Below are 57,671 nucleotides of genomic sequence, written 5' to 3'. Positions count from 1 at the left end.
CGCTTCGTTACCGAATATCCAATGACCATTACCGGTAAAATTCAAAAATTCAAAATTGTTGAACATATGAAAGAAGAGCTGGGCTTAAAATAGCGAAGCATCTAAGCAAAGACTAAAAAAAATAAGTCACAAATAAAAGACCAGTATAAAAGCCAATTATAGAAAGGGATATCATGAGCGCCATCATAACCAGTAAATTGAGTCCAAACGCCGCTGAGTTTCAGCAAAACAGCGCCGCTATGCAAGTGATAGTAGATGATCTATATGAACATTTGCACAAAATTGCACAAGGTGGCTCAGAGCGCTCGCGTGCTAGGCATTTGGCACGTGGCAAATTGCTACCACGTGAGCGTGTTGAGCGTCTGCTCGATGTTGGGACCCCCTTCTTAGAGATAGCCCCGATGGCGGCATATGATATGTATGATGAAGATATCCCAGCTGCTGGTGTGATTGCTGGTATCGGTCGTGTTAATGGCACTGAATGTTTGATTATCTGTAATGACGCTACTGTAAAAGGCGGCACTTATTTTCCGATGACTGTCAAAAAGCATCTGCGGGCGCAAGAAATTGCACAAGAAAACAATCTGCCTTGTATCTATCTAGTGGATTCAGGTGGCGCGAATTTACCCAATCAAGACGAAGTGTTTCCTGATAAAGAGCATTTTGGCCGTATTTTCTTTAATCAAGCCAATCTTAGTGCGGCGGGTGTTCCGCAAATTGCAGTAGTGATGGGCAGCTGTACCGCAGGTGGCGCTTATGTCCCAGCGATGAGTGATGAGTCTATTATTGTTAAAGATCAAGGGACTATCTTCTTAGGTGGTCCACCGCTGGTAAAAGCGGCTACTGGTGAGGAAGTGACCGCCGAAGACTTAGGCGGCTCTGATGTGCATACACGTCTATCAGGAGTGGTGGATCATCTGGCGCAAAACGATACCCATGCGTTGTCGCTGGCACGTAATATCGTCAGTCATTTTAATCGACCAACTAAGCACATTCCGAATCAAATTACCCCGCGTCCGCCGCGTTATGATGCCAAAGAGCTGTACGGCATTATTCCCAATGATACCCGCCAGCCGTTCGATATTAGAGAAATCATTGCACGGATTGTCGATGACAGTGCGTTTGATGAATTTAAAGCCCGTTTTGGTACTACCTTAGTCTGCGGTTTTGCTCATATTGAAGGCATGCCAGTCGGTATTATTGCCAACAACGGCATCTTATTCAGTGAGTCGGCGCAAAAAGGCACGCATTTCATTGAGCTGTGCTGTAAGCGTAAAATTCCATTAGTATTCTTGCAAAATATCACCGGCTTTATGGTCGGACGCAAGTACGAAAACGAAGGTATTGCCCGCCACGGAGCCAAGATGGTGATGGCCGTTGCCAATGCTAAAGTGCCTAAATTCACCGTTATTGTTGGCGGCTCATTTGGTGCGGGTAACTATGGCATGTGTGGCCGCGCTTATAGTCCACGCTTCTTATGGATGTGGCCGAACGCGCGTATATCAGTCATGGGCGGCGAGCAAGCGGCATCCGTACTCGCGACCGTCAAGCGTGATAACTTTGACCGTAAAGGCGAAGCGTGGAGTAAGGAGGATGAAGAGGCCTTTAAAACGCCTATTCGTGAGATGTATGAAGAGCAGGGCCATCCGTATTATGCGACTGCCCGTTTATGGGATGATGGCGTAATTGATCCTGCTGATACCCGCAAGGTGTTGGCACTAGGACTTAGCGCGGCTCATAACGCTCCGATTGAAGAAACCACGTTCGGTGTCTTCAGAATGTAGGATAAGAATTTAGAATAAGCTTGGTGCGGTGATTATTAACGTGCTGAGCCCGACTAATATTTAAAAAGAGAAAATTATGCAAAATGATACGGTAAAAAATACTAATAATTATAAAAGCCTACTGGTCACTATTGAACAGCACGTCGCTACCGTCACCTTGAACTGTCCTGAAAAGCGTAATGCTTTCAACGATGAAATGATAAGTGAGCTGACCGTAGCGTTTGAACAGTTAGGGGCAAATGATAACGTGCGCGTCATTGTTCTGGCGGCAGCTGGCAAGGCATTTTGTGCTGGTGCGGATCTCAACTGGATGCGCGCCATGGCGGATTACAGCTATGAAGAAAACTTAGCGGATGCTGATAAGTTAGCGCAAATGCTTAAGACCATTTATGAGTGCCCAAAGCCAACTATCGCTGCTATTCAAGGTGATGTCTATGCTGGCGGTATGGGCTTAGTAGCCGCCTGTGATGTCGCATTTGCCGTTAAGATTGCTAATTTTTGTTTAAGTGAGGTTCGACTAGGCCTCGCTCCAGCAACTATCAGCCCTTATGTTATTCGTGCAATGGGTGCCCGAGCGGCGCAGCGTTATTTCTTGAGTGCGGAAGTTTTTGATGCCAAAAAAGCGCGCCAGCTCGGATTTATCCATGAGCGCGTCAGCGAAGAGTCACTGAATGATGTGGTAGCAACTTTCTGTACCAAAGTCGTCAAAAACAGCCCTGATGCGATGAAAACCTGCAAAACTTTAATGCATGATGTGGCTGGACAACCCATAACCGAAAAGCTTATCAAGCATACGGTCAAAGGTATCGCTGATATTCGTGCCTCAGAACAGGGTAAAGAAGGCGTGCAAGCCTTTTTACAAAAGCGTCGCCCCGCATGGCAGACAGAAGACTAGCTATTAAAGACCAATTGGTGATAGCAGCAAAAGTAATACTAAACGGACAGCATCAAACAGTCAGGTCAGGATTCCAACCATAACTGATGCTACGATAAAAATATAAGGCAAAAGACAAGGATAGCTATGTTTTCTAAAATTTTGATTGCCAACCGTGGCGAGATTGCCTGCCGAGTGGCAGCGACTGCAAAGCGTATGGGTGTTAATACCGTCGCTGTCTATTCCGATGCTGACCGTCATGCCAAGCATGTGGCTGTCTGTGATGAAGCCGTCTATTTGGGTGGTTCTGCCCCAAAAGACAGTTACCTAAAAGGCGATGCTATTATTGCGATCGCTAAAGAAACCGGTGCGCAAGCGATTCATCCTGGTTATGGATTCCTGAGTGAAAATGCTGACTTTGCTCAAGCTTGTCAGGATGCTGGCTTAGTATTTATCGGTCCATCGGCTGCTGCTATCCGTGCCATGGGCGGTAAATCTGAATCTAAACGCTTGATGGAAACAGCTGGCGTACCACTAATTCCTGGCTATCATGGCGACAATCAAGATGGCGAATTCTTAAGGGCGCAAGCTGATGAAATCGGCTATCCAGTATTAATCAAAGCCAGTGCTGGTGGCGGTGGTAAAGGCATGCGTATTGTCGAGCAAAGCGCTGACTTTATCGGCTTACTAGAGTCTTGCCGCCGTGAAGCGATAACCAGCTTCGGTAATGATCAAGTATTGGTCGAAAAGTATGCCCTAAAACCACGCCATATCGAAATCCAAGTATTTGGCGATAGCCACGGTAATTATGTGCATTTATTTGAGCGAGATTGCTCAGTACAGCGTCGCCATCAAAAGGTCCTTGAAGAAGCGCCAGCACCTGGCGTTGATATCAGCATGCGCGAGGAAATGGGCGCAGCGGCTATCGAAGCTGCGCGGGCAGTGAGTTATGTTGGCGCAGGGACCGTCGAGTTTATCGTTGAGCAGCGTGAGACTTCCATGAATTTTTACTTCATGGAGATGAATACGCGTTTGCAAGTCGAGCATCCGGTTACCGAAGCAATTACTGGTTTAGATTTGGTTGAATGGCAGCTATTGGTTGCTGCTGGTGAGTCATTACCGAAAACCCAAGATCAGCTGGTTATCAATGGTCATGCTATTGAGGCACGTATCTGTGCTGAAAATCCCGACAATGACTTTCTACCAGCGACGGGCACATTATTTACTTATCAAAAGCCTGAACACAGTACCTTTAACATTGCTGACGTGCGCCTTGATGACGGTGTCCGCGAAGGCGATGTCATTAGCCCTTTTTATGATTCGATGATTGCCAAATTAATTGTCCATGCACCAACTCGCGAGCAAGCGTTAGCCAAGCTTGATCGCGCACTGGCACAAACGCGTATCGTTGGGCTACCGAACAACGTAGCATTTTTACGCTATATTATTAATACTGACTCATTTAGTAATGCCAATCTAGACACAGCGTTGATTGAGCGTGAGAGGGCTGACCTTTTTGACCAACAGCCTCTTGAGCTATCAACACTCATTAGCACTGCCATTGTTCAGCAGCTTGCCACTGAGTCGGCCGATACGGGTAGCAATTCTTTTGACCCTTTTGGTCAGACCTCAGGGTTTCGCGCTTATACCGATTATACGCGGCAGTTTAGTTTGGTTTATGATGAGCAGCCTTATTTAGCTCATATTAGTGATTGGTACAATGGTGCTACATGCTCAGATAGTGGTCTTGATAAGTCTAGCGATAAAGCCAGTTGCTTTGATATGGTCATTGAGCGTGATATGACCAATAGTGATGGCGAAGATACAGATCAGCAAGTTGGCGGCCAAACTAATAGAGAAACCCAAAATTTATATAACGGCCATGTCAGCTACACAAGCAGCGATGCGCACAACCACGTTTTATGGTTAGACGGGACACGTATTAGCGCCCAGAGTTGGGAGCATAATGAGACTGTATATGTCTTTACCGATGCTGGGCGTGATCAGATTACCCTGATCGATATTATGGCGCACGTCGGCGAAGAGAACGCTGCTGTTGGCAGTCTAAAATCGCCTATGCCAGGACAAGTGATTGCCTTTAAGGTAGCCGTAGGCGATACGGTCAAGCAAGGCGAGCCGTTAGCTGTGATTGAAGCCATGAAAATCGAACATACTATTACCGCGCCAACCGATGGCGTAGTCGCAGAGCTGCTATTTAAAGCTGGAGATTTGGTTGCCGATGGCGATGAGCTGTTGCGGATTGATGCTACTGAAGAAGGATAGTGATAGCGACAGTTAAATAGCATTGCGGTTTTTGGAAATAACTGTTTGCGAAATTAGCTTTTTAAAATTTTAGCGAAGAAGTTTTTAGCCCACTAACCAAACTAACAGTCAGATCAGTAAAAACAGATCAATAAAAAGGATGGCAATCATGAAACACTCGTATCCCGACCACGTATTGATCGTTGACGTCAGTCCACGTGATGGCTTGCAAAATGAGTCTAAAACCGTACCGACTGCCATCAAGCAAGCTCTGATTGAAGACTTGATTGCCGCTGGGGTTAAAAAGCTCGAAGCTACTAGTTTTGTGTCACCGAAATGGGTACCGCAAATGGGCGATAATGGCGAGCTGCTGGATGCACTTAAGCCAACACGACATGATGATGTCTGTTATTCGGTATTGGTACCCAATATGCGCGGTTTTGAAAATGCTATCGTGCATCGTCCTGATGAAATTGTCATATTTGGCTCAGCAAGTGAAACTTTTAGCCAAAAAAATATCAACTGTAGCATCGATGAAAGTATTAAGCGCTTTGCTCCGGTAGCTGCTGCTGCTAAAGAGCATGGTATCAAAGTGCGCGGTGTCATTTCCTGTACGGTCGGCTGTCCTTATGAAGGTGATATTGACCCCAGTCAAGTAGCGTATGTGACCAAGCGTCTGGTCGAGATTGGTGCCGGACAGATTGGTATTGCTGATACTATTGGCGTTGGCACCCCACTTAAAGTTCAGCGTGCTCTACAAGCAGCGCTTGAATATGTTGATATAGCAGCGATATCGGGGCACTTTCATGACACTTATGGTCAGGCATTGAGTAATACCTTAGCGGCATTGCAGATGGGTGTGCGCGAGTTTGATACGTCTGTCGCTGGGCTTGGTGGTTGTCCATATGCCAAAGGGGCAACCGGTAATGTGGCGACTGAAGATGTGGTCTACATGCTGCATGGTATGGGTATCCGTACCGGTATTGATTTGGATAAACTGGTCAGCGCCGGCGAGCGGATCAGTGCATTTTTGGAACGTCCTAATGGCTCCAACGTTGCGCGTGCATTGATTAACCAGCGTTAGTCTTGAGCTATTAATCAATAAAAGTACCCTACGCGCTAATAACCTTTAAAAATATTAATAGATTAGAACCTAAAATATAAGGAACGATTATGAGTTTACCCGGATTAGACTTTCAGCTTGGCGAAGATATCGATGCGCTACGTGATATGGTGCAAAAATTTGCGGCGAATGAAATTGCCCCGCGTGCCGCTGAGATTGATTCTAGCGATGAATTCCCAATGGATTTATGGCAAAAAATGGGTGATTTAGGCCTTCATGGTATCACCGTACCTGAAGCTTACGGCGGTGTCGATATGGGCTACGTCGCGCATATGATCGTGATGGAAGAGATTAGCCGCGCGTCTGCATCGGTTGCCCTTAGCTATGGCGCCCATTCAAACTTATGCATCAATCAGATTAAGCGTAACGGTAGTGAAGAGCAAAAGCAAAAATACCTTCCTAAGCTGCTTAGTGGTGAATTTATTGGTGCATTAGCCATGAGTGAAACCGGTGCTGGTTCTGATGTTACCAGTATGAAGCTCAAAGCCGAAGAAAAAGACGGTAGCTATATTTTGAACGGCAGCAAAATGTGGATTACTAATGGCCCTGATGCTGATGTGATGGTGGTTTATGCCAAAACCAATCCTGAGCTTGGTGCAAAAGGAATGACCGCCTTTATCGTTGAAAAAGGTATGGCAGGCTTTGGTACGGCACAAAAACTCGACAAATTAGGCATGCGTGGCAGCCATACTGGCGAGATGACCTTTAATAACGTTGAAGTCCCTAAAGAAAATATCTTAGGTGAATTAAATACTGGCGTTAAAGTATTGATGAGCGGCTTAGATTATGAGCGCGCAGTATTGGCCGCTGGTCCGATTGGAATTATGCAATCGGTGATGGACAATGTGGTGCCTTATATTCATGATCGCAAACAGTTCGGGCAAGCCATTGGTGAGTTTCAGCTGATTCAAGGTAAAGTTGCAGACATGTATACCATTCTGCAAGCTGGTCGTAGCTTTTTATATACGGTCGGTAAAAACCTTGATATGTTGGACCAACGTGGCGCTGGACACAGTAGGGAAGTGCGTAAAGATTGCGCCAGTGTCATTTTATGGTGTGCTGAAAAAGCCACGTGGATGGCAGGTGAAGGCATTCAGATATTTGGCGGTAATGGCTATACCAATGAATATCCGCTTGGTCGTTTATGGCGCGATGCCAAGTTGTATGAGATTGGCGCGGGTACCAGTGAAATTCGCCGTATGCTAATCGGTCGTGAGCTGTTTAATGAGACCAAATAATTGCAGTATAATGTGATTTAATCAGCCTGTAATAATGAATCTATGATTGCAGTCTGATATGAAAATTCAGCCAATAAAAAAGCAGTAGGTCTAGGACTTACTGCTTTTTTGTTACCTACTTATTAGCTGTTTTTTTACTGGCTATCTATTCTATTTGGCATGTTTATTTTATTTGACATGTTTATTTGGCATGAATATGATCAAAATACCGTGCCAAGCCATTCAACAGTAAGTCTTCACGCAGTCGCACCGGACGATTAACATGTTGGGCAATCATAGCCGCATCGCCACCAGTCATGATTAGCTCAAAGTTTGGATGACGGTGGGTAATTTCATTCACCGCGCCAACGATTGATAACAAGATACCTCGGTGTACCGCATCCTGTGTGGTGATGCCTTGGGTAATACTATCAAAAGTGCCGTTAGAGATAGTGATTTGCTTGGTACCTGAAAATAATGACTCACGCTGAAGATAGATATTAGGGAAAATATAACCGCCTAAATGTTCTGCATGATCGATCAAATCAATCGTCACAGCCGTACCGCAACCAATCACACATTGACGCTTTTTCTTATCCACGGCACCCAGCATTTGTAGCCAGCGGTCGCATCCTAATTGGTCAGCGTTATAAGCGCTACCCATTAAGGGATGAGCGGCATCAACATTGACAAACTCAAAGGGAATATCCAGCCGACTTAAGGTTTCTGAGACCTTTAGATTTAATTCGTCACCCAACACTGACGAGATACCAATAAAATCAGGGGCATAGCGCTCAAAGCGATCCGTTAAACCCATAAGTAATTCGGCAGGCGCTTGCAAATGCTGCTTGGCATCATGCGAGACAATCTGCCCGATATCATCGGTGAGCCAGTATTTAAGACGGGTATTTCCTAAGTCAAGCCAGAGCATAAATATCCTTATATAAGTGCCCGTTGTATATGCCGTTTAAGCATCATTAATAACGTCAATACGACCAGTAAAAAGCGCGATAAGCTTACCGTTATCTTGCCTTAATTGCAAACAGCCATGCGTATCAATACCGCAAGCATAACCAGTGGTAACATGGCGTTTATCATTATGGTTTTGGGTGACACGCAGTCGCAATCCTACCAGCGCATCCATTGTGACAAACTGAGTCATAAATTCATCGGTATATTGAGTTTGTGAGGTTGGCTTTTCAGTAGCCAGTTGCTCAAAGCAAGTCATCGCGGCCATTAAAGCGTTACTGATTTGCTGATAAAGTTCTTGTAAATTTGGCAAAGTGATACTGGTTTTTTCTGGTTGAGAGGGATGAGTAGCTTGAGAAGCATTGTCATGGGAAGCTTCGATAGTGTCTAGCAGCTCATAAATGTCTTGTAAGCTAATCGCTTGATAGCTCATTCCTTCACTCGTTTGCGTGGTCAACGCTGGCGTCGCTCGTACATTGAGGCCAACGCCCATGACTACGCCAGCTAATTTACCTGCACGCCATACGGGCTCGATCAAAATACCAGCAAGTTTATTGAAGTAATTAATATTTGCATGGCTATCCTCTGTTTCAGCATTATTTTTACTTTGAGATGATGGAGCATAAAACCCCAAATCATTGGCCCATTTCACCCCAATAGGAACCAATCCTTGCGCACGCAGTTGCTCATTGAGCGCTCGTACGACGGGTATTTTTGCTAGCTCAACGCCGATGACTAAGGACAGTAGACCGCTGATCGGCGCTTGAACCGGATGATATAGTGACAGATAAACATTGCCGCGCGGTGACTGCCACGAGCGCTCACGTTGTCCACGACCTGCGGTTTGGGTCTCAGCGGTTAATAGATGCGGTTTATCTGCACTGAGAGTTCCAGTCTGTATAGCTTCAATCAGCTCGCTATTGGTAGAGGCACTACTGACAACATGGCGATGGTTAAGTTCTTTTAGGAGGATAGATAGCGGCATAATTTTAGTCGATGTGGTTAATTTAGCGTGGGTAATCTTTGATATACTGAGGCGGTTGTGGAAAACAAAAGAAAGTCGGCTTCTCGAATGAAACAGTAAAAGCGTCACCTTATTATCATATAAACATAAGCTCAATAAAAGTTAAGTCAGATAATTCGGTACAATAAAAAGTAAGCATAATAAAAGATAAGTACATTAAAAGGTAAACTCGATGATGTTATATGTATGGTTTGTGATTGCAGGTGCGTTCGCAGGAGTCAGCGCTGGCTTGTTTGGTGTGGGCGGCGGAATGATTATCGTGCCAGCGTTAGTGTGGATTTTCACGGCCTATAATTTCCCGCCTGAAGTGGTCACTCATTTAGCGATTGGTACGTCGCTGGCCACTATCGTTGTGACTTCAATCAGTTCAATGACTGCGCATAATAAGCGTGGCGGTGTGCGCTGGGAAGTCTGGCGCAGCATGGCTATTGGTTTGGTCATTGGTAGCTTGATTGGTGCGGGCGTTGCTGACGCGATTAATGGTCAAGCATTGCAAGCCATTATTGGTGTAGGTGCCTTATTGGTCGCCTTAAAAATGCTGTTCTTCTCTACCAAAGAGCAAGTGGGTAAGCCGTTACCGCCTACTGGCGTGCAGTTTGGCGCGGGTACCGGTATTGGTTTGGCCTCGTCTATTTTTGGTATTGGCGGCGGTAGTTTGACCGTCCCATATTTGAATTGGGCAGGACTTCCAATGAAGCAATCGGTGGGCACATCTGCTGCGTGTGGACTCCCGATTGCTATTGCAGGGGCACTGGGTTTTGCATGGTTTGGTCAAGGTGAAGTCAATCTACCAGAGGGCACGATAGGCTTTGTACATATTTCTGGCTTTTTATGTATTTCAGTAGTCAGCTTTATCATGGCAAAAGTCGGTGCCAAGCTTGCACATCAATTGCCAGCCTTGATGCTAAAACGCGCCTTTGGAGTGTTGCTATTGTTTGCTGGCGGACAGTTATTGCTCACTGGTATTGGGGTGTTGTAGGAATACTTCTACTAATAATGGTAAACGGCTTAAAAAATATAAACCCCAAAAAAACCCCACAATTTCAGGTAGAATAGCCGCCTGTTTTTGCTGATATCACTGATTGTTCATGCGTTTAAAATCTCTAAAATTGGCAGGCTTTAAATCTTTCGCCAACTCAACTACCTTTACCTTTCCCCGTGGCATTACCGCTATTGTTGGGCCCAATGGCTGCGGTAAATCAAATGTGATTGATGCTATTCGTTGGGTATTGGGCGAAACCTCTGCCAAGCAGTTGCGTGGCGGGGCGATGAGTGATGTTATTTTTGCAGGCACGCAAGATAAGGCGGCGAAAAGTGTCGCCAGCGTCGAGCTAACCTTTGAGCATACTCAAGACGAGCAAACCGGCATTCGCCATGAGTTCAATCTATATCAAGAGCTGTCTGTCCGCCGTCAGGTAAATTTGGAGGGGCGCTCAGATTACTTTATCAATGGCACGCGTTGCCGTCGCCGTGATGTGATCGATGTGTTTTTGGGAACTGGCCTTGGCGCACGCAGTTATGCGGTCATCGAGCAGGGCATGATTGGGCGCATTGTTGATTCTAATCCATTGCAGCTACGTGAATTTATCGAAGAAGCGGCAGGGGTCTCGCGCTATCAAGCAAGACGTGCGGAAACGCAAAAGAAATTAGAGAAAACCAAAGATAATCTAGCACGCCTGTATGATATGCAAAGCGAGCTGGAACGCCAACACAAAACTCTTTCCAAACAAGCCACTAGTGCCCAGCGCTATAATGAGCTGACCGAAACCCTTGCTGATATTAAGCAGCAACTGGCTATTCAGCAGTTGTATCAAGCCAAACACACTCAGCAGCAGCATAAAGTCGAGCATGAGCGCAGCGCTACAGCAGTAATTACGCTACAAGCTGATTATGAAAGCCTCAAGGCCAAGCAAGACAAGCTCACCGCACAAATTAACCAAGAGCAGTGGCTCAAAGACGATACTCAAAGCGCGCACTATCAACAGCAACTAAGCTACCAACAAGCTGAGCATCAACTAAATGATGGGCAAGCACAGCTTACTCAAATTAAGCAGCAATTAACCAGTTTGGATGAGCAGCGAGAGCAGACGGTAGCTGAGATTGATAACCTGAAAATAGAACAAGCAGAGCAACAGGCTGCGCTAGAAAAACTACGCCCACAACTTGCTGAGATAACTGCCAAACGCGACGCGCATAAATATAATGAACAGCCGTTACAGCAAGCGTGGCATGAGGCACAAAACCAGCTGTCACGTCTTCAAGATAGCGAGCGTACGCTTGATCAGCAACAAGCTATTAACACGCAAGCGCAAAAGCGCCACCAGCTTAGTCAAGCCAAATGGGCCCGCCGTCAGCATAGTTGGCAGACGCTATGGGAGCAGCTGCAACAGTCTACGGATGCCTCTGATGTGGATAGCCTGCAAGATTCAGACTCCCAAACTTTAAACCCTAAAGCATTAAATCTACAAATTTTAAATAGCCCCTCAAGCACGCAAATAGCTGAGCTTAATAGTCAGCTACAACAAATCGCAAGGCAACAGGATAGTGTAGAAGAACGCCTATCGGAGCTACAACCGCAACAGCGTACGTTACAGCAGCGTTTGATTGAACAGCAACGCGATGTAGCTGAGCATGAAAAACGCCATGCGCTACTGGCTGGCGAGTATGATACCTTGCACCAGATATTACATCCTAAGCCAATTAAAAAACCTCAGCACCAACTCTCTAATTTGATAAAAAACTCAGAAAGTAATTCGGGAGATAAAGCATTAAGCAACTATCAACAGCTGCCTATTACCACCTTACGTGAGCAGATTGAGCTGAGTGTACAAGGGCAGCAATACGCACAAATACTCGATAGTTTATTGGCAATTTGGCTTGATAGTCATGTGTTCTTACCAAGCCAATATAAGGTTAATGCTCAACAAGCGGCTAATCTGCCAGCACAATTTGAGCGCTATTTGCCGGAGTTGCTGGCTTATCAAAATAGTCAAAACTCGCAGGAAGGTCTGCTGACTGAAACTAGCCATAGTTTATGGTTACCTATTGATCAAGCTGCTTCCCAAGATAATAGCCAGAAAAATGTTTTTATTAACACTTTACCAAATGAGCTTAAAGATAAAGTTTTCCCCTTATCGCAGCTGATTGCTCGTCCAGCCTTGGCGTTATGGCAGCAATGTTATTTATATATTGCTCGAAATGATAACAAGACCAACGTTGAGCAAACGGAAGAACTTACTGTTATTCTCAAAAAATTACCTCCATCAGCGATGTTGTTGACCACCGATGGTTGGTTAATTAGTAGCAAGGGCACGATAAATCTCAGTAAATTTACTGGGGCGCAAGATGAGCAGGCCGATAACCAGAGCAATAGTCAATTTCTAACCCAGCGGCTTAGTCAGCGTACACGTTTAGAAAAATTAGACATACTGCTTGACGAGGGTGAGGCGCAAATAACAACGCAGCAGCAGAGTATCAGTCAAAACCAGCGTGATTATGATGCGTTAACCATAAGCCTTGAAGAAACTCGTGCCCAAGCTGAACAGCTGACACGCGATCAATATAAAATTCAGCAGCAATTGACCACCCAGCAAGCTGCCTATGAGCGCTTGCAAGCCGATGAGTTGCGCTTAAATGCTGATAAAGCAGCACTTGCTGAAGAACAGCAAGAGTTAGAATATGAGCAAAAAGCTTTGGATAGCGAGCAGCAGAAAATTCAAGAGGATATTGAAACGCTGATACCAAAATTAACTGAAGCGCAGGCCAATCGTCAGCAGTTACAAATCGCACGCAACGAACTCAGCCGCGCTCGTCAAGCAGATGATGAAGCATGGCAAGCCTTACAGCTTAGTATCCAGCAGAGTGAGATGCGTTTAGAGCATAGTACGAGTAGTCTCGCGCGTGCGACCGAACAACATGATAAGTCGAAGCAAAATGAACAGGCCTTGATAACACGACTTGAGAATTATCAGCAGCAACTGCCAGACTTGCAAATCGTATTACAAACGGCGCAAACGGCACGTGATGAGCAGCAACTATTATTGACCGAGCGAGAAACGGTGTTGACCGCGCTCAAGCATGAGTATAGTGAGCAACAGTCAGCACTGGATGCGTTGCAAACTGAATTGCAAACCAAGCAAAGTAAGCTGGCGAGTAACGCGACCGAACTGGCGTTGAGTGAAGCGCGGTTAAACGATGCCAGCACCCATGCGCACGATGCTTTGGCGGAATATTATCAGCTTAGTAATAAGCATGATAATGGACAAGCGCTACAGACTATCAGTGTTTCAAGCTTATTAACTGACTTTATCACTCATGAGCGCCGCGTGCGTCCGGATAAAATTATTGAACTACAGACTGAGCAAAACCAACTTGAGCAGCAGCTGAGTAAAATTGGTGCGGTAAATTTAGCGGCCGTGGCTGAACTGGCTGAGGTCAATGAGCGCTTAGCGCCGCTGGCACAGCAGACAGAAGATATTGCTGCTAGCATGGACACCTTAACGGATGCGATCGCTTCTATTGATGAGACTACCAAGACCCTGTTTATGCAAACGCTGGATGCGGTCAATACTGATCTTGCTGATTTATTTGCCAAGGTATTCGGCGGTGGTCATGCCAGCTTAAGCTTGAATTTGGATGAGTTGCCGATTAATACGCCAAAGTCAGAACAGTGGCGCGCAGGCTTAACCTTAATGGCGCAACCAAAAGGCAAGCGTAACAGCCGCCTAGCGGTGCTCTCAGGGGGCGAGAAGACACTAACGGCGCTCAGCTTAATTTTTGCTATCTTTAAACAGCATCCAGCACCATTTTGTGTCCTTGATGAAGTGGATGCCCCGCTTGATGATGCTAATGTCGCACGCTTTACCAGTCTTATACATGAGCTGGCAGGCGACTTACAGTTTATATTTATCAGCCATAATAAGCTTTCTATGCAGATTGCCGATGAACTCAAAGGTATCACTATGCCAAACGCGGGTATTTCAACCTTAGTCAGCGTCTCCTTAGATGAGGCCGCGCACTATATTGAAAGCTAGTATTAAGAATTAGCATTTAAAGCTGGCTGGTATTGTTGTTTAGAGTCGATAGCTGATATTGAGCATTATAGACGCCTTAATATTGAGTAATAATGTTGGACGGACTATAAACCATCACAATGTGGTGACGACTTCCGTCAGCCATGCTAGAATATTGCCGTTCATACTATCTTTTATTTTTGTCATAGTTATTAGGATATATTTCTCATGACCGCTATTCAGTTTATATTGATTGCTATTGCTGCGTTTATCGTACTTGCAGGGCTGTTTATGGTCATTCGTAGCTTGAAGCGGCGCAAAAATGCCGAAGCAGCGGCGGTCAATTATGATAAAAATGGTATTCCCATTATCCCACGTCATGAGCGCAATATCGTCGATCAGCCAGATTTTGACGATACCGTCGCTGGCGAGACTACTATTGGCCCCGATCGTGATTATTTAAATGCGGTAGTTGAAGACGAGCCTTTGACCCAGACCCACACCAAGGTCGATGCGCAACTGACCGCAGGTCGCGGTGAAGCCGAACATGATACAGATGCCGCCTCTGAGGCAGCTTATGCGCGCTGGCAGGCTGAGGAGCAAAACGCAGATAAAGCTGAGTTTGCGTATGTCGCTGACCAGATGCAGACGAATGGTGAGCAAGAGCCTGATGCTTTTTCTAGCCTAATGTCTGCCACTGACAACCTCATGCCATCGATAGATACTGCAGAAGAACCGAGATTTACGGATAACAGTCCAATACTTGACCAGCATCTGTTAGAGCCGGTTGACCAAGCACAAAACGGCCCACTGATTAATGCCAAAGACAATATTAATATCACCATCTTGCCGCATCAGTATCGCGACCGTCTACCGACGGTCATTCGTGGTCGTGATCTATTAGCCTTAATTGATAAATACGGTTTACGCTTTGGGGCGATGAATATGTTTCATCGCTATGAGCAAAAAGACGGCACTGGGATGTTATGGTTTAGCATGATGGGCATCACTGATAATGGCATTGCGCCCTTTGATCCCCATAGCGTAGCGACTAATAATTATAGCGGCGTCGTGGTGTTTTTATCCTTGCCGCATCCGCAAGCGTTGCGTAGCTTTGATAGTATGATGAGCATCGCCTATATGATGGCCAGCGACTTAGATGCGATAATGCTCGATGAGAATAACGAGCCTATCACTTCTGAATACAAGCAGCAGCTACGCAATCAAGTCCGTGATTACGAAGATTAAAATATTTAACAATTTATATTCTTCAAAAGCTAAATAGCTTAAACGAGGCAAATAATGTGATTCATTTCACGTTATTTGCCTTTATCAATTATCACAATATCCTATAAACTTGTTATGATATCGGCATCTTGAACAGTAAAGACGCCGACTATGACCGACTCACTCTTACCGACCACTTCTCAGAAAGACACCTCAGAAAAAACCATAATAAATGACATAGCAAACAATGACGCTATCATCGTGCAAATGCGCGTATTTATTGATGCGCTCAAGACTCATAACAACGCCTATTACGTGCTGGACAACCCGATCTTAGAAGACAGTGAATATGATCAGTTGCGCCGCTCCTTAATGGAGCTAGAAGAAGCGTATCCGGATTTGATGCAGCCTGACAGTCCTATCAATCAAGTCGGTGATACCCCGTTATCTGCCTTTACCCAAGTCACCCACGATATACAGATGCTATCCCTGGGTAATGTGTTCGAATACGATGATTTGCGCGATTTTATGCGGCGGGTCAACGACCGTTTAAGTGTTGCTCAGCAGAACCCTGAATATGAAATGGAGCTAAAGCTTGATGGGCTAGCAGTGTCGCTAAAATATGTGCATGGCAAGTTTGTGCAAGCGGTCACGCGCGGCGATGGGCAAACAGGTGAGGACATAACGCAAAATGCTAAAACCATTCGGAATCTACCGTTATGGTTAGCTGCGGCGGCTGATATTGAGTTGCTAGAAGTGCGCGGTGAAGTGCTAATGCCTAAGGCGGGATTTGAGCGTCTGAATCGACTGGCACAGGAAAATGAAGATAAAACCTTCGCCAATCCACGCAATGCTGCTGCTGGTAGTTTACGTCAGCTTGATCCGGCGGTCGCGGCAAGTCGTCCGCTAGCCTTCTATGGCTATTCGATTAATCAAGGTCTACCGGATACCATCGACACTCAATCAGGCGCATTGGCATGGCTAAAAGATATTGGTTTTACCGTTAGTGCAGTAGAAGTAGTACAGAACCCACGCGAGGCGCAAGCCTACTATGAGTCAGTGATTGAGGCACGCGCTGAGCTGCCGTTTGAGATTGATGGTACGGTGATTAAGGTTAATAGTTTGGCGCTCCAGCAGCAATTGGGCTTTTTATCACGTGAGCCACGTTGGGCAACGGCTTATAAATTCCCTGCCGAAACGGTTATGACCCGCTTACAATCCATTGAGTGGCAAGTCGGGCGTACCGGACAAATCACCCCAGTCGGTAAACTAGAGCCGGTGAAAGTCGGCGGCGTTACGGTCAGCAATGTCACTTTGCATAATTTTGGTGAGATTCAACGCTTAGACGTGCGCGCAGGCGATATGGTCAGTGTTCACCGCGCTGGTGATGTCATTCCCAAAGTCACACGAGTTTGGCATGACCAACGGCCCGCCGATAGCGAACCAGTCATCTTACCGTCTACCTGTCCAGTATGCGACTCTCCGGTAGTGCTACCCGAAGACGAAGCGCTAGCTCGCTGTACTGGCGGTTTATTCTGTCCGGCCCAGCAGCAAGAAGCACTCATTCATTTTGTTTCTCGTCGCGCGATGGATATCGATGGGCTAGGCGAACGCTGGCTGATTGGCTTTTTTAATCATGGTTTGGTTAAGACCGTTGCTGATATCTATCAATTGCACAATCACCAAGACGAGCTAATTACTCTTGAAAAGCTAGGCGAAAAATCAGTACAAAATATTATTGCCGCTATCGAAGCCAGCAAACATACAACGCTATCACGCTTTATCTACGCGCTTGGCATTCGCGGAGTGGGTGAGACTACCGCGCAAAATCTTGCTCAGCAATTCGGCGATCTTGATATCTTAATGGCTGCTGACATTGAAGCATTGTTATTAACCCCTGATGTCGGCGCTATTACCGCTGAGCTTGCCTATAAATTCTTCCGTGCACCGCACAATATTGAAGTCATCACTGCGCTACGTGAGGCTGGGGTATATTGGGATAAGGTCGAGCAAAAAGCTCCTAGCGACTTACCACTTGATGGGCAGACATGGGTTATTACTGGCGCGCTGGCGAGTATGGCACGTGATGAAGCGAAAGCTAAGCTACAAGCGCTAGGTGCAAAAGTATCGGGCAGTATCTCTGCTAAAACTACAGCGCTACTGGCAGGGGAAAAGGCTGGCTCTAAATTGACCAAAGCGGAAAAACTTGGTGTAAAAATCGTAGCTGAAGAGGAGTTTTTGGCGATGGTTGGAGAGTAGATTTAGCTTCAACTGAGATTTATAGATGCGCTGGGCGCTACCACTTGCAAACATTGGATAATGTTTTATGAGAACGATAATACAAGATGCCAGCCAGCGCGAAATTGGTTGTTTTGTTAAAGGAACATCAGTCAGAGTAGAGGGGCCAAATAGGTTTAGCTACAAACCGATACAAGATATCGAAGTGGGTGACAAAGTACTATCAGCACCTGAAAATGGTATCGGAGAGCCTGTCTTTAAACGAGTGACTAAGACCTTTAAGTTTGAAAACAAAGAGATATGGTACGTTGGATATATCGATATCACTAGACCCGCTCTAACAGATATAGATGATATAGAGGATATTCATTATGCGATGTTACCAAACCATGTTGGTGTCACGCCAAACCACCCCTTTATGGTCGTGGGTAAAGGATATCATACTGATCGAGATCGTTCACTTATTGGACCGCCAGAGGATTTAGCGTTACTTGATACACCTGAATGGAGACGTGCAGATCAGCTAACGTTTGGGGATGTACTAGTGAATCCAGAAAATGGCAATCATTATGCAGTGATAGCCGCTAAACCCTTATACCAGTATGGTATTGATCAGGCCGATAATATGGCATGGATGCATGCCACACCTTATTATGCTCATGCTGTGGAAGATATTGAAGATATGGAGGAAAGCCTAAGTAAAGGCACGCTATTTGATATGGACAATATTCGTAAAACTTTTGGTCAGTTTCAAAAAACGGATATTTCCTGTAATAACTACAATATCACCACCCATGATGATGGTACAGAGTCTTATATTCCTTATACCACGACGGTATATAATCTCGAAGTTGAGGACTATCACACCTACTGTGTCGGTGGTTTTAATCAAATTATGGTTCACAATACCAACTGCGGTACTGACAACCCCGAAAATTTTCTACTTGAATATATTGCGCCCAAACGTATGCTTGGCGATGGTTATGCTGACTTCAATATGGACGCACGCAAGTGATTGAGCGTAGGGTGCGCCCAGCGCACCTAGAAAAATAAACTACTCTAACCCATCAGAAAAACTTTCTGAAAAATTAACCAAGTCACCCCAGTCCTCCGCATAAGAACCTTGCCTCACATAACGATGAAAGCTCGAATACTGCCAATCTAAACCCTTTTCAACCAATCCGTGCTTAACAGGATTGTAATGTAGATAATCCATATGCTTTATCAAGTCCGCTTCATCTCTTATTTGGTGCTCAAAAAATCGGCGTTGCCAGACACCTTTCTCTTTCCTTTTTACCTTTGAATAGCTTAACTCCTCTATTGGCAAATGGTATTGTGGGCAAGCCTGAGTAGTTAAGCGTTTTATCTGTGACCAGCGCATACTATAATCAGCATCGTTAGTAGGCATTTTCCAAATACAATGTAAATGATCAGGCAGTTGTACCCATGCAATAATTTCAAAAGGATAGTGTTGTTGAACTTGTTTTATACTATTTTTAAAGGCTTGCAAGAAGTCATCTTCACACAGTATTTTTCTTCGATTGTATGAAACCAAGGTAAAAAAATAGGTAGCGCCTGGCGTGTATGAACGGATGTACTGTGACATTTTTTATTTTCTGTATGGAAGTTTGTTTTTTTTACATGTCATAGGTGCGCGGGGCGCACCCTACAAGTTTATATATCAACTCTCTATTCTTCCGAACCACCATGCGGCTCTACATCACTCTTCTTACCATCCGGTTTAATCACGATAGGCAATACCAGCCCTTTCGCGAAGTCTTCTTCAAACACATAATCATAGCTGCTGGCTTTGATATCTGACGTGGTATGAATGATCAGCTCGATCTTTTCGCCATCGGTCAGCTCATGGGAAGTATAGCTATTGTTAAGTTGATCTAATACTTTGGGTAGTGCTTCATTACTTGCCATGCTGACGGTCAAGTTGTGCTGGGCAGTAGCGTTATCCACCTTAAAGTAGTCTGCATAGTCGCGTACATTTTGGCTATCGAGTGCAAACGGATAATCATAGTCGGTACGGTTGGCAGGCTTCTCACTAGTTGCTATGGCTGACCAATCGACAACACTTGGTGCTCTAGTATTTGCTGAATTAACAGTGCTAGTCTCAGAACTTTCAGGTGTCGTTGTTGTTTGCCCATTTAGTGCAGCCGTCTTGTTAGAAGTAGTATCGTTGTCCACGCCATCATCACAGCCGATTAGTGCCAACATACTCGCCGCACTTATTGTCATTATACTTATTAGGCGCTTCGCCATTGACCTGTCTCCCTTAGTATTATTTATAACTGCTATTATTCTGCCAGTTTTCTTCGACTTTCTCTACTAAAACCTGTAATGCTAAAATTATGACGCTAAATTCATAATGTTAAACCCATCAAACTAAATTATTTGGTATAAAAAACAGGCATAAAAAAACAGCCATCGTTTGATGACTGTTTTTTATATCTATAACAACTGACTATTTGTGAAGCTTAATAATGCATCTAATCATTAGAATAAGTCGTTATTTTCTCAATCAAAATAATAGCTTATATTTGGCAATTAACTTGGTATTCTTTACCGTCTGCCCATTTCATGGCTAGAATACCTTTATCGCCTTTCATGTGCCATGCATAGACAATTTCTGGGTTAGAGTCGTTTACATAGCTTGCGGTATCGCCTTGCACGCCACCATTTAAAATGATTGGCTGTTCTGACCATTTAATTTTAGGTAGAGTGGCGTTTAACATGACTTCTTCTTTGTTGATAGACTGTTTTGCCATGATTTTAGCGTCGTCAGTACAAGTGTAAGGCGCTGGCGCCATACGATCATAAGCAGCTTTGGTTACGCTTTCTGAAGGAGTGCTAGTACTAGGTACAGTAGGAGCGGTAGTAGCACAAGCGCTAAGTAGAGCAAGGGCTGGTAAGGCAGTAGCTAGTTTCATCATGGTATTCATAGTCTTCTCCAGAAATATAAAAATTATTGTGTATTTCGTCTTAATAACGCGTTAAGCGTATGGCGTTCATGGTAACGAAAAGCCAATCTGGACAATGTTAGAAATTGTTCCTTAGATGTTAGCTTCATTGCTCAATTCGTAGACTAATGTAATTATTCAGCTAAGCTAATAAAAGACCAATAAAAAGCGTACAACAGCTTAAGGGCTGATGTACGCTTTTGTCTAAACTGATTTGACTTATTTCATTTATATTGGCTCAGTCAGGTTAATTGATCCGTTTACTTAGTTTTACGCGGTGGCAGTCCAGTGTGCTGGGTCTGGAAATTGCCTTTGCTGACTCTTTTAGAGTTTTTGCCCACTGGACTTTTCGCAGCAGCAGCGACAGGATTATTACGTTTTACAGAGTCATTACCAAGACGACTGTTCTTTTTACGCGCCGAATGATAGCTGTCCTGCGCCGCATCACGCCCTTCTAAACTGGCGTTAAAAGGTGGTATTAGGCAGCCACGACCTTTGCCAATAAGATCGCCACGGCCCATACTTTTAAGCGCCTCACGTAGTAGTACCCAGTTTTTTGGGTCGTGATAGCGTAAGAATGCTTTGTGTAATTTGCGCTGTTTACCGGATTTGACGATATCCATGTCACCCTCAGCACGGCTAACTTTATGTAGCGGATCTTTATGGGTGTGATACATGGTTGTGGCAGTGGCCATGGGACTGGGATAAAACGCTTGTACTTGATCCGCGCGGTAGCCATGGCTTTTGATCCAAAGCGCAAGGTTCATCATGTCTTCGTCTTTGGTACCCGGATGGGCGGCGATAAAGTAAGGAATGAGGTACTGCTCTTTACTCGCTTCTTGGCTGAACTGCTCAAACATGGCTTTAAATTGATCGTAACTGCCCATGCCCGGCTTCATCATTTTCGACAAGACGCCTTCTTCTGAATGCTCAGGAGCAATTTTTAGATAGCCGCCAACATGATGACTGACCAGCTCTTTGACATATTCAGGATCTTTAACGGCCAAATCATAACGTAGACCAGAGGCAATAAGGATTTTTTTGACGCCTTTGATATCACGTGCTTTACGATATAGTTTAGTCAAATTACTATGATCGGTAATTAAATTCTCACAGACGTCAGGATAGACACAAGACGGTTTGCGGCAGTTCTTTTCAATCTTCTCATCTTTACAGCTTAGACGATACATATTAGCGGTTGGGCCACCAAGGTCAGATATCACGCCGGTGAAGTTGGGCGCAGTATCACGAATGGCTTCAACTTCGCGTAGAATGGACTCTTCTGAGCGGTTTTGAATAATACGTCCTTCGTGCTCGGTAATTGAGCAAAAAGTACAGCCGCCAAAGCAGCCACGCATGATATTCACCGAAAATTTAATCATGTCATAAGCAGGAATGCGCGCGTCGCCATAGCTCGGATGCGGTAGGCGTGCATAAGGCAAGTCAAATACGTAATCCATCTCTTCTGTCGATAGTGGAATCGGTGGCGGATTGAGCCACACATCAATCGAGGTAAATGAGTTACCGGCGCCGCTACTATGACGTTGAACTAAGGCGCGAGCATTACCAGGGTTGGTCTCAAGGTGCAAGATTCGGCTGGCATGAGCATACAGTACAGGATCAGATTTGACGTGTTCATAATCCGGCAAGCGAATAACAGTCTTTTCACGGGCTGGTAATTTCAGCTTATGTTTAAGAGCCGTTTTAGGCTTGTCTGTTTTGCTATCGTCTGTTTTAAGTTTATCAAAGCCACGCATCTGCACCACTTGGGTATCTTCATCGACTTGATCGGCATTAATAACTTTATTAGTTACCGGCTCTGCGACAAAACCTTGATACTGCGCTGACATCGATGATAGGGATTGCCCGACGGGGGAGTCAGAAGGTTTGTCTTGTTCGACTTTACAGCTATCAATGTCTTCGGTCATCACATATGGATTGATAATCGGATCAACGCGGCCAACCGTATCGACATCATTACTCGCCACTTCGATCATATCCGCTTGCCAATGGCGACGGGTCGGGGTTAATAAATAGCACGTACCACGCAGTTTGCTCATTTGCTCTAGGGTATAGCCTTTTGATAAACCGTGCACGACATCGACGATGGCGCGTTCGGCATTACCGTACAGTAATACGTCAGCACGGGCGTCGAGTAAAACACTGCGGCGTACCTTATCTGACCAATAGTCATAATGAGCAATACGGCGCAGACTGCCTTCAATACCACCTAAAATAATAGGGACATCTGGATAAGCTTCACGGCAGCGTTGGCTATAAACGATAGCGGCGCGGTCAGGACGCTTGTCTGCCACATTACCCGGAGAATAAGCATCATCGCTACGAATCTTACGGTCAGCGGTGTAGCGGTTAATCATACTGTCCATGTTGCCAGCGGTCACGCCATAGGCATAAACGGGCTTGCCGAGCTCCATAAAGGCGTCTTTACTCTTCCAATCGGGCTGGGCAATGATACCCACACGAAAGCCTTGTGCCTCTAACAAACGTCCGATAATAGCCATACCAAAGCTGGGATGGTCAACATAAGCATCGCCTGAGATGATAATGACATCACAAGCATCCCAGCCTAGCGCGTCCATTTCCTTGCGGGTCATTGGTAGATAAGGCGCAGGCTCATAGCAACTTGCCCAGTGTTTGTCGTAATCGTAAAGTGGCTTAGTGCCTTGTTTAAAAGCGGTGCGGGCGATGGTATCGGCAGACATGGGCGGACCTGTAGGCTAAGAATATGGCTATTAATAAGAGCTAAGGATATATATGATTAAAACCGCTCATCTTAACATGAATATACTTCAGGTAGTGATAAGTTATTGATAGCGTGAGTTAATCTCACGGTATTAGGGAGGCTAGATACAGTATTCTATGAGAAATAGTGTTTTCAACGGCTAATTGGGTATAGCCAAACTGTTTTAGTTCAGGGTTTAACCATATTATGCTTTAATCTCTGTGAGAGCGGTTATATATTAAGAACAGCATCTTCTAAGAACAACACTACCTAGGAGTAGGAATGCCAAGAAAAATAATAGCGCTTGTACTGTGTTTGCTGATTCCACTATCAGCGAATGCTATAGACATGAACGTATCAAATGGGTTGATGACTGTATCTTATATTTTTTATATTATAGTGCCAGTCCTGCTGATTCACCTTATAGCGACTATCTATTTTCACAACAAAGGCTATTACCGCAGTAAATCTTTTACTACTAAACATCTAATAGTTGCTCTGTTAGTTCCTATAGCGGGCATCGCTCTAATAAGCTTTGAATATTTGACCAATATGGGCAGGACAGGTATACATATTGGGACATTTTTGTCTGTTTTATTCGTATATGTATTTATGACTTTATTTTTTGCTCTTCCTTATTTTCTTCACCTTGTAGCTGACAAAGAATAGAAAAGCTATTCAGTCTTAACCACTACCTATAGCTATCAATCCAACAAAATCTTTGTACCACTCTTGGTAAAATTCATCACAAACTGACTTTTGAAATTGCGCACATTATTTTCATAAGTTAGCAAGCTGCGCGTGAACTGATGATAGTCGCTCATATTTCTAGCGTTGACCATCAACATAAAAGCAAAATCGCCCGATACTTCATAGCAGCTCATCACTCGCGACTGCGCGTCCATTAAGCGCTCAAATCGATGCTGCATCGAGTTATTGGAGCGCTCCATCTCTATCATTACCACCACTGTTAGACCGTAGCCAACCTTATCAGGATTGACAATAGCCACTTGCTTGGTAATCACGCCATTATCTATCAGTGCTTGAATTCGGCGCTGCGCAGTGGCGATAGACACATGAACGTGTTCCGCCACCGTTTTTAGTGGTAGTGTCGCATCGTCTTGTAGTAAGTTCAAAATGGCTTTATCAGTATTGTCTAAAAGCTGACTCATAAGCGTATGTCCTCTTAGATAAAATATTTGGTAGGGGTGGTGTTTTCAATTCAACATAAAAGAGAGACAGGTTGTAGCACTGTGTCTTTTCTAAATTGGCTCGACTATATTCTTGATAAAAAATTGCACAGTACTGAGAGAATATAGCTTTATTATCATAATAATTTGAAATCTAATAAATAAAGCTATTACCACGCTATTTTTAGATAAATAAAATCATAATTAAGATAATGTTGAGATATTTTTTCATCATATCCTTGTAAAATGAATCTTATCAGCCAACAAATATAAAATCAAAGCTGGTAACAGTCTCTTTTTATTTGTATCTCAATTTATGGTGCTCTATATGTCTACGTCAATCCTATCTAATATGGTAGCGTCCACTTTGTCACGATGGCTATTACCTGCCATCTGGACTACTGGTAGTGCGCAACAGCGCACCTTGATGTTAGGGGTATCGTTTGCCATAGTATCCAATGTGTTGTTTGGCATACTCTATGCGTACAGCAGTTTTTTGGCACCTTTATCAGGTACGCAAGTATTTATTTGGCGCATGTTGGCGATGTGGGCGGTATTGATCGGATATTTGCTTGTCAGTGGTCGGCTCAATTTGCATATTGATAAGCTACGCGCCTTGAAGTCAGTCAAACAATGGGCATGGTTACTATTGCCAACGCCAATATTTTTAAGTCAGTTGTGGCTATTTATGTGGGCACCCGTCAATGGTCAAGGCGTACAGACGGCGATGGGATATTTCTTATTCCCCTTGATGATGGTGGTGTTCGGTTGCGTATTGTTTGGTGAAAAGCTCAGCCGCCTCCAGTGGTTAGCAGTCGCATTTGCAGCGGTCGGCGTGGGCAGTGAAATTATACGGACGCAAAGCGTGTCGTGGGCGACTCTATGGGTCTGCGGTACCTATCCGATATATTATATTGTACGCAGACTGCAAGGTATTGATGCGATTACCGGCATGCTGGTGGATTTGACTATTTTTGCCCCCTTTGCGCTTGGTTATTTAGTCTTCTTTGCGCCAAGCAGCTTAACTCTGGTAGCAGGTTCTGGATTCTTTATGGTGATGCTGGCAGGTTTGGGTATACTTAGCGTACTGGCCATTAAAACTAATATTGATGCCAGTCAAATGTTGCCTGTGAATGTATACGGGATGATGAGTTATTTAGAGCCGGCGTTATTGTTTATTTTAGCGGTAACGGTTCTTGGTAATCCGTTTGAGTCAGCTATGATATACAGCTATGGTTTGATTTGGCTAGGTATTGCCTTCTTAATTGCTCATGGTATCCGTCAGTTACGTCGTGCTCGTCGTAATACGCGAGTTGTGTTAAATGAGCAGGCAGCTTAATAAAAAAACGTGAAATAAAAAGTATAGTGAAATAAAAAACGGACAATTCAGCCACTAGGTTGAATTGTCCGTTTTGTCATAAAGAAACAAGTGCGTTGTTAAACTAACATCTCTAGTATAAAAGCGGCTAGTCTAAATGTTGTTTAAAGCCGCGCTGTTTATCACGTTCCCAATCACGGTCTTTTAAGGTTTTGCGTTTGTCGTGCTGTTTTTTACCTACCGCCAGCGCAATCTGGCATTTGACCATTGAGCGCTTCCAATAACAAGACAAAGGTACGCAGGAATAGCCTTTTTGGTTGACTGCTCCAAATAGTTTTTCGATTTCGCGGCGATTGAGCAGCAGCTTGCGAGTCCGAATACTATCAGGGTCTACATGGGTCGAGCTTGAAAGTAGGGCTTGCACATGCGACCCAAATAAGAACGCTTCCCCATTACGGAAGGTAACGTAAGCTTCCGTAATCTTCATTTTACCGGCACGGATGGCTTTAACTTCCCAACCTTGGAGTGACAAACCTGCTTCAAACGTCTCTTCAATGAAGTACTCGTGGCGAGCCTTTTTATTGGCACAAATTTGATTGTCAGGCTTTTTTGATTTTTTTGACATGGCTTCCTCTTCTAGACATGGCGTCTTCGTCTGACCAATTCCTCATCCTATCGTCAAACCTAACTATCTGGTTTTGACTACAAATACAGATGAGTCGAACCGCCTATTGTAGCAAAGCATCCAACGAAAATGTAAGTAGGCTGTTATGACAAATGTAGCGGCTGAGTTGCATAATGAACGAGCAACGTTGAGAGTTTATGAGCCATAAAAACCAGTGCTTTTTGCTAAGTTATATTAGCAATGACGGTAATTAAAGAATAAAGAGCACTGACTAGTGTTTGTTACCAACAGATAAATGGTAGATAAGTGTTAAATTTAGGCAAAATTTGCTAGCATAGTCGGTAATATTAACGACCAAATTAGCACCGCTATGAGCCTTCCTGCGACTTCCTCAAAATTACATACTAAAATTTTATATCCGGGTACCTTTGACCCCATTACTAATGGTCATGTGGACTTAGTCACACGGGCGGTAAAACTGTTTGACGAAGTGGTTATTGCCGTTGCTTCGGGCCATCATAAAAAGCCTTTATTTAATTTTGAAGAGCGCGTAGCATTAGTCGAGACCGTATTTTCTGATTTACCGCAAGTATCCGTAATAGGCTTTGAAGGTCTATTAGTTGATTTTATGCGCGAAAAAAACGCCACCGCCGTACTGCGTGGTCTGCGGGCCATGTCAGACTTTGAATACGAGTTTCAGCTGGCTAACATGAACCGTGAGCTTGATGAAAACTTTGAAGCGGTGTTTTTAACCCCCTCTCAGAATTACTCGTTTATCTCATCGACTATGATTCGCGAAATCGCTAAACTTGGTGGTGATGTCAGTAAATTCGTGCCAGATTGTGTTGCCGAAGCCTTTACGCAAAAACTAGATGTATAGTCTATTTACCTTAAAATGACTACAGGGTGGCTGGGGAAAGTTTTGCAGCATCGAAAAGTGGCGTAGCCGCACAGCAGGCAAGAAAGTTTTTACCAGCCTCACGTAACTAAGACGTGTCTAATTCGGTTTTGTATCAAATACTTAGAAGTTAAATATACAATAGCCAATTCCAACAAATAAGGAGCCGTTAATGGCGCTATTAATCACGGATGAATGCATCAACTGTGATGTGTGCGAGCCTGCTTGCCCAAATGATGCTATCTCCGAAGGCGATGATATTTATGTTATCGACCCTGACTTGTGCACTGAATGTGTTGGGCACTTTGACGAACCGCAATGCGTGGTAATTTGTCCGGTTGACTGTATTCCTCATGACCCTAATTATGTCGAAACGAAAAGCGATTTGATGTCAAAATACAAACGTATTACTGGTAAATAAGCTACTGGGCAATAAGTCATTATGAAACATAACTATTAAAAACGACTACACACATCTAACCACCATTTAAGAAGCCTTCATTCTAATACTCTCTTTAAAAATAAAAGCCAACTAGGAAGACGAGTGCAAATGCTGTATTCGTAGGCTGAGTGAGTCTGAGAATATTGGCTTAGCTAGACTGTTTTTTGAAATTGGTATAAAGAGCTAATATTTTACGGACAAGACTATGACTATCAGTATGGACCAGTCTACGAGTGACTTTGACCAACAACATCTCTGGCATCCTTATGCCAGCCTGCCGCCCACTTATCCTAATATCGTTATCGACCATGCCGATGGCATTTATATTGTCACCCAAGATGGCACACGCCTTATCGATGGCATGTCTTCATGGTGGGCGAGCGTTCATGGCTATAATCATCCCAAACTAAATGCCGCTATCATTGACCAGCTGGGCAAAATGGCACACGTGATGTTCGGTGGCTTGACCCATCAGCCAGCGATAGATTTAGGCAAAAAATTACTAGATATTGTCCCTGCTGGACTCGATGCTATTTTCTATTCCGATAGTGGCAGTATCGCGGTGGAAGTCGCGCTTAAGATGGCGCTGCAGTATCAAGTTGCCGCCAAACGCCCAAACAAGAAGCAATTTGCTTCTACTCATTCAGGATATTATGGTGATACTTGGCATGCGATGAGTGTCTGTGATCCGGTAGCGGGCATGCACAGTTTGTATGGCAATCAATTGCCCATGCAGCATTTTGTACCTGCGCCACCGTTGGGGTTTGAGCGTGCGTTGATGGAAGATGAGCGCGATGAGTTAACCGCTTTTTTTGATAACAATAGCGACAAGCTGGCAGGCTTTATTATTGAGCCGATTATCCAAGGCGCTGGCGGTATGCGCTTCTATAGTCCTGAGTATTTGCAACTGTTGCGTCAGCTGTGTGATGAGCATGATGTAGTATTGATTGCCGATGAAATCGCGACTGGATTTGGCCGTAGTGGCAAGCTATTTGCTTGCGAGCATGCCAATATCAGCCCTGATATTATGACTATTGGCAAAGCGCTTACTGGTGGCTATATGACCTTTGCGGCGACTTTATGTACGCGCAAAATTGCTGAGACTATTAGCCAGAGTGATTATCCAGCGCTGATGCACGGCCCTACTTTTATGGGTAATCCGCTAGCTTGCGCAGTAGCTTGTGCATCAATTGATTTGATAGTGTCTTATGATATTGAGTCGCGCACCGCAAATATGCAAGCTGTTATGGAACAGGAGCTCTCAGCTACAGCGGCTTTAGAGAGCGTCTTCGAGGTACGTTGTCTGGGTGCAGTAGCCGTTATTGAGCTATATGACGCGGTTGATATGCCTACCTTTCAATCCTTACTTATTGAAAATGAAATTTGGGTCAGGCCATTTGGTAAATTGGTCTATATCATGCCGCCTTATGTTATTACCGATGATGAACTTACGACTTTATGTCAGACACTATTAAAAGTGGTGAATATTTATTTAGCGCAAACTTCGAAAACAGCTTTACACAGTGAAGCCTAACGATATTTTTTTATTTTATCAGCTAGCAAGTCTTCTGTCATAAGGTAAGTTATGAGCGTTCTATTTATCTCCGGTATCGATACTGATATTGGCAAAACTTATGCCACTGGAATGATTGCTAAAGCGTTGATGCAGCAAGGTATCAATGTCATGACCCAAAAGTTAGTACAAACGGGTGTGTCGGTAGATCCGCTTAACGGTGAAATGAGTATTGCTGACGATATTATTACTCATCGTCAACTGATGGATATCTCGCTACAGCCTTGTGATCTTGATTTTACCAGTTGTCCTTATCGTTATCAAAAGCCTGCGTCACCGCATTTATCGGCTAAGCTTTCAGGACAAACACTCGATTTTGAAGTCATAACCGAGGCTACTCAACGTTTGCAAGCCGAGTATAAAGTAGTGTTATTAGAAGGGGCAGGTGGGTTATTAGTGCCGATAACGGAGCAATTATTAACCTTAGATTATATTGCTACTCAAGGCTATCCTGTCATTCTGGTTACCTCGGGGCGGCTTGGCAGTATCAATCATACTTTACTCAGTTTGGAAGCCATACAATCGCGTGGCCTACAAGTCCATAGCGTTATTTATAATCATATTCATGATGCCAGTGCTAATACCGATGCTGAGATAGCTGACAGTACCATTGATTTTTTGCAAAACTACCTTCAACAGCATTATCCCAGTGCGCATTGGTTACAGCTGCCGCATTTAACGATTAACACGCCAGCTAATACTAAAGTGCTATCAGCAGATGATTGTTTAACTTTGCCCAGTAACTTTGTTTGAGTAATTTATATATTTAATTTACATATTTAATAGCTGTATTTTAAGCGGGCAAATAACTGAAAAAGACTTCCCCAAATAAGCGTAAGGTTTGCTATACTAGCGCGCTTGGTAGACTAGGCAATCGCCGCTGCACACTGGCAACAGACGAGCAGGGGAGGAAAGTCCGGGCTACATAGGGCAGCGTGCCAGCTAACGGCTGGGCAGGGTAACTTGACGACCAGTGCAGCAGAGAGTAGACCGCCTTTGATTATTTGATTGTCGCAAGACGTTGATGTCATCGGTAAGGGTGAAAGGGTGCGGTAAGAGCGCACCGCGTGTCTGGCAACAGTTCACGGCATGGTAAACTCCACGCGTAGCAAGACCAAATAGGCATCGGCATGGCGCGGCCCGCGTTCGATGCGGGTAGGTTGCTTGAGCGTATTAGCGATGATACGCCTAGAGGAATGATTGTCCACGACAGAACCCGGCTTATCGGTTTACCAAACCTTTTTTAGTGCTTTTTTTTAAAAGTACATTGTAGTACAGGCTTGGTGTTTTAAAATTGCAGTTATTTTGAATTTAATTCAATATTTTTTGCAAAAAATGCTGCCTAAGGGTTGACGCAAGTTATCTGCTTAGGCATAATACTGAGCCTTAAATGGCGATGTAGCTCAGCTGGTTAGAGCGCATGACTCATAATCGTGAGGTCAAGAGTTCAAGTCTCTTCATCGCCACCATTTATATGTAGTTGCTCGAATTTAAAACTCCAATCCTTTGTGATTGGTTTTTTTTTGCCTGAAAAATACTCAACTCTTCAAGCCCTTTCTACCTAGCAGTTATAATTTCTCCCCTTCTACCTCATATAGCCGCAAGCTAAGTCAGCTTCATCAATCAGCTAAGTTATTTTCGTCGTTAAATCACTTGATCTTTAAATCAAATGCTTGCTGACGAAATCGCCTTACTTTACAGCAGAAAACTGCTAGAATACGCTCACATGCCTGCGCGTATTAGTAAGCGCTATGAGCTGTTGATTTGAGGCGATAATATTAGCGAACCAGCTGATATTAATTATGGGCGATTATTTTATTAATTGCGCCTGACATCATTTTTTATTCCCATTATTCAATCACCCCTTATTTAGTAGGCGCTTTGTGACTGCATTAGCCAATATTCGTAACTTTTCTATCATTGCCCACATTGATCATGGCAAGTCGACCCTTGCTGATCGTTTTATTCAAATGTGCGGCGCGCTGCAAGATCGCGAAATGCAGGCGCAAGTACTCGACTCCATGGATATTGAGCGTGAGCGCGGTATTACCATTAAAGCGCAGTCGGTGACTTTGTATTATGATCACCCCAATGGTGAGCGTTATCAGCTCAATTTTATTGATACGCCAGGCCACGTCGATTTCTCTTATGAGGTTTCGCGCTCACTAGCGGCTTGTGAAGGCGCATTATTGGTGGTTGATGCTGCGCAAGGTGTGGAAGCACAATCTGTTGCTAACTGCTATACCGCGGTCGATCAGGGCCTAGAAGTGATGGCCGTTCTAAACAAGATTGACTTGCCGCAAGTTGAGCCTGAACGCGTTATTCAAGAAATTGAAGATATTATCGGCATCGAAGCTATTGACGCCCCGCGTGTATCAGCAAAGTCTGGGCTGGGTGTTGATAAGCTGCTAGAGGCATTGGTTGAGTTTATTCCAGCGCCGACTGGTGACCGTGAAGCGCCGCTACAAGCCTTGATCATTGATTCATGGTTTGATAACTATTTGGGCGTCGTCTCATTAGTACGCGTGCGTCAAGGGACAGTACGTCAAGGCGATAAAATCTATATTAAATCGACCAAAGATTCGCATCCAGTGGGCTCAATTGGTGTCTTTACACCGAAGCCTTTGGATACCGGTATTTTAGAAGCTGGTGAAGTTGGTTTTATCATTGCGGGTATTAAAGACATTGCCGGTGCGCCGGTTGGTGATACTATTACTCATGCCAAAACGCCTGATGTTGACTTTATTCCTGGGTTTAAGAAAGTCACCCCACAAGTGTATGCGGGTATGTTCCCGGTCGAATCTACTGATTTTGAAAAATTTCGTGAGGCGCTACAAAAATTACAAATTAACGATGCTTCGTTATTTTTTGAGCCAGATACCTCAGATGCCTTAGGTTTTGGTTTTCGCTGCGGATTTTTGGGTATGTTGCACATGGAAATTATCCAAGAGCGCCTAGAGCGTGAATATAACTTGGACTTAATTACTACAGCACCCTCGGTCATTTATGAGATTGTGAAGAAAGATGGCGAGATTATTTATGTTGATAACCCGTCAAGACTACCTGAACCTAATAACATCGAAGAGTTCCGCGAACCCATAGCGCGCTGTCAGATTTTAGTACCGCAAGATTATCTTGGTAATGTTATGACTCTCTGTATGGAGCGTCGCGGTATGCAGGTTGATATGCGCTTTATGGGCAAACAAGTCCAGCTGATATTTGATATTCCGATGGGCGAGGTGGTGATGGATTTCTTCGATCGCCTCAAATCAGTCTCGCGCGGATTTGCTTCACTTGATTATAACTTTGAGCGTTATCAAGTTGATAACCTAGTCAAAGTTGATGTGCTGATTAATGGCGAGAAAGTGGATGCCTTAGCAATGATTGTACACCAAGCACAATCTCGTTATCGTGGTAATGCGCTCGTTGGCAAGATGAAAGAGCTGATTCCAAGACAGATGTTTGATGTGGCCATTCAAGCCGCTATCGGCGGTCAAATTATCGGTCGTAGTACGGTGAAAGCCATGCGTAAAGACGTGTTGGCTAAGTGTTATGGCGGTGACGTCTCGCGTAAGAAAAAACTATTGTCTAAGCAAAAAGCAGGTAAAAAACGTATGAAGCAAGTCGGTAATGTGGAGATTCCGCAAGAAGCCTTCTTAGCGGTATTGCAAGTAGATTAAAATATTGATATCAAAATAATCATAGCTAGTCTTATAAATTAAATAGTCAAATAAGCAGCTTGTTAATAGGTCATTGAGTATGGATTTTGATTTTAATTTAATTTTGGTGCCATTAACCTTAGTCTTAGGTGTGGTCTGGCTATTAGACAAACTAGCATTTAAGCAGCGTAAAACCCGTGGGCCCGGCAAAGAAAGTTTACTGGTACGCTGGGCCTATGATTTTTTTCCCGTACTAGCAGTGGTGTTAATAGTGCGCTCGTTCTTGATTGAGCCGTTTAATATCCCATCATCTTCTATGGTGCCGACTTTATATACGGGCGACTTTATTGCCGTTAATAAATATGCTTATGGCGTACGTTTACCGCTTACTTATAATAAAATTATAGATACGGGTTCGCCGGAACATGGTGATGTGATGGTATTTCGCTATCCTGAAAACCCCAGCATTTATTATATTAAGCGCTTGATTGGTTTACCAGGTGATACCGTTAGCTATGATCAAGGCACACTTGCGATTAATGATGTACCAGTAGACACTAAGTTAGTGAATTTTGATGCCAATGCTGAGCTGACTTCTCAGTTGTATGGCGCAGGGCAGGTTGCTCCCGGACAAGTCATTACTGAGCAAGCAGCAGTACAGATGGGACAAGAAGAAGAAGGTCAGGCGCAATATTTTCAAGAAAACCAAGGTGACAATCAGCATCTAGTTCGTTATTTAGAGGGTATGAATAGCTCACAGTATGCCCCTTTTTTACAGCAACAAGCGCCAGAAGTAGTCAGCTCAGAGGGCACGCAGTGGAGTATTACTGTGCCTGAAGGTCAATATTTTGTAATGGGTGATAACCGCGATCGTAGTGCTGATGGACGTTTTTGGGGCTTTGTTCCTGATGAAAACTTAGCCGGTAAAGCCGTTTATATTTGGATGCATAAACCGCCAGGTCTTAATCTGCCTACCTTTGCACGTAATGGCTCTATTGACTAAGATGATAAATGGTCTACTGGCTGGTTTAATTACTGGTCGGCCTAACAACTGGATGGCGTACTAATTTAATATTGCCACGATCACTCGTTTTTGCCCTGTAAATCATAGACAAGCGCCTTATGAATACGAAGTTTGTGCTAATATTGACGCCAACTGAATTTTTATTACTACACAACCTCAAGACTTGTCTATAAAAGAGCTATCGCTACAGTAGGGATAGCTACTAAAAAACAATAATTTATCAGTCGGGAGATGTTATTTTGCAGCAGTTGTCTGGTTTGTCTTCACAGCGCGGCGCTAGTGCGACTAGTATAGTGTTGTTTATAATCGTTCTTGGTGTTGCCGCTAAGTTAGTGATTGCTATTGTACCGGCACAGGTCAGCGACTACCAACTGACTAAAACCTTGGAATCACAGCTTAAAAAAGCAAACAGTGATAGTGTGACGGCCAATCAGTTTGTTGAACAGGTTAATAAACAGTTATCCATTAATGCTGATTATGATACCAAAGCTGAAGACGTGTTTACCTTTACCAATAAAAAGACAGGTCAACTGGCTATCTATAAGAAGTACGAAAAAACCAACACCCTCTATGGTAATGTCGATATCGTTAATCGCTTCGAGGGAAATATCGATGCGGCAGCAGCCGAGTAGTTTGTTGTAAAAGTAATCTGATTTTTAGATTATTAATATTTGAAAGCGCTTCTTCGCTCTTGTTATAGAGACCTTATCAGAACATTCGGAAATCTATTTTTTATAAAAACTCTATGCATTTAGCCAACTCAATCATTGAAATAAAAGGGATAGCCACAAGCCACGCATGAAATCAATTTCGCAGCAAAATCAGGCGGTGCCTACGGTCCAAAAAAATAGTGCACCTGTGGACACTTTTCTTATCAGCTCAGACTTTATTCAACGGTTGACGGTATTGACCCGTAAGTTGGGTTATGTATTTAATGATCTTAGCTTACCTAAGCTTGCGTTGACCCATCGCTCGTTTGATAGCAAAAAAAACTACGAGCGTTTAGAGTTTTTAGGGGATGCACTATTGGGTATGATTGTTGGTGAGGCCTTATATCATCGCTACCCCACCCAAAATGAAGGGCGCTTGACTCGTATGCGCGCAACCTTAGTACGTCAAGAGTCGTTGGTGACGATTGCACAAAACTTAGAGTTGTCCAACCACTTGATCTTAGGTGTGGGTGAGCGGAAAGGGGGCGGCCGTAACCGTGCTTCGATATTGGCAGATGCTGTGGAATCCCTTATAGGCGCTATTTATTTAGACAGTCAAGATATGACTATTACTCGGACGTGCGTATTGTCATGGTACGGGGATCTTATTGATAACGTTAATGATCAAAAAGTACTCAAAGACGCCAAAAGCCGTCTACAAGAATGGCTACAATCTAAGCAATTTGATCTACCACACTATGAACTCATGGAGACGCGTGGTAATGCGCCGCATCAGATATTTGTGGTGCGCTGTCAGGTAAATATCACTAAGTGTCCTGATATTACAGAGTCTGGCGAAAGTCGCCGCATTGCTGAGCAAAAAGCGGCAGAGCTAATGATCAATCAGTTGTATAAGCTGCCGAATGCGCTCAAAAAACGTTCTTAGTATGAACACTAGCTATCCAAATAAATACCATTAAATTATAATGATTTTTAAATACATAACCTTCTCGCTGTTAGCTTTATGTTTCGATAAAGCTATTTCGATTAAGTAATTAGAGACAGTTGAGCAGTATTTATAAAACCCCACAGGATCAACCTATGAGCAATCGCACCGACTTGCCATCTAACCATAAAGATAATGCCGATAATATGACCGAAAACACCAATAATTTGACAGAAAATACAGACCTAAGCTCAGTTGAAAATGCCGTTGAAGGCACAGACTCTGCGTCCGATGAGAACAATGCTGAGTTGACCAATGCTGATTTGAACAGTGCTGAGCTAGATAATGATACAGCGATCGAAGCGTTTTTTGCGCCAAGTGGACACACTAGTGTTGACGAAGATTTTAAAGCCGGTTATGTGGCGATTGTTGGGCGTCCGAATGTTGGTAAGTCGACTTTAATGAATCATTTATTGGGTCAAAAGCTGTCTATTACCTCGCGCAAACCGCAAACGACACGTCATCGTATTCACGGTATTTTGTCTAACGATGAGATGCAAGCGGTGTTTGTTGATACTCCAGGTATCCACCGTAATGAAGTACGCGCTATCAATGAGCGCATGAATAAGGCCGCAGTTTCAGCATTGGTCGATGTCGACTTAGTGCTATTTGTAGTCGACTCAGATCAGTGGCGTGATGATGATTTACTAGTCCTACAGAAGCTGGGTGATACTGAATTGACCGTGGTCTTAGTGATTAATAAAGCGGATACTTTGAAGGATAAAGGCAGCATCTTGCCTCTGATTGAAACCTTTAGTGATAGCTTTGATTTTGCTGATATCGTACCGGTTTCTGCATTGAAGAGTCAGAATCTAGATCGTCTACAAGAAGTCATTGCTTCACATCTGCCAAAGGCTGCACCCATTTATGACACTGAGCAAATTACTGATCGCTCAGAACGGTTTTTGGCCAGTGAAATTATCCGCGAAAAAATCATGCGTAGTGCTGGTGATGAAGTACCTTATGATTTGACGGTTCAAATTGATGAATTTAAAGATGAAGCTGCGCACATGGATCCAAAAACGGGTCGTCCGCGCAAAGCCTGTACCTTTATTGATGCTACTATTTTTGTAGAGCGCAGTGGTCAAAAAGCGATTGTTATCGGTGAAAAAGGCCAGCGTATCAAACAAGTTGGTATTGATTCGCGTAAGGATATGGAGCAGCTGTTTGATAAAAAAGTCATGCTGACGTTGTGGGTGAAAGTGAAGCGTGGCTGGTCTGATGATGAACGCGCCCTGACCAGTTTGGGTTATTGATTAAATAGCTAATTAAGTGAATAATTAGACGGGAAAATCGTACCTAAATAGGGCATATTAAGGTCAACGCTGAGGTAATAAACCATGCGTAATGAAGCATTAATCGGTTATTTATTACATCAGAGGCCTTTCCAAGAAAAGCGTGCGCTATATTACTTGTTCTCGCAGCAACAGGGTGTCATTCATGGCATTGGTAAAAAAGGCGCACCGCTATTTGTGCCATTACAACTTTTTGCTACCGGCAAACGGGATCTAAAGACGTTCAGTCAGATTAATATCGCACAGACAGACATCGTAAAAACAGATATTGTAAAAACAGATATTGTAAAAACAGACATCGCACAAACAGACAGTACCGCTATAGTAGTAGAGCAGAAGCCCTACAAACAAATTAGCGGTCAACATCAATACGCCGCCTTGTATTTAAATGAAATACTCTGGCGGCTGCTGCCTACCGAACATCCTATGCCAGTATTATGGCAGCATTATCAAGACAGTTTGCAACAACTGAAGCAACCCCTAACCGCTAACGAGCTGCGTTTATGTTTACGGCACTTTGAACAGCATTTATTTATCGAGTTAGGATTTGCTTTGACGCTGGCGCATGACAATACTTTGGCCGCCATCGAGGCTGATTGCGCTTATCGGTTCTTGCCTGATGTGGGGCTAGTTCCGATTGTACAAACTGATCATTCAGCGAGCACTAGCGTACAAATGGTTTTTGATGGCAGCGAGATAATGATGATGGCAGAGCAAGGTATATCTGATATCACGCTTGGGTCATGGTCACGTTTGCACCGACAGCTGATTGATCATCTACTGGATTACCAGCCTTTGCAAAGTCGTTTACTGTGGCAACAACAACAGCGCTATCAATAACCAGTTTAAAGTTCAATAAAAGCTCCACATAACCTATTTATCGGTAAATCATCTGAATATTACTAAAAGGATTTTTTATGGCTATCCCCTCACAAGTATCCTCCTCAAAACAAAATGTAACCCCAGAAAATCTTCAGCAACAACCTCCAAAAGAATCACTACAAAAAAAACCACTGCCACTATTAGGCGTCAATATCGACCATGTGGCAACCTTGCGTCAAGCGCGCGGGGTCAGTTATCCGAGTCCTTTAGCAGCCGCATTATTATGCGAAAAAGCGGGCGCAGACGGTATTACCATTCATCTGCGTGAAGATCGACGTCATATTCAAGATGCGGATGTTTATGAAATCGCCGAGCAGCTGACCACTCGATTGAACTTAGAGATGGCCGCTACGACTGAGATGCTAGCGATTGCCTGTGAAGTGCAGCCGTTTTGGGTTTGCTTAGTACCCGAAAAGCGTGCAGAGCTGACCACTGAAGGCGGCCTTGATGTTGCAGGGCAGAAGGTATGGCTGACCGATTATATTAACAAGCTCCACAACGGCGGTATCAAAGTATCTTTATTTATTGACCCTGACGAGACCCAAATCAAAGCTGCCGTTGCCTGTCAAGCTGACGCTATTGAGCTGCATACTGGCGCTTATGCAGAAATGGGATTAGCGGGTAATACTGAGGGAAAGCAAGCTGAATTACAGCGCATTAAGCAAGCAGTTAGCACTGCACAGCACGCTGATAATAAACTGTTGATTAATGCGGGTCACGGTTTGACACGTGATAACGTTAGCGCTATTGCCCAAATTGACGGTATTTATGAGCTTAACATTGGCCATGCACTCATTGCTGACGCAGTATTCGTCGGTTTAGCTCAAGCAGTCACTATGATGAAAGCGGCCATGTATCAGTAAGTACCAACTCAAAGATACAGTCGGTACACTTTAAAACAGATACAGATGCAGCTACACGCATTCATCTAAGTATTTACGTATTACTGTTATTCAGCATTGACTATAGTGTATTGAAAATAACTAGTCCTTACAGCCAGTATCATGAATGCTATTAGGCTTGTACTTGATGATCCCTGATTGATTAAACGATATTTGATACATTTTTTGGTTATAAGATACGCTTGGGCAGTATTTAATGTGTCCAAAAAACCCGCGTGGCTTACCGCTATCGCCAGCAAATCTCACATAAGAACGGTTGCCAGCGCGTAGATGTAGCGTGGCATACTGAGGATCTAGTGTTTGTGTTTCCAAAAGTGCATCGGTATTGGCATCAAAATTATTATTGTCGTTATTGTCTATAAATAGTAGCAAAGTCTTGTCGCTGTCTCTATGGCAAACTCCATCGGTATCAGACAAGCATGCTAGAACATTTCGGTGTTGAATAAAACTTTCTGCTTTAGCAATGGCAAGGGTATTCTTAATATCGAACCTGATACGCTTGGCTTCCATGTGTGCCAGTTGCGTTACTATAGAGGGAGCAGCGATGGTGGCTACAATCGCCAAAATTGCTACCGTCACGATAAGCTCTACTAAAGTAAAGCCATATTCGCTACTAAGTCTATAAGGCTCCTTGTGAATTTTAAGTTTTTTATTGGGTGAAGCTGATTGAATGACTTTAGGGCGAATATTATAAACATGGTTTACTAATGCTGAACAGACACGTTTATACTTAGTAAGAACTAACTTAAATAAGGCAAGCACAGATGCCTGCTGATTACTCGATATTATTTTAGATAACATAGCCATAAGCTGTTGTTGCCTATATAAGTAGTGACGTTAAACTGAGTAGTTTGACTTGCCTGTATAGTATTTAGCATAGTATTCAATTCTTTAATGCATTAATAGAATTATGTTGACTGTCACAATATAAACAGAATATATGTCTATTGTCAAAAAATGTTTCAATTAGTGAGTGCTAGGTTTTAACAATAGAGAAATACGTGCACTTGCATTAAACTAAGCGCAGACAATAGATATCATTTGATATGTTGTCTATTGCGAATTAGCATTCAAAAGCCAGTAAGCGCAATTTATGTTAGTTCTCAGTAAAATAAGCAGACCATTGTGTTTTAGTTACAACGCTATCGTGTAATAATGTGTAGCCCCTTAACGAAAAAAGTTGTAAACTTAATTGATAGTCGATAAGCTACTTCCTAATTGGTTTTGTTGTATAATTACAAATTCATAACGGTGTCTGCTTTTAGGTCATCTGGGAAGTGGTTCTGCTTAACGCATCACTCAAATTATCCTTTGGAGGAAGTCCATGAAATTGAATAAAATTGCTCTAGCTTTATTTGCCGTGACAGCTGCGCCACTAGCAGCCAACGCTGGCGTTACTATTAGCCCATTACTACTAGGTTATCACTATAGCGAAGGCGCTGACGATGACCAGCTTGATTTGTTAAAAGATTCCGATGGTAGCGGTGATAGTTACTACAAAGAAGATGGTTTATACACTGGTGCTGCGCTAGGTATCGAGCTTACTCCTTCTACTCAGTTTCAAGTAGAATATGGTGTATCAAATACTGATGCCATTCGCCAAGATGGAAGCGACAATTTTGATGCCGAACAAGAAATGATTTCTGGTAACTTCTTAATTGGTACCGAAGAATTTACTGGTTATACTGATGGTGCCTTCAAGCCATACATGCTGATCGGTGCTGGTCAATCTAAACTTGAGATCGAAGATGCATCTGGCAATCAAGTTGCAGAGACTACTGACACTATCGGTAACTTAGGTTTAGGTGCTATGTATCGCATCAATAACGCGCTAAGCCTACGTGGTGAAGCACGTGCGATTCATAACTTCGACAACAACTGGTGGGAAGGCATGGCCTTAGCCGGTCTAGAAGTGGTACTAGGGGGTCATTTAGCCCCAACAGTAGCTGTACCACCAATGGTAGAACCAGAAGCTCCAGTAGTTGGTACTCCAATTATCGTTGTTGAATCTGATCTTGATTCTGACGGTGATGGCGTATATGACAGCATGGATGCTTGCCCAGGCACTCCAATGAACGTGGTTGTAGATGAACGCGGTTGCCCAGTACCAGTAGACATTACTGATGAGCTGAAAATGGAACTTCGTGTATTCTTTGATAACGATAAATCAGCTATCAAAACACAGTATCAGCCTGAGATTGCTAAAGTAGCAGAGAAAATGCGTGAGTATCCTAACTCTACCGCACGCGTTGAAGGTCATGCCTCTAAAACTGGTCCTTCAGCACGTTACAACCAACGTCTATCTGAAGCTCGTGCCGTTGCTGTAAAATCTATGTTGACTAACGAATTTGGTATTGCACCAAACCGTCTATCAACAATTGGTTACGGTTATGACCGTCCAATCGCTCCAAACGATACTGAAGAAGGTCGTGCTATGAACCGTCGTGTTTATGCCATCATCACTGGTGACAAAACTATGACTGTTGAACAAACTAAAGACATGGTTATTCAGTAAGCAATTGCTTATTAAGTAAAACATAACCAATAAAGTTACAAAAAAAGCTGCCCTTTGGGTGGCTTTTTTTTATTCATGCGTGCAGATAAATAAGTTATTGCACAAATTCACAGTACAATAATGTTATACTAGCCGCCCAAACACTTTGTAAATTGACAGGGTGTGCACTAGCATGGCTAACGGTACGATGGATGTATCGGTGTAGATGTCAACTTCTATTGCTACCACTTATCCCAGCGCACTCATTGTGCAGACGTTTAAGAGCAGAGTAGACTATCTGACTGATTGATGATGAAAGATTATCCAGCGGCGCTTACTGCTACTACATTTTATTAAGACAAAACGAGCATTTTATATGGCGAACGACATTAAACATCTGCGTAATATCGCAATCATTGCCCACGTTGATCATGGTAAAACTACTTTGGTCGATAAGCTGTTACATCAATCTGGTACTTTTGGTGACCGTGCGAATGTTGCGGAACGCGCAATGGATTCAGGTGATATTGAGCAAGAGCGTGGCATTACTATCTTGGCTAAAAACACAGCTATTAGATGGATGGATAAATCTAACGATACCGAATATCGTATCAATATTGTAGATACCCCAGGTCACGCCGATTTTGGCGGCGAAGTAGAACGTGTTATGTCAATGGTTGACTGCGTACTTTTAGTGGTTGATGCGGTTGATGGCCCAATGCCACAGACCCGATTTGTGACCCAAAAAGCTTTTGAGCAAGGTCTCAAACCCATTGTTGTTATCAATAAAGTTGACCGTCCTGGTGCGCGTCCTGATTGGGTAATGGATCAGATTTTTGATTTATTTGATAACCTTGGCGCATCCGATGAGCAGTTAGATTTCCCAGTTGTTTATGCCTCTGCATTGAATGGCGTTGCTGGTATGGAAGCAGATGACCTTGCTGCTGATATGACGCCTTTGTTTAAAACCATTGTAGATGTTGTACAGCCACCACAAGTTGATGCAGATGCGCCATTCCGCATGCAAATATCTAGCATTGATTACAACAGCTTTGTAGGTGTTATTGGTATTGGTCGAATCCAGCGCGGTAAAGTTAAAACCAACACGCAAGTGACTGTGATCAACAAAGAAGGTGAAACACGCAACGGCCGTATCTTAAAAATTATGGGCTACCATGGTCTTGATCGTATCGACGTTGAGGACGCTCAAGCAGGTGATATTATCTGTATTACAGGTATTGATGCACTTAATATTTCAGATACTATTTGTGATCCTAGTAATGTTGAAGCTTTGCCACCGTTGACCGTTGATGAGCCAACAGTATCGATGAACTTCCAAGTAAACAACTCACCATTCGCAGGTCGTGAAGGTAAGTTTGTGACCTCACGTAATATTCGTGAACGTCTAGAACGTGAGCTGATTCATAACGTAGCATTGCGTGTAGAAGACACAGAGTCACCTGAGAAATTCAAAGTATCAGGCCGTGGTGAGCTACATCTGTCTGTACTAATCGAAAACATGCGCCGCGAAGGCTACGAGCTTGGCGTATCAGGTCCAGAAGTTATCGTCAAAGAAGTTGATGGTAAGCTGCAAGAACCGTATGAAAACGTTATCTTTGATGTTGAAGAGCAGCATCAAGGTCCAATCATGGAGCAGGTTGGTTTACGTAAGGGTGAGATGACCAACATGGTTCTTGATGGTAAAGGTCGTATGCGTATTGAAGCGACAATACCAGCCCGTGGTCTTATTGGCTTCCGTTCTGAGTTTCTAACTTTGACTTCAGGATCTGGTATCTTAACGTCTAGCTTCTCGCATTATGGGCCACAAAAAATCGGTGATGTTGGCGGCCGTGCTAACGGTGTACTAGTCTCTATGGCAAAAGGGGTTTGCTTGGGCTTTGCATTATTTAACCTGCAAAAGCGTGGTAAGTTGTTTGCTGAGCCACAGCTTGAAGTTTATGAGGGTATGATTGTTGGTCTGAACTCACGTAACGATGATATGGCCGTTAACCCAACAACAGCCAAACAGCTGACCAACGTTCGTGCTAGTGGTACTGATGAGGCTTTGACTTTAACGCCTGCAATCAAGTTTACACTTGAGCAAGCGCTTGAATTTATTCAAGATGACGAGCTGGTTGAAGTTACACCAAAATCTATCCGTATTCGTAAACGCTACTTGACTGAAAGTGAGCGTAAACGTCATGGTCGTAAGAAAGGATCTTAATACTTTTTCTTACTGAGAATTGACATTGAAATAAAAAAAGGCTAACGCAATGTTAGCCTTTTTTTATGCAATTTTTTTATATAAATACGGTTATATAAATGATATCTGTTTAACGAAATTGTCCTAAGGGTTCTGATTTAATATTCACTCATATAAGTAGAGGCTAAGGCGTGACAATCACATAATCATTGGTGTTAATTAAAATCTCTGATGGGCGATCGACGACGATACGTACTACATTATCATTAACCACTTGTGATTTGTAATAGTTGTCTTCAGCTACGGTGCAGCCTAAGCAGCGGGCCATCGCATCCCAAGGTTCAACGAATAGTTTTTGTTGTGCTTGATCTGCATTACCACCGATAAGTGAGAAAGGCAGACTGACCAGATAAGCGGCCGTACCAGCAACAGCAGTTACCAGCTGTAGAGGCTTACCAACTATAGTATCTACCGCCATAGTTTCATAAGAGGGGCCAAAGTCAGTTTCATCAATTTCTATAGCGGCTAATGCAGGTTGCATGCTAACCATAATTAAGCTTACGCTGGCGATTGCCGTAAGAAGCCTATGCTTAACTGTACGTTGGGTGTTGGCTGTAAACATCATGACAATATCCTAAAACTCGTAAGCGTTGTTATTAATAGTTGCTGCTGTTTTCACATGGAAATAAAGCATCAACCATTGCTATTATAATTGAATATTACATATAAATAAGCGATAAACGCTATTTGTGTAAGTGCTATTACTATTAAAGCAAGATGTGCATTGATAAGCAACAAAAATGCGCACGATATATGCAGGGCGTTGACAAACTACTAGGTAATAAATAACTTTTACCTTATTAAGGTCTCAATCTCGATTAATGTTATTTGTGTTAGTAAAAGAATAAAGCCAGCTACAGTTTTCACACAGCGTCCGACTATTCATACTATATCTAATCCACTAAATACCAAGGCATTTTTTATAAATTATACCAACCTCTTTAGAGCTGACTCTGTATTCTATGATAATTTATCGGGTGCCACTTATTTTAGCGGCTGACAGGTTGGACAATAAACACTGGCACGTGCATTGAGCTTGATGTTATCGAGTACCGTATCGCAGTGCGGACAAGTCTCACCCTGTCTACCGTAGACATTTAATGTTTGCTGGAAATAACCCGTTTGACCACTAGCTACCGTGAAATCGCGTAGTGTTGAGCCACCAAGTTCTATCGCCTTTTTTAAGATAGCTTTAATATGATCGACCAGTATAACGGTCTGATTGTACGTTAGCTGATGAGCGGGTGTTGCTGGATGAATACCTGCTAGATATAAACTTTCAGTCGCGTAAATATTGCCTACGCCAACCACGACTTGTTGTTCCATAATCACTGACTTGATAGCACGTGCGATAGGGCGTTTGCTCGGCTTATTGGCTGTATCGTTTGGTATCTCATTAGCAATGGGAATACGCTGGATTAAATGATAAAGATAGTCTGCGGTAAACTCTGTAGATAGGGGCTCAGGACCCAAATGATTCAGCAATTTATCACTATAGTCTGCATACCATAAAACGGCCCCAAAGCGTCTAGGGTCGTGATAGTGTAGCTGTGTGTCTACGCCTTCAGCATTGCTAAAAGTCATAATTAAATGATCATGCTTACGTTTATCAGTACCCACTGGATATTGCTGTAAACTTCCTGACATGCCAAGATGCATTATTAATTGGCGTTGCGGTAGTTTCTTTATTGTAGATGCGAAAGTAAGTATTAAATACTTTGCCCGCCGCTCTACAGTATACAAAGTACAATTAATTAAGCTATTCAAGTCATCAGGCATCAACCAACGCAATTTTGGCTGGAACACTTGGACATTGCTAACTTGCTGTCCTAATAAAGGAATTAAACTGGTTTTGGTAGTTTCAACTTCGGGTAATTCAGGCATAGTAGTTTTCTATAATGACTCTGTTGTTATTAAAGGAATGTGGTATTAAAAGAATCTGTTTTTAAAAATATCTATTGTCCATCTCCAAAAGATAGACACTAAATGATAAGTGCTAAACGGCAGATGCTAACTAATAGGTTGTTATGCAACGGCGCGGCGGGCGTGTAAAACACCATGCTGCTGCTCAAGCTTGGCTAATAGTTTAGATAGATGCGCAAGTCCCGAAACTTCAACATGGAATCTTAAAAAAGCAATGTTGTCGTCTGTACTTTGGGTCTCAACTTGACGAATATTGACATTTTCTTTATCAATAATTTGGGTCAAATCACGTAGTAAGCCGCGGCGATCATAAGCTTCGACATGAATATCAACCGGCTGATAACGACCAGAATTAGACTTCCAAGCAGCATCTATTTTACGTTCGGGGTCGCGCTCAATTAAGCGCATATATTCTGGACAGCCGCGGTTATGGACACTGATACCGCGCGATAAGGTAATGTAGCCAGTAATCGGCTCTCCATGTACGGGATGACAGCAGCCTGCTAAATTAATCTCAATATTATCCAAACCATCGATACATATCTTGTAAGCATCAATCTTACCCGTGGTCTTAGGGTCAACACTGGGTGCAAATTCTTCTTCTTGTTTTTCAGGTTCTAAATGCAGCTGACGAGAAATATGACCCGTAAGCTGGTTTATGCCTATCTCACCAGTTACCAAACCGACCACAATATCATCGCTATTATTGACGTGAAAATACTGGAGATAATCGTTCAAATCAATACTGTTGGGATGGACTGATAAGCGCTCAAGCTCCTTGCTCAGCATACGCCGACCAATCTCAATATTTTTATCACGATCTTGCTTATTAAACCACTGACGTAGCTTTGAGCGCGCTCGATTAGTATGAATGTAACCCAGTGATGCCACCAACCAATCACGGTTGGGCTCGCGTGAGGCTTTGGTAATAATCTCGATTTGCTCGCCAGTTTTAAGCTGATAAGTCAGTGGCACATAGCGCTGATTTACTCTTGCGGCTTGGGCGCGGTTGCCCACTTGTGTGTGCACGTAATAAGCAAAATCAAGGACAGTCGCGCCCTTCGGAAGCTCAATAATATCGCCATCGCGACTAAAGATATAAATACGTTCGAGCTCATCAAAATCAACGATTTGCTCTTCATCATCAAGCTCAGAAAATTCTATTTCATCATGCTCTTCACCAGTCACTAGCGTAGAGCGCAGCTGATTGCGGGTTTCGTTATTGACAGACAGTAAGTGGCGTAGAGAACTGATTCTTTGATTGAGATAATTGTCTTTTTTGTTTTTTAGCCCTTCTTTATAATTAACATGGGCACACATGCCAAGCTCGGCTTCAAAATGCATTTCGTGAGTGCGAATTTGTACTTCAAGCGACTTATTCTCCGCAATAACAGCAGTATGCAATGAGCGATAGCCGTTGGATTTTGGATTGGTAATATAGTCATCAAATTGCTCAGGGATATAGCGCCATAAACCGTGTACCAACCCTAAAACGTGATAACAGTCTGAAGGGTTAGTGACTAAAATTCGTAGGGCACGAATATCGTATAGTTGATCGAATGACAAGCCTTTCAGCTTCATTTTACGATAGATAGAATAGATGTGCTTGACGCGTCCCGAAACTTCACCAGCAATACCGGCCTCTGTCAAAGCATCATTCAGCTTATCTTGGACGCGCTGAATATAAGACTCACGTTCGCTACGCTTTTCAGATAATAACCTGGCAATCTCTTTATAACGCTCAGGCGCAAGATAACGAAAGGCTAAGTCTTCAAGCTCCCACTTAAGCTGCGCAATACCCAAACGGTGCGCAAGCGGGGCATAGATAGTCATGACTTCACGTGCGACACGGTGCTGGCGCTCAGCATTAGCAAAGGTCAGCTCACGCATGGCAAATGTACGTTCAGCAAGCTTAATGAGTACCACACGTACGTCGTTGGTGACCGAGATGAGCATGCTATAAATGTTCGATAACTGATCGCGCTGATTATTGACGAAGTGATCTTCTAGGCGTTTATTGCTTTCAATAATTTCTGACAGCTTACCCATCGATAAAGTATCTTTCACTAGGGTAGATATATCAGCACCAAATTTTTTCTCAATATCAGCGAGACTTATCAAGGACTTACGCGCACTGCGATATAGCATAGCAGCGACTAGCGCGTCTTCATCTTGATACAGATAGGTTAAAATATCTGTCATACCAATACCAGTCACATAGGCGCCTGAGCGCTCAGACTCACTGGTATTCATACGGCTACGGATAAACTCACAAGCAGTGCTAAGGTTGGGTACCGACTCTTGCCCGATACGTTTGGCCACGTTGTCTAGCCAAGCAGGGACATCAATATTGGCATGATTTAAATCGACAACCTCAAGCGCTTCTGAGAGTATAGGGGCTTCGTCCAAATGGGTATTGGCCAAATATTTGTTTTCAAACTTTGAGTTATGATTATGATGAGCATGCTGCGCTGAGCGATCAAAAGTAGTGTGTAGTTTATGGGTCGTCAGCTGTTGTTTGATATCAAGCGGTATTTGGGCGTAGCTGTTAGCAGACTGCTGAGAGCGTTGACTGGCAACCAGTTGCGCTGTTAATGTCGCACTGTCAGCTTGCGTGGTTTGTCCATCTACCAGCGGTAAGCCTTCACGAATTTTTACCATAGCCGATTCCTCTTAGCTATTTTTGAATTATTTATGACCTCACTCGCCACGTGCAACCCCTGATTTATATCTCATAAACTATCAAATATAAATCAACATAGCCGCCAAAAAGTCCATTTTTTAGCAGCTGATATAAAGGCGAATACCTAGTATTTATAAGGCTATAGATCCCAATATTTACCACATTCTTTGTCATATTTTGAGCAAAAAATGCATAAGCCAGTAGGCAATTATTATCTCAACTACACGCTACAAATCAAGCAGAGCTCTGTAATGTTAATATAGGTGAGGGTAACATAATAGCCGCTTGACTAATGGGCTTTAATCTATTTTTTTTAAAACTGTAACTAAACGGATAGCTTCTCGAAGCGTGCAATCGACTCAACGTGACCCGTATGACAAAACATATCCATGACACCAGCGTGGGTCAGACGGTAGCCTTGTTCAAGTAACGCCTTGGTATCACGTGCTAAAGTGGCTGGATTGCACGAGACATAAACAATACGCTCAGCGTTAAACTTAGGCAAATATTGCATAATTTCCCAAGCCCCAGAGCGCGGTGGATCGATGAGTAGCGCATCAAATCCTTGGTTGGCCCACGGCTGATCGGTACAGTCTTGAGTCAAATCCTGGCTATAAAACTCGGTATTATAAATGCCATTGCGACGAGCATTTTCAGCAGCACGTAGAGTCATCGCCTCGCTACCTTCAACCCCAACTACCGTGCCGGTTTCACCAACCAAGCGTGCCATCGGCAAACTAAAATTACCCAAACCACTAAATAAATCCAATACTCGCTCACCCGCTTTTAAGTCCAATAAATCACAAGCTAACTTAGTCATTTCTCGATTGACGGACAAATTTACTTGGGTAAAGTCAGTAGGAATAAATTCGAAAGTCAAATCATACTCGGGCAATTGGTAGTACAAGCGACCAAATTGCTGGCTCATATCATCATTATCCGTTAGGGCAATGCGCTTGATGCTATCAACGCCTTTAGATTGTAAGTATAACTGCCAGTTACGTGCAGCAAAAAAGACTTTTAGTTTGTCCACATCACTGTCTGATAAAGGCGATAGATTACGTACAATCAATGCCACCGGTTGGTTGCCATCAGGCAGTTCTGGCAAGTATTCACCCATTGCCAGTTCAAGCTGGGCAATTTGACTGCGGGCTTCAAGCGAGCTGATCAGCGCCTTTAAGTTTTCAATCTCAAAACCGATACGGGGGTCTAAGATATGACATTCATTCAGCTCAGCTAAGAAATTACTTGAACGCTCACGAAAGCCGACTAACGCGGTTTCTTTTTTAGCGACATAGCGCACACCCATTCTCGCCTTAGTACGATAACCCAGTCGATCACCGACCACTGGCGCCAGCCACGTATCAGGCTGCGTGTCCGCTTGGTGCGTCAACATCTCGGCAAGCACTGACTGCTTAAAATTAATTTGTGCATCAGGCTGCCAATGTTGCAAGTTGCAACCACCGCAAACCCCAAAGTGCGGGCAGGGCGGCACGGCGCGCTCAGGATTAGGATTGGCAGTAACGTTAAGCGCATCGCCTTCTTCAAAGCTAGTGCGGCTGTTGGTCAGCTTGACGTCAACGCTTTCACCTGGCAAGGCAAAGCTGACAAAGATTTTTTTGCCATGTTTGTCCTCTACATGACCGTCTTCCTCGCCCCAGCCATTGCCATATACTGCAACGCCGCGTCCATCATGCGATAGGCCATCAATAGTAAAGGGTAGGGGTTGCGCCTCTTTTAGACGTCTGCGCGTCTTTGATGAGGGTTTGGATTTTTTCTTATTAGGCGGAACCGTAATGGTTTGAGTGTCGCTGGTTTGTTGAGTAGTGTCATGTGCTGTAGAAGTCTTAGAATCGGTGGGTTGCATAAACCTGCCTTAACAATAAATGAGAAATAATAAAAGGGAATAAAGGGCGCTGATAACTATCAGCTCCTATAATGTCAGTACTTATGATGCAGGCGATGACGTCCAATCAGCAATAAATTCTTGATGTCGTAAGCTACCATCCGCTTGAGTGAATTTGGCTATGTAATTGCGGCTTTGCTGCTGCCAATAATCAAAAGATGGCGATGAAAGCTGTCCGGTTAGACGCAGCCAGCGTAGATAAATCAGCCAAGTATTCATCACGTCAGACTCGCAGTATATAGATAGTGTTTGCCATTCTTCGTTGGCAACGAGCTCACCGACCATACTACCGTCAACATCAGTTTTGCCCGGTAGACCATATAGACTGGCGACTATGTCCATCGCTTCACGCCGACTGGCACCGTATTGGCTAAATCTGTCCATCAAATCAAGGTGTTTGGTTTGGAAACGGTTAACATAATTGTCAAAACGCATGTTTTTAATACGTGCGCCTTCTTCAAACAGCCAAGGCGCTGACAAATCGTACTGCATGGCGCGGTAAATAAGTACAGGGATGTCGAACCCTGAGCCATTCCAACTGATCAGCTGTGGCAAGTTATCAATATCGCCAAATGCTCGAAAAAATTTGGCAAGAATGTCCTTTTCACTAAACTTGTCCGCGGTCAAGGAAAACAAAGAGAGCTGACCGTCCTTGATATATAGCGCAGAGATACAGACAATACGCTGAAGTGGCAGCCGCATAAAATCATGTCCCGCTTCTTGGATACGAATCGCTTGCAATGCGCTCATGGCATCAGCATCGTTTAAATCAGCCAATTGCGGATAGATACGGCGGGCGGCATCGGTATCCGCTACTGTCTCAATATCGAAGACCAATATCGGGTTGCAAGGTAAGGCATGTGGCATAAATAATCCTGAGCTATCGTTTGTTACGCTTATTTGGTATTGTCATTTATATTGTCACTAATACTGTTATTAAGAGTAGTATCATCAAGACTGTCATCAACATTATATAAACCAGTCGATAAATAACGATCACCGCGGTCACAGACGATAAAGGCAATCACCGCGTTAGGGTTGGCTTTGGCAACTTGCACGGCTGCCCACGCAGCGGCTCCTGAGGATACCCCCGCAAAAATACCCTCATTTTTGGCAAGTTTACGCATATAAACTTCGGCAATATACTGATCAATATCCATCATCTCATCGACGGCATCAGCCTCAAAGATACCGGGCATGTAAGCAGCAGGCCAGCGGCGGATGCCCGCAATAGAGGCTTCCTCATCAGGCTGGAGGCCAATAATTTTGACCTCTGGATTTTGTTCTTTTAAATATTGCGAGACACCCATAATGGTGCCTGTAGTCCCCATAGAGCTGATAAAGTGAGTGATCTTGCCGTCGGTTTGCGCCCATAGCTCAGGACCTGTAGTAAGGTAATGTGCCTGCTTATTATCAGGATTATTAAACTGATCTAGTACGATACCTAAACCGTTATCTTGCATCTTTAACGCTAAATCACGTGCCGCTTCCATGCCTTCATCAACTTCGATTAAAGTAGCTCCATATGCCGTCATGGCATCTTTGCGCTCTTGGGTTGATTTGGTTGGCATTAGTAGCGTTATTGGATAACCGCGCATGGCGGCTACCATCGCAAGAGCAATACCAGTGTTGCCACTGGTTGCTTCAATCAAGGTGTCACCAGGCTTGATATCACCGCGTTGTTCCGCTTGATAAATCATATTAAAAGCAGGGCGATCTTTAACGGAACCGGCAGGATTATTGCCTTCAAGCTTGGCCAACAACACCGCACCATTGGTAATTTGCTCTTGTTCAGGCAAACGCTGTAGTTGGACCAAGGGCGTCTGACCAACGCAATCAGCAAGATCAGCGACTTGAGTGATAAAGTTAGCGTTTGACGGGGTCGTAGACGACATAAGGCATCCTTGTTGATTATTTTAGATAACGGTTTTTAAATGGAAGCTTCTTAAGTAATAGTTTCTTAAGTAATAGCTTAATGCTCAAGAAGTCATCTTAATATTTGATGATAGTTCTTAAATGATGGTTTTTAGCTAACAATTTTAAGGGTTGCTATAGAAACGTATGACCACAATAATAGGTTGAGACGATACTACTGGAACGACTTTATTGCGGCAAATAAAAAGTAGCGCCATTATATCATTTTGTTTTCAACTGCGCTTATCGCATCAATATTTATTGGTAAATAGACCCTGTTTAAAAAAGGGTTTAAAAAATCTGGGCAACTAGATTGCTTTTCAAAATTAACCATTAACCTCAAAGTACTCTATAGCCGTTCGAATACTAAGCCAATATATGAGCTTCAGTAAAGACAACCTCTAATACAAGAAAGACTCCATTGTTTGCAAACGCGCATGTCGCTTATTTATTTTCACCAAACTGCATTGGTAGCACTTACACTTATAAATGCTGTTAAAATACCTACAATATTTAGACAGTTAGCTATATAGGAACAGCGATCTACAGCTGCTATATATAAACGGTATAAACGATAGTGGGGTTTAAATCTAGCATGGCATACAAAAAACGCTTCGATACTAGTAGCGCCTATGGCCAGTTGATTATATTGGTGTTTTTGCCGATTTGTGTGTTGGCAGCAGTCGGTGGCATCTTAGTATTCTATGAGACCATGCGAGCCAGTAATTCAGAGCAAGAAGCTTTAGCAGAAGCGTTCTTAATCCGCTATAAACCGATGGTTACTGAGCTTATTCCTGAATTATTGCTGCAACAAAAGCAGCAGTCAAAAGCAAACGAGGAAAATGCTCAGAACCTTATCGATAATATGGCAGCGGCTAGTCAAGCCGCGCTTGATAAGGGTATACCCGCTGAGCATCTACCCTTATCACAGGTGCACTCAGATCACTATATTGGTACAAGCTTCGGTAGCTTGGGCAGTACCGCGCTCTCAGAAGAAATATTAGGAGGCATGTCTACTTCTGCACAATCAAGTACAGTCGTTGTCGATGAGAGTCAAGACAGTACAGAGCTTGCGCGGCAAGGAGCCGTAGCAAGCCTCGTGTCGATTCGCGAAAGACTCAGTCGTATGCAGTCTGAGCAGCATGTACAGCGTATTGCTATTATCAATGAGAACAATCAACTACTCGCTACGGTGGGCTATGGGGTTAATGAGCCGTGGCCTCTAATAGATGCGTCGCAGCGCTTCTTATCGCAACAAGCCACCCCTATCGGTACGGCTTATGGCAGTGTACTGGGCAATTTTGAAGGTCAAAGGCTATGGCTATTGGTCGATATGGACAACGAGCCGCTGTATATCGCGCGCTATCGTATCGCTATGGCACTGGTCATTACTGGTTTGATCACTATTTTAATCTTATTACTGAGCTTAAATATCTACGCCAAACGCTGGATTGCGCCGATTTATGAGCTGCGTTTGCAGCTACAACGTACCCATGTCGATAATCTCTATAAACCCGTTCCCGTTGAGACTGATGGGGAACTGAACTTATTGCAGCAAGATTTAGTCAGAACCTTACGCCGTCTACATAGCAGCTTTCAAGAGCTCAAAGACCATGCGGAACAAACCGAAGATGATTTACGTCTGGCGTTTGATGAGATGGAAATGCAAAACATCTCAATTCGAGATGCGCGTGATGCTGCAATCTCAACCAGCCAAGCTAAATCTGCGTTTTTGGCCAATATCAGCCATGAGCTGCGTACCCCGCTGAACAGCATTGATGGTTTTATTAATTTGCTGGCACGCCACGGCGAGCTGAATGCTGAGCAAGATCTATATGTGCAAACCATTCGTAAATCTTCTGCGCACTTATTAGCATTGGTCAATGATGTTCTGGATTTTTCAAAGATTGAAGCCGGTAAGTTGGTGCTTGATCGTCATGAGTTTGATCTGTACGACACTATCTATGATGTGGTCGATATGTTCTCGCCAGTCACTGCAGAAAAAGGCTTGCGGATGGCGGTGCTGTTCTATAACGATGTACCGATGCGTATTGTTGGCGATGCACTGCGCCTTAAGCAAGTGCTGACCAATATCGTTGGTAACGCGATTAAATTCACCGATGGTGGTGATGTGGTAGTGCGCGTTGGTTTGGATGATCATCGCGATAATTATTTGATGATTAGCGTGCAAGATAGTGGCAAAGGTATCTCGGCCGCCGATCAAAAAATGCTGTTTCAAAGCTTTAGCCAAGGTGATCCATCTATTACGCGCCAATACGGCGGCACAGGATTGGGCCTAGTAATATCCAAGCAATTAACGCGGCTTATGGGCGGTGATATTGGTTTTTATGATAATGCACAAGAGAACATTGCCAATCAAGGGGCGACGTTTTGGTTTCGGATGCCAGCGCATGTTGATGTGCTAGAGGCGGCCACAGGTCAAACTATTGCGCTGCCTGTGCTTGCTCCACTTGCCAGTGCCAGCGATGAGTTTCACGTTTTGGTATGGATCAATCATACGGCTTCTAGGCAGGTGCTTAAGGCCAGTTTGCAAAACCTACCCATTAAGCTGACCCAAGCTAATTCCTTACCGGGTGTGCTGGAATCGCTAAAAGAGCAAGGCAACTATTGGGATTGGGTGATCGTCGATAACGATACTCAAGACGATATGATGGCGCTGCTCAAACAAATTCGCCTGCATTATCAAGGCAAGCTTGCCGTATTTGGTTATCAGGTCGCCGCCGATCAAGCGCTATTAAATCGCTATCATGCCAATATATTATATGAGCCCTTAGATAAGCGGCAACTCTATGCCATGCTCGATACTCAAAAATCTAGTGCGCCGATACAAACCCAAGCACCGCGCTGGACAGGAGTAACTGTGCTGGCGGTCGATGATCACCTGCCCAATCTGTTGGTGTTAGATGCTCTGCTCAGTGAGCTTGGCATTCAGGTCATCACTGCCAATAGTGGTTTTGATGCCATAGAGCTCATCAGCAAGCAGCAAACTAAAAATATAAAAGCAACCAAAGCCAACCAGCAAAGCCTGTCAAACAAAACGCAAATTTCTAAAGCTCAAGCACATGCGCAGGTCAACAAAACCTCGAAGGACCCTTTGTCTACTGCGGATGTAAACGCTGAAGATAAGACTGGTTCTGATAATAAAAACAGTATCGACTTGATCTTTATGGATATTCAGATGCCGCGGATGTCAGGGCGTGAAGCGGCGGAGCAAATTCGCAAAATCGAAGTGGATGATACTCGTATTCCTATTATTGCCTTAACCGCCCATGGGTTGTCCGATGAGCGTGATAAGCTGATCGCCAGCGGCATTGATGATTACGTGGGTAAACCTATTAGCCAGCCGCAACTGCTGCAAGTTCTACAAAAGTGGCTTGGACGTACGGCAACGCCTCAAGGCCTAACGGCAACCCCCACCAATACCACGCCGCAAACTATCGGTTCTCAAAATCTCTCACCGCCTAATAAAGGCTTAATGACTGTTAATACTGCTGAAACTATTGACTCATTGGCTGTTGCAAATAATGATGGGATAGATGTTGCTCCCCATACCAAGCAAGTAGGTGCTCAAGCAGATAAAAAGATAGCCCGTCCCTTATCGCTAAAAAAAATCCGTGATGACTATTTGCGCGATAGTCAGCCCCGTGATGATTATAGACGTGAGCCGCAGCGTGCTACCCAGCCGCGCTATGAAAATTTGCACTATCAAAGATCGGGGCAAGCACCCTTAAAAGCTCCAGTATACCAAACGCTAGACCGTCCTAAAACGGACGTTATAGAAGGTGAAGGCAGTATAGAGGGCATAGACTCAAAATCGAGCAATCCAAAAGATACTTCTTTAAAGACAAATACTATCGAGGCGTTAGATATTTTAAACTGGCAAGATGCATTGACCCGCTCAGCGAATAAGCCAGATCTTGCAGCCAAGCTCATTATCATGATGCTTGATACTATTGCTGATGAAAAAGAGGTGTTAACCCAAGCGTGGCAAGCCCGAGATCGTAGCATGCTCGCGCAAATTGCCCATCGAATCTTAGGGGGTAGTCGCTATACGGGTGTGCCACAACTGCGCCAAGCCAGCCAAAATTTAGAAGATAAATGCTTATTAAATATTCAACATACGACGCCGGCACAGATTGCTATGCTCAAACCTTATTATGAAGCTTTGTTACTGGCACTGACCAATCTGCAAACGCTTGATTTGTCGCCGTATTCGCAGTTGAACTATCATCGTCTGAGTGAAAATGACATGACTTGGAAAATGATTTGATATTATTTTTATCCTTGTCTTAACTTTATCCTTATCTTAAAAAGTCATCTTATTCTTCAATATTATTTATTTATTGTTATCCCTAAGGACTGTTATGCACGCTATCGCCACTCATCAATATCAGACTCTACAAGTCAGTATTACCCAAGATATCTTAACCGTCACTCTAAGTCGTCCACAGAAAAAAAATGCTATGAGCTTTGAGATGATGCGTGAGTTGATTGTAGTTGCAGGGCGTATCAGCAAAGATAAAACCTTACGAGCAGTTATTCTTGATGGCGCTGAAGGTACGTTTTGTACGGGTATTGATTTGGGTGATTTAAATCAGCCCAAAAATCAAGCCTCTGCATTATGGGAGCTAATTAAGCCAAGTCAAAGTCTATTTCAGCGGGTCTGTCTGATCTGGCGTGATGTTCCTGTTCCGGTTATTGCGGTGCTAGAAGGCCACTGTCTCGGCGCAGGATTACAACTGGCATTAGCCTGTGATGTACGTATCAGTAGCCCTGATTGTAAGCTGGCTATTATGGAGGCGAAGTGGGGCTTAGTACCAGATATGGGATTGACTCAATCAGGGTTTGGGGTCGTGCGTGCAGACATATTAAAAGAGCTGGCAATGAGCGCTCGTGTTATAGATGGCGAACAAGGTAAGCAATTAGGACTGATTAGCCATTGCAGCAAGTCGCCATTAGAGCAGGCGCAAACCCTTGCCGCCGAGTTTGCTCAGCGGTCACCCGATGCGGTGCTGGCAAGTAAGCGTATCGTGAATGCCATGTATCAGCAATCGGCCCTGACGTTATATAAAGAAAAAATGTGGCAACTTAAATTAATGTTAGGGCGCAACCGTAAGCTTGCCGTAAAAAAAGCCAAAGAAGCGGGAACAACCTTTACTAAACGCCAGTTTCGCTAGTTAAAGATAGACGAGCGACTTTCAAAGCTTTGTGAACTTTGAATTTTGGCGGACAAGGGAGTCGAACACTCTTTAAACAGTCTCCTTTATGGTTATTTCATATAATAGCTTTATACAAGAATGACTACATAGCTAAACCGTTTTAAAACAGATATAGGATAGCTGAAAGAAATTTTCGAAGGCTCGAAAAGTGACGCAGTCACACAGCAAGCGAGAAAAATTTTTGCCAGTTATCCAAATTCATGTGTGTGTCCGTTTTATACCAAACCCATAATATATAGTATAATTCAGCTATGACTATACCAACATATACCCTAAAAGATCATGACTTTGGCAAACTCTCGAAGACCGAGAGTAACCCCAGAGCTCGCCAACGTCTCCTTA

Annotated in this window: 43 protein-coding genes, 1 tRNA gene and 1 other RNA gene (1 of these 45 running past the window's edge); 30 read left to right on the top strand and 15 right to left on the bottom strand. The window is 43.7% G+C overall.

The genetic code is table 11. The annotated features are described in order from the left end of the window. The 6 genes from JMX97_RS08320 to JMX97_RS08295 all read left to right on the top strand — a co-directional run. On the top strand, positions 1 to 93 hold the final stretch of the coding sequence (locus JMX97_RS08320; RefSeq protein ID WP_201556778.1) for an AMP-binding protein. 1,665 nt of this gene lie to the left of the window's left edge; only the last 93 of its 1,758 coding nucleotides appear in the window; its start codon lies off the left edge, out of view; the stop codon is at positions 91 to 93. 80 nt (positions 94 to 173) lie between these two features. Then, complete coding sequence (locus JMX97_RS08315) at positions 174 to 1,784, top strand: carboxyl transferase domain-containing protein (RefSeq protein ID WP_201556776.1); 1,611 nt, start codon at positions 174 to 176, stop codon at positions 1,782 to 1,784. Between the two features lie 76 nt (positions 1,785 to 1,860). Further along, the gene (locus JMX97_RS08310; RefSeq protein WP_201556774.1) at positions 1,861 to 2,679 is read left to right on the top strand and encodes an enoyl-CoA hydratase/isomerase family protein; all 819 of its coding nucleotides are present in this window, start codon (positions 1,861 to 1,863) and stop codon (positions 2,677 to 2,679) included. Between the two features lie 126 nt (positions 2,680 to 2,805). Further along, entirely contained in the window at positions 2,806 to 4,941 is a 2,136-nt protein-coding gene (locus tag JMX97_RS08305) for an acetyl/propionyl/methylcrotonyl-CoA carboxylase subunit alpha (RefSeq protein WP_201556772.1), read from the top strand. Positions 4,942 to 5,089: 148 nt separating this feature from the next. Beyond that, positions 5,090 to 6,004, top strand: a complete 915-nt coding sequence (locus JMX97_RS08300) for a hydroxymethylglutaryl-CoA lyase (protein WP_201556770.1) — start codon at positions 5,090 to 5,092, stop codon at positions 6,002 to 6,004. 89 nt (positions 6,005 to 6,093) lie between these two features. Next, positions 6,094 to 7,281, top strand: coding sequence for an isovaleryl-CoA dehydrogenase (locus JMX97_RS08295; protein WP_201556768.1), 1,188 nt, complete (start codon positions 6,094 to 6,096; stop codon positions 7,279 to 7,281). 181 nt (positions 7,282 to 7,462) lie between these two features. Here JMX97_RS08295 and JMX97_RS08290 read toward each other — a convergent pair whose 3' ends face one another. Together JMX97_RS08290 and JMX97_RS08285 are read right to left on the bottom strand one after the other, a co-directional pair. Further along, on the bottom strand, positions 7,463 to 8,191 hold the full coding sequence (locus JMX97_RS08290; RefSeq protein ID WP_201556766.1) for a pantothenate kinase: 729 nt from the start codon (positions 8,189 to 8,191) through the stop codon (positions 7,463 to 7,465). Positions 8,192 to 8,227: 36 nt separating this feature from the next. After that, the gene (locus JMX97_RS08285) at positions 8,228 to 9,214 is read right to left on the bottom strand and encodes a biotin--[acetyl-CoA-carboxylase] ligase (protein WP_201556764.1); all 987 of its coding nucleotides are present in this window, start codon (positions 9,212 to 9,214) and stop codon (positions 8,228 to 8,230) included. 214 nt (positions 9,215 to 9,428) lie between these two features. Here JMX97_RS08285 and JMX97_RS08280 point away from each other — a divergent pair, with 214 nt between their 5' ends. From JMX97_RS08280 to JMX97_RS08260, 5 genes are all read left to right on the top strand, one after another. After that, entirely contained in the window at positions 9,429 to 10,232 is an 804-nt protein-coding gene (locus JMX97_RS08280; protein WP_201556805.1) for a sulfite exporter TauE/SafE family protein, read from the top strand. Positions 10,233 to 10,341: 109 nt separating this feature from the next. Further along, complete coding sequence (locus JMX97_RS08275) at positions 10,342 to 14,286, top strand: AAA family ATPase (protein ID WP_201556762.1); 3,945 nt, start codon at positions 10,342 to 10,344, stop codon at positions 14,284 to 14,286. A 207-nt stretch (positions 14,287 to 14,493) separates the two neighbouring features. Beyond that, on the top strand, positions 14,494 to 15,513 hold the full coding sequence (locus JMX97_RS08270; protein ID WP_201556760.1) for a cell division protein ZipA C-terminal FtsZ-binding domain-containing protein: 1,020 nt from the start codon (positions 14,494 to 14,496) through the stop codon (positions 15,511 to 15,513). 150 nt (positions 15,514 to 15,663) lie between these two features. Further along, the gene (gene ligA, locus JMX97_RS08265) at positions 15,664 to 17,751 is read left to right on the top strand and encodes an NAD-dependent DNA ligase LigA (RefSeq protein WP_201556758.1); all 2,088 of its coding nucleotides are present in this window, start codon (positions 15,664 to 15,666) and stop codon (positions 17,749 to 17,751) included. A gap of 67 nt (positions 17,752 to 17,818) precedes the next feature. Continuing rightward, positions 17,819 to 18,745, top strand: coding sequence for a hypothetical protein (locus JMX97_RS08260; protein WP_201556756.1), 927 nt, complete (start codon positions 17,819 to 17,821; stop codon positions 18,743 to 18,745). Positions 18,746 to 18,784: 39 nt separating this feature from the next. On the opposite strand, the gene JMX97_RS08255 is transcribed toward JMX97_RS08260, so the two are convergent. From JMX97_RS08255 to JMX97_RS08240, 4 genes are all read right to left on the bottom strand, one after another. Beyond that, positions 18,785 to 19,336 (bottom strand): REP-associated tyrosine transposase, encoded by a 552-nt coding sequence (locus tag JMX97_RS08255; RefSeq protein ID WP_201556755.1) that lies wholly within the window; start codon positions 19,334 to 19,336, stop codon positions 18,785 to 18,787. An 83-nt stretch (positions 19,337 to 19,419) separates the two neighbouring features. After that, on the bottom strand, positions 19,420 to 20,001 hold the full coding sequence (locus tag JMX97_RS08250) for a hypothetical protein (protein ID WP_201556753.1): 582 nt from the start codon (positions 19,999 to 20,001) through the stop codon (positions 19,420 to 19,422). Positions 20,002 to 20,273: 272 nt separating this feature from the next. Then, entirely contained in the window at positions 20,274 to 20,681 is a 408-nt protein-coding gene (locus JMX97_RS08245; RefSeq protein ID WP_201556744.1) for a hypothetical protein, read from the bottom strand. A gap of 278 nt (positions 20,682 to 20,959) precedes the next feature. After that, the gene (locus tag JMX97_RS08240; RefSeq protein ID WP_201556742.1) at positions 20,960 to 23,422 is read right to left on the bottom strand and encodes a YgiQ family radical SAM protein; all 2,463 of its coding nucleotides are present in this window, start codon (positions 23,420 to 23,422) and stop codon (positions 20,960 to 20,962) included. 302 nt (positions 23,423 to 23,724) lie between these two features. On the opposite strand from JMX97_RS08240, the gene JMX97_RS08235 reads away from it, so the two are divergent. Continuing rightward, positions 23,725 to 24,111, top strand: coding sequence for a hypothetical protein (locus tag JMX97_RS08235; RefSeq protein ID WP_201556740.1), 387 nt, complete (start codon positions 23,725 to 23,727; stop codon positions 24,109 to 24,111). 35 nt (positions 24,112 to 24,146) lie between these two features. Here JMX97_RS08235 and JMX97_RS08230 read toward each other — a convergent pair whose 3' ends face one another. Continuing rightward, positions 24,147 to 24,614: an Lrp/AsnC family transcriptional regulator gene (locus tag JMX97_RS08230; RefSeq protein WP_201556738.1), complete on the bottom strand. Its 468-nt coding sequence runs from the start codon at positions 24,612 to 24,614 to the stop codon at positions 24,147 to 24,149. A 346-nt stretch (positions 24,615 to 24,960) separates the two neighbouring features. Between JMX97_RS08230 and rarD the strand changes: the two genes are divergently transcribed. After that, the gene (gene rarD / locus JMX97_RS08225; protein WP_201556736.1) at positions 24,961 to 25,971 is read left to right on the top strand and encodes an EamA family transporter RarD; all 1,011 of its coding nucleotides are present in this window, start codon (positions 24,961 to 24,963) and stop codon (positions 25,969 to 25,971) included. Between the two features lie 127 nt (positions 25,972 to 26,098). On the opposite strand, the gene smpB is transcribed toward rarD, so the two are convergent. Then, on the bottom strand, positions 26,099 to 26,575 hold the full coding sequence (gene smpB, locus JMX97_RS08220) for an SsrA-binding protein SmpB (protein ID WP_201556728.1): 477 nt from the start codon (positions 26,573 to 26,575) through the stop codon (positions 26,099 to 26,101). Between the two features lie 370 nt (positions 26,576 to 26,945). Between smpB and coaD the strand changes: the two genes are divergently transcribed. The 13 genes from coaD (at position 26,946) to JMX97_RS08155 (ending at position 38,867) form a co-directional block, all read left to right on the top strand. Beyond that, positions 26,946 to 27,455 (top strand): pantetheine-phosphate adenylyltransferase, encoded by a 510-nt coding sequence (gene coaD / locus JMX97_RS08215; protein ID WP_201556720.1) that lies wholly within the window; start codon positions 26,946 to 26,948, stop codon positions 27,453 to 27,455. A gap of 190 nt (positions 27,456 to 27,645) precedes the next feature. Beyond that, complete coding sequence (locus JMX97_RS08210; protein ID WP_201556718.1) at positions 27,646 to 27,894, top strand: YfhL family 4Fe-4S dicluster ferredoxin; 249 nt, start codon at positions 27,646 to 27,648, stop codon at positions 27,892 to 27,894. A gap of 226 nt (positions 27,895 to 28,120) precedes the next feature. Then, positions 28,121 to 29,449 (top strand): adenosylmethionine--8-amino-7-oxononanoate transaminase, encoded by a 1,329-nt coding sequence (gene bioA, locus JMX97_RS08205; protein WP_201556710.1) that lies wholly within the window; start codon positions 28,121 to 28,123, stop codon positions 29,447 to 29,449. A gap of 51 nt (positions 29,450 to 29,500) precedes the next feature. Then, the gene (gene bioD / locus JMX97_RS08200) at positions 29,501 to 30,241 is read left to right on the top strand and encodes a dethiobiotin synthase (RefSeq protein ID WP_201556708.1); all 741 of its coding nucleotides are present in this window, start codon (positions 29,501 to 29,503) and stop codon (positions 30,239 to 30,241) included. Between the two features lie 105 nt (positions 30,242 to 30,346). Next, an RNA gene (gene rnpB / locus JMX97_RS08195) (RNase P RNA component class A) lies at positions 30,347 to 30,728 on the top strand. Between the two features lie 152 nt (positions 30,729 to 30,880). After that, positions 30,881 to 30,957, top strand: a tRNA-Met gene (locus tag JMX97_RS08190). A 414-nt stretch (positions 30,958 to 31,371) separates the two neighbouring features. Further along, positions 31,372 to 33,168 carry a translation elongation factor 4 gene (lepA, locus tag JMX97_RS08185; RefSeq protein WP_201556706.1) on the top strand — a complete coding sequence of 599 codons (1,797 nt, stop codon included), beginning with the start codon at positions 31,372 to 31,374 and terminating at the stop codon, positions 33,166 to 33,168. A 79-nt stretch (positions 33,169 to 33,247) separates the two neighbouring features. Continuing rightward, positions 33,248 to 34,150, top strand: coding sequence for a signal peptidase I (gene lepB, locus JMX97_RS08180; RefSeq protein WP_201556704.1), 903 nt, complete (start codon positions 33,248 to 33,250; stop codon positions 34,148 to 34,150). 260 nt (positions 34,151 to 34,410) lie between these two features. Beyond that, positions 34,411 to 34,803 carry a DUF4845 domain-containing protein gene (locus JMX97_RS08175; RefSeq protein ID WP_227671518.1) on the top strand — a complete coding sequence of 131 codons (393 nt, stop codon included), beginning with the start codon at positions 34,411 to 34,413 and terminating at the stop codon, positions 34,801 to 34,803. A 166-nt stretch (positions 34,804 to 34,969) separates the two neighbouring features. Then, on the top strand, positions 34,970 to 35,767 hold the full coding sequence (gene rnc, locus JMX97_RS08170) for a ribonuclease III (protein WP_201556702.1): 798 nt from the start codon (positions 34,970 to 34,972) through the stop codon (positions 35,765 to 35,767). Between the two features lie 155 nt (positions 35,768 to 35,922). Beyond that, positions 35,923 to 37,083 (top strand): GTPase Era, encoded by a 1,161-nt coding sequence (era, locus tag JMX97_RS08165; protein ID WP_201556700.1) that lies wholly within the window; start codon positions 35,923 to 35,925, stop codon positions 37,081 to 37,083. 84 nt (positions 37,084 to 37,167) lie between these two features. Continuing rightward, positions 37,168 to 37,962, top strand: coding sequence for a DNA repair protein RecO (gene recO, locus JMX97_RS08160; RefSeq protein ID WP_201556698.1), 795 nt, complete (start codon positions 37,168 to 37,170; stop codon positions 37,960 to 37,962). Positions 37,963 to 38,039: 77 nt separating this feature from the next. Continuing rightward, on the top strand, positions 38,040 to 38,867 hold the full coding sequence (locus JMX97_RS08155) for a pyridoxine 5'-phosphate synthase (RefSeq protein ID WP_201556696.1): 828 nt from the start codon (positions 38,040 to 38,042) through the stop codon (positions 38,865 to 38,867). Positions 38,868 to 38,987: 120 nt separating this feature from the next. Here the strand turns inward: JMX97_RS08155 and JMX97_RS08150 are convergent, their stop codons facing one another. After that, positions 38,988 to 39,713: a Tfp pilus assembly protein FimT/FimU gene (locus JMX97_RS08150; protein ID WP_227671519.1), complete on the bottom strand. Its 726-nt coding sequence runs from the start codon at positions 39,711 to 39,713 to the stop codon at positions 38,988 to 38,990. Positions 39,714 to 40,230: 517 nt separating this feature from the next. Here JMX97_RS08150 and JMX97_RS08145 point away from each other — a divergent pair. Together JMX97_RS08145 and typA are read left to right on the top strand one after the other, a co-directional pair. After that, positions 40,231 to 41,421, top strand: coding sequence for an OmpA family protein (locus JMX97_RS08145; RefSeq protein ID WP_201556694.1), 1,191 nt, complete (start codon positions 40,231 to 40,233; stop codon positions 41,419 to 41,421). A 355-nt stretch (positions 41,422 to 41,776) separates the two neighbouring features. Then, a complete protein-coding gene (typA, locus tag JMX97_RS08140; RefSeq protein ID WP_201556692.1) occupies positions 41,777 to 43,624 on the top strand; it encodes a translational GTPase TypA in 1,848 nt (615 codons plus the stop codon). Between the two features lie 163 nt (positions 43,625 to 43,787). Here typA and JMX97_RS08135 read toward each other — a convergent pair whose 3' ends face one another. From JMX97_RS08135 to cysM, 6 genes are all read right to left on the bottom strand, one after another. Then, positions 43,788 to 44,228 carry a hypothetical protein gene (locus tag JMX97_RS08135; RefSeq protein WP_201556684.1) on the bottom strand — a complete coding sequence of 147 codons (441 nt, stop codon included), beginning with the start codon at positions 44,226 to 44,228 and terminating at the stop codon, positions 43,788 to 43,790. Between the two features lie 419 nt (positions 44,229 to 44,647). Continuing rightward, complete coding sequence (gene mutM / locus JMX97_RS08130) at positions 44,648 to 45,547, bottom strand: bifunctional DNA-formamidopyrimidine glycosylase/DNA-(apurinic or apyrimidinic site) lyase (protein ID WP_201556682.1); 900 nt, start codon at positions 45,545 to 45,547, stop codon at positions 44,648 to 44,650. 141 nt (positions 45,548 to 45,688) lie between these two features. Continuing rightward, entirely contained in the window at positions 45,689 to 48,247 is a 2,559-nt protein-coding gene (locus JMX97_RS08125) for a RelA/SpoT family protein (RefSeq protein WP_201556680.1), read from the bottom strand. A 347-nt stretch (positions 48,248 to 48,594) separates the two neighbouring features. Beyond that, entirely contained in the window at positions 48,595 to 50,136 is a 1,542-nt protein-coding gene (gene rlmD, locus JMX97_RS08120; RefSeq protein WP_201556678.1) for a 23S rRNA (uracil(1939)-C(5))-methyltransferase RlmD, read from the bottom strand. Positions 50,137 to 50,217: 81 nt separating this feature from the next. After that, on the bottom strand, positions 50,218 to 51,042 hold the full coding sequence (locus tag JMX97_RS08115; protein WP_201556668.1) for a 3'-5' exonuclease: 825 nt from the start codon (positions 51,040 to 51,042) through the stop codon (positions 50,218 to 50,220). A 29-nt stretch (positions 51,043 to 51,071) separates the two neighbouring features. Further along, on the bottom strand, positions 51,072 to 52,070 hold the full coding sequence (gene cysM / locus JMX97_RS08110) for a cysteine synthase CysM (RefSeq protein ID WP_201556666.1): 999 nt from the start codon (positions 52,068 to 52,070) through the stop codon (positions 51,072 to 51,074). Positions 52,071 to 52,684: 614 nt separating this feature from the next. Here cysM and JMX97_RS08105 point away from each other — a divergent pair. Together JMX97_RS08105 and JMX97_RS08100 are read left to right on the top strand one after the other, a co-directional pair. Then, a complete protein-coding gene (locus JMX97_RS08105) occupies positions 52,685 to 56,380 on the top strand; it encodes an ATP-binding protein (protein ID WP_201556664.1) in 3,696 nt (1,231 codons plus the stop codon). Positions 56,381 to 56,474: 94 nt separating this feature from the next. Next, the gene (locus JMX97_RS08100) at positions 56,475 to 57,287 is read left to right on the top strand and encodes a crotonase/enoyl-CoA hydratase family protein (protein WP_201556662.1); all 813 of its coding nucleotides are present in this window, start codon (positions 56,475 to 56,477) and stop codon (positions 57,285 to 57,287) included. The last annotated feature ends 384 nt before the right edge of the window (positions 57,288 to 57,671 follow it).

Source organism: Psychrobacter sp. 72-O-c, assembly GCF_904846605.1.
Classification (GTDB): Bacteria; Pseudomonadota; Gammaproteobacteria; order Pseudomonadales; family Moraxellaceae; genus Psychrobacter.
This window is presented reverse-complemented; position numbering and strand designations above follow the sequence as displayed.

Bases quoted from the DNA above. Each gene is read 5' to 3' on its own strand.
- JMX97_RS08125 (WP_201556680.1), bottom strand. From the start codon at position 48,247: ATGGTAAAAATTCGTGAAGGCTTACCGCTGGTAGATGGACAAACCACG.
- JMX97_RS08295 (WP_201556768.1), top strand. From the start codon at position 6,094: ATGAGTTTACCCGGATTAGACTTTCAGCTTGGCGAAGATATCGATGCG.
- JMX97_RS08310 (WP_201556774.1), top strand. From the start codon at position 1,861: ATGCAAAATGATACGGTAAAAAATACTAATAATTATAAAAGCCTACTG.
- cysM (WP_201556666.1), bottom strand. From the start codon at position 52,070: ATGTCGTCTACGACCCCGTCAAACGCTAACTTTATCACTCAAGTCGCT.
- JMX97_RS08115 (WP_201556668.1), bottom strand. From the start codon at position 51,042: ATGCCACATGCCTTACCTTGCAACCCGATATTGGTCTTCGATATTGAG.
- bioA (WP_201556710.1), top strand. From the start codon at position 28,121: ATGACTATCAGTATGGACCAGTCTACGAGTGACTTTGACCAACAACAT.
- ligA (WP_201556758.1), top strand. From the start codon at position 15,664: ATGACCGACTCACTCTTACCGACCACTTCTCAGAAAGACACCTCAGAA.
- JMX97_RS08300 (WP_201556770.1), top strand. From the start codon at position 5,090: ATGAAACACTCGTATCCCGACCACGTATTGATCGTTGACGTCAGTCCA.
- JMX97_RS08145 (WP_201556694.1), top strand. From the start codon at position 40,231: ATGAAATTGAATAAAATTGCTCTAGCTTTATTTGCCGTGACAGCTGCG.
- JMX97_RS08245 (WP_201556744.1), bottom strand. From the start codon at position 20,681: ATGAATACCATGATGAAACTAGCTACTGCCTTACCAGCCCTTGCTCTA.
- JMX97_RS08260 (WP_201556756.1), top strand. From the start codon at position 17,819: ATGAGAACGATAATACAAGATGCCAGCCAGCGCGAAATTGGTTGTTTT.
- coaD (WP_201556720.1), top strand. From the start codon at position 26,946: ATGAGCCTTCCTGCGACTTCCTCAAAATTACATACTAAAATTTTATAT.
- recO (WP_201556698.1), top strand. From the start codon at position 37,168: ATGCGTAATGAAGCATTAATCGGTTATTTATTACATCAGAGGCCTTTC.
- lepB (WP_201556704.1), top strand. From the start codon at position 33,248: ATGGATTTTGATTTTAATTTAATTTTGGTGCCATTAACCTTAGTCTTA.
- JMX97_RS08305 (WP_201556772.1), top strand. From the start codon at position 2,806: ATGTTTTCTAAAATTTTGATTGCCAACCGTGGCGAGATTGCCTGCCGA.
- JMX97_RS08135 (WP_201556684.1), bottom strand. From the start codon at position 44,228: ATGATGTTTACAGCCAACACCCAACGTACAGTTAAGCATAGGCTTCTT.
- JMX97_RS08285 (WP_201556764.1), bottom strand. From the start codon at position 9,214: ATGCCGCTATCTATCCTCCTAAAAGAACTTAACCATCGCCATGTTGTC.
- JMX97_RS08210 (WP_201556718.1), top strand. From the start codon at position 27,646: ATGGCGCTATTAATCACGGATGAATGCATCAACTGTGATGTGTGCGAG.
- JMX97_RS08230 (WP_201556738.1), bottom strand. From the start codon at position 24,614: ATGAGTCAGCTTTTAGACAATACTGATAAAGCCATTTTGAACTTACTA.
- era (WP_201556700.1), top strand. From the start codon at position 35,923: ATGAGCAATCGCACCGACTTGCCATCTAACCATAAAGATAATGCCGAT.
- rnc (WP_201556702.1), top strand. From the start codon at position 34,970: ATGAAATCAATTTCGCAGCAAAATCAGGCGGTGCCTACGGTCCAAAAA.
- JMX97_RS08250 (WP_201556753.1), bottom strand. From the start codon at position 20,001: ATGGCGAAGCGCCTAATAAGTATAATGACAATAAGTGCGGCGAGTATG.
- JMX97_RS08155 (WP_201556696.1), top strand. From the start codon at position 38,040: ATGGCTATCCCCTCACAAGTATCCTCCTCAAAACAAAATGTAACCCCA.
- JMX97_RS08100 (WP_201556662.1), top strand. From the start codon at position 56,475: ATGCACGCTATCGCCACTCATCAATATCAGACTCTACAAGTCAGTATT.
- JMX97_RS08275 (WP_201556762.1), top strand. From the start codon at position 10,342: ATGCGTTTAAAATCTCTAAAATTGGCAGGCTTTAAATCTTTCGCCAAC.
- rarD (WP_201556736.1), top strand. From the start codon at position 24,961: ATGTCTACGTCAATCCTATCTAATATGGTAGCGTCCACTTTGTCACGA.
- JMX97_RS08240 (WP_201556742.1), bottom strand. From the start codon at position 23,422: ATGTCTGCCGATACCATCGCCCGCACCGCTTTTAAACAAGGCACTAAG.
- JMX97_RS08280 (WP_201556805.1), top strand. From the start codon at position 9,429: ATGTTATATGTATGGTTTGTGATTGCAGGTGCGTTCGCAGGAGTCAGC.
- typA (WP_201556692.1), top strand. From the start codon at position 41,777: ATGGCGAACGACATTAAACATCTGCGTAATATCGCAATCATTGCCCAC.
- JMX97_RS08235 (WP_201556740.1), top strand. From the start codon at position 23,725: ATGCCAAGAAAAATAATAGCGCTTGTACTGTGTTTGCTGATTCCACTA.
- JMX97_RS08150 (WP_227671519.1), bottom strand. From the start codon at position 39,713: ATGGCTATGTTATCTAAAATAATATCGAGTAATCAGCAGGCATCTGTG.
- JMX97_RS08255 (WP_201556755.1), bottom strand. From the start codon at position 19,336: ATGTCACAGTACATCCGTTCATACACGCCAGGCGCTACCTATTTTTTT.
- JMX97_RS08270 (WP_201556760.1), top strand. From the start codon at position 14,494: ATGACCGCTATTCAGTTTATATTGATTGCTATTGCTGCGTTTATCGTA.
- JMX97_RS08290 (WP_201556766.1), bottom strand. From the start codon at position 8,191: ATGCTCTGGCTTGACTTAGGAAATACCCGTCTTAAATACTGGCTCACC.
- rlmD (WP_201556678.1), bottom strand. From the start codon at position 50,136: ATGCAACCCACCGATTCTAAGACTTCTACAGCACATGACACTACTCAA.
- smpB (WP_201556728.1), bottom strand. From the start codon at position 26,575: ATGTCAAAAAAATCAAAAAAGCCTGACAATCAAATTTGTGCCAATAAA.
- JMX97_RS08315 (WP_201556776.1), top strand. From the start codon at position 174: ATGAGCGCCATCATAACCAGTAAATTGAGTCCAAACGCCGCTGAGTTT.
- mutM (WP_201556682.1), bottom strand. From the start codon at position 45,547: ATGCCTGAATTACCCGAAGTTGAAACTACCAAAACCAGTTTAATTCCT.
- bioD (WP_201556708.1), top strand. From the start codon at position 29,501: ATGAGCGTTCTATTTATCTCCGGTATCGATACTGATATTGGCAAAACT.
- JMX97_RS08105 (WP_201556664.1), top strand. From the start codon at position 52,685: ATGGCATACAAAAAACGCTTCGATACTAGTAGCGCCTATGGCCAGTTG.